Annotated in this window: 51 protein-coding genes (2 of these 51 cut by a window edge); 23 read left to right on the forward strand and 28 right to left on the reverse strand. The window is 44.6% G+C overall.

Annotation, left to right across the window (positions count from 1 at the left end):
* Positions 1-881 carry the 5' portion of a DNA polymerase IV gene (dinB, locus tag FCL48_RS07190; protein ID WP_136871579.1) on the reverse strand. It extends 232 nt beyond the left edge of the window, so 881 of the gene's 1,113 nt are visible here — the first part of the coding sequence; it begins with the start codon at positions 879-881; its stop codon lies off the left edge, out of view.
* A 291-nt stretch (positions 882-1,172) separates the two neighbouring features.
* Between dinB and FCL48_RS07195 the strand changes: the two genes are divergently transcribed.
* From FCL48_RS07195 to FCL48_RS07215, 5 genes are all read left to right on the forward strand, one after another.
* Positions 1,173-1,838, forward strand: coding sequence for a Crp/Fnr family transcriptional regulator (locus FCL48_RS07195; protein ID WP_136871580.1), 666 nt, complete (start codon positions 1,173-1,175; stop codon positions 1,836-1,838).
* A gap of 188 nt (positions 1,839-2,026) precedes the next feature.
* Positions 2,027-2,221: a hypothetical protein gene (locus FCL48_RS07200; protein ID WP_136871581.1), complete on the forward strand. Its 195-nt coding sequence runs from the start codon at positions 2,027-2,029 to the stop codon at positions 2,219-2,221.
* On the forward strand, positions 2,211-3,137 hold the full coding sequence (locus tag FCL48_RS07205) for a glycosyltransferase family A protein (protein WP_136871582.1): 927 nt from the start codon (positions 2,211-2,213) through the stop codon (positions 3,135-3,137). Before FCL48_RS07200 ends, FCL48_RS07205 begins: the two co-directional genes overlap by 11 nt.
* A gap of 27 nt (positions 3,138-3,164) precedes the next feature.
* On the forward strand, positions 3,165-5,219 hold the full coding sequence (locus tag FCL48_RS07210) for an HAD-IA family hydrolase (protein WP_136871583.1): 2,055 nt from the start codon (positions 3,165-3,167) through the stop codon (positions 5,217-5,219).
* Entirely contained in the window at positions 5,216-5,455 is a 240-nt protein-coding gene (locus tag FCL48_RS07215; protein WP_136871584.1) for a hypothetical protein, read from the forward strand. The genes FCL48_RS07210 and FCL48_RS07215 overlap by 4 nt, the downstream gene beginning before the upstream one ends.
* 68 nt (positions 5,456-5,523) lie before the next feature.
* Here FCL48_RS07215 and FCL48_RS07220 read toward each other — a convergent pair whose 3' ends face one another.
* Positions 5,524-7,260 (reverse strand): DUF342 domain-containing protein, encoded by a 1,737-nt coding sequence (locus FCL48_RS07220; protein WP_136871585.1) that lies wholly within the window; start codon positions 7,258-7,260, stop codon positions 5,524-5,526.
* 492 nt (positions 7,261-7,752) lie between these two features.
* Here FCL48_RS07220 and FCL48_RS07225 point away from each other — a divergent pair, with 492 nt between their 5' ends.
* The 6 genes from FCL48_RS07225 to FCL48_RS07250 all read left to right on the forward strand — a co-directional run bounded on the left by FCL48_RS07225 (position 7,753) and on the right by FCL48_RS07250 (position 13,299).
* Positions 7,753-8,877 (forward strand): branched-chain amino acid ABC transporter substrate-binding protein, encoded by a 1,125-nt coding sequence (locus FCL48_RS07225; protein ID WP_136871586.1) that lies wholly within the window; start codon positions 7,753-7,755, stop codon positions 8,875-8,877.
* Between the two features lie 73 nt (positions 8,878-8,950).
* Complete coding sequence (locus tag FCL48_RS07230; RefSeq protein WP_136871587.1) at positions 8,951-9,847, forward strand: branched-chain amino acid ABC transporter permease; 897 nt, start codon at positions 8,951-8,953, stop codon at positions 9,845-9,847.
* The gene (locus tag FCL48_RS07235; RefSeq protein WP_136871588.1) at positions 9,844-10,794 is read left to right on the forward strand and encodes a branched-chain amino acid ABC transporter permease; all 951 of its coding nucleotides are present in this window, start codon (positions 9,844-9,846) and stop codon (positions 10,792-10,794) included. The genes FCL48_RS07230 and FCL48_RS07235 overlap by 4 nt, the downstream gene beginning before the upstream one ends.
* Positions 10,795-10,796: 2 nt before the next feature.
* Entirely contained in the window at positions 10,797-11,573 is a 777-nt protein-coding gene (locus tag FCL48_RS07240; protein ID WP_136871589.1) for an ABC transporter ATP-binding protein, read from the forward strand.
* On the forward strand, positions 11,563-12,285 hold the full coding sequence (locus FCL48_RS07245) for an ABC transporter ATP-binding protein (RefSeq protein ID WP_136871590.1): 723 nt from the start codon (positions 11,563-11,565) through the stop codon (positions 12,283-12,285). The genes FCL48_RS07240 and FCL48_RS07245 overlap by 11 nt, the downstream gene beginning before the upstream one ends.
* Positions 12,286-12,393: 108 nt before the next feature.
* Positions 12,394-13,299 carry a DMT family transporter gene (locus FCL48_RS07250; RefSeq protein WP_136871591.1) on the forward strand — a complete coding sequence of 302 codons (906 nt, stop codon included), beginning with the start codon at positions 12,394-12,396 and terminating at the stop codon, positions 13,297-13,299.
* Positions 13,300-13,366: 67 nt separating this feature from the next.
* Here FCL48_RS07250 and FCL48_RS07255 read toward each other — a convergent pair whose 3' ends face one another.
* Genes FCL48_RS07255 through lepA form a run of 3 tightly spaced genes read right to left on the reverse strand, consistent with a single transcriptional unit; the run spans position 13,367 to position 16,418 of the window.
* On the reverse strand, positions 13,367-14,002 hold the full coding sequence (locus FCL48_RS07255; RefSeq protein ID WP_136871592.1) for a lysophospholipid acyltransferase family protein: 636 nt from the start codon (positions 14,000-14,002) through the stop codon (positions 13,367-13,369).
* Between the two features lie 13 nt (positions 14,003-14,015).
* Positions 14,016-14,576 carry a DUF4136 domain-containing protein gene (locus FCL48_RS07260; RefSeq protein ID WP_136871593.1) on the reverse strand — a complete coding sequence of 187 codons (561 nt, stop codon included), beginning with the start codon at positions 14,574-14,576 and terminating at the stop codon, positions 14,016-14,018.
* 48 nt (positions 14,577-14,624) lie between these two features.
* Entirely contained in the window at positions 14,625-16,418 is a 1,794-nt protein-coding gene (gene lepA / locus FCL48_RS07265) for a translation elongation factor 4 (RefSeq protein ID WP_136871594.1), read from the reverse strand.
* A gap of 259 nt (positions 16,419-16,677) precedes the next feature.
* Between lepA and FCL48_RS07270 the strand changes: the two genes are divergently transcribed.
* The 4 genes from FCL48_RS07270 to greA all read left to right on the forward strand — a co-directional run bounded on the left by FCL48_RS07270 (position 16,678) and on the right by greA (position 23,780).
* Positions 16,678-17,721 carry an RNA polymerase sigma factor RpoD/SigA gene (locus tag FCL48_RS07270; RefSeq protein ID WP_136871595.1) on the forward strand — a complete coding sequence of 348 codons (1,044 nt, stop codon included), beginning with the start codon at positions 16,678-16,680 and terminating at the stop codon, positions 17,719-17,721.
* A 72-nt stretch (positions 17,722-17,793) separates the two neighbouring features.
* Entirely contained in the window at positions 17,794-18,978 is a 1,185-nt protein-coding gene (locus FCL48_RS07275; protein WP_136871596.1) for a DegT/DnrJ/EryC1/StrS aminotransferase family protein, read from the forward strand.
* A gap of 93 nt (positions 18,979-19,071) precedes the next feature.
* Complete coding sequence (locus FCL48_RS07280) at positions 19,072-23,103, forward strand: tetratricopeptide repeat protein (RefSeq protein ID WP_136871597.1); 4,032 nt, start codon at positions 19,072-19,074, stop codon at positions 23,101-23,103.
* A 191-nt stretch (positions 23,104-23,294) separates the two neighbouring features.
* Entirely contained in the window at positions 23,295-23,780 is a 486-nt protein-coding gene (gene greA, locus FCL48_RS07285; RefSeq protein ID WP_136871598.1) for a transcription elongation factor GreA, read from the forward strand.
* 19 nt (positions 23,781-23,799) lie between these two features.
* Here the strand turns inward: greA and FCL48_RS07290 are convergent, their stop codons facing one another.
* Positions 23,800-24,468: a TetR/AcrR family transcriptional regulator gene (locus FCL48_RS07290; protein WP_240744778.1), complete on the reverse strand. Its 669-nt coding sequence runs from the start codon at positions 24,466-24,468 to the stop codon at positions 23,800-23,802.
* 126 nt (positions 24,469-24,594) lie between these two features.
* Here FCL48_RS07290 and purD point away from each other — a divergent pair, with 126 nt between their 5' ends.
* The 3 genes from purD (at position 24,595) to FCL48_RS07305 (ending at position 27,444) form a co-directional block, all read left to right on the forward strand.
* Complete coding sequence (gene purD / locus FCL48_RS07295; RefSeq protein WP_136871599.1) at positions 24,595-26,373, forward strand: phosphoribosylamine--glycine ligase; 1,779 nt, start codon at positions 24,595-24,597, stop codon at positions 26,371-26,373.
* A 9-nt stretch (positions 26,374-26,382) separates the two neighbouring features.
* Positions 26,383-26,973 (forward strand): L-threonylcarbamoyladenylate synthase, encoded by a 591-nt coding sequence (locus FCL48_RS07300; protein WP_136871600.1) that lies wholly within the window; start codon positions 26,383-26,385, stop codon positions 26,971-26,973.
* A 147-nt stretch (positions 26,974-27,120) separates the two neighbouring features.
* A complete protein-coding gene (locus tag FCL48_RS07305) occupies positions 27,121-27,444 on the forward strand; it encodes an Hpt domain-containing protein (protein ID WP_136871601.1) in 324 nt (107 codons plus the stop codon).
* A gap of 73 nt (positions 27,445-27,517) precedes the next feature.
* On the opposite strand, the gene ettA is transcribed toward FCL48_RS07305, so the two are convergent.
* The 8 genes from ettA to FCL48_RS07345 form a co-directional block, all read right to left on the reverse strand.
* On the reverse strand, positions 27,518-29,203 hold the full coding sequence (ettA, locus tag FCL48_RS07310; protein WP_136871602.1) for an energy-dependent translational throttle protein EttA: 1,686 nt from the start codon (positions 29,201-29,203) through the stop codon (positions 27,518-27,520).
* Positions 29,204-29,377: 174 nt separating this feature from the next.
* The gene (locus tag FCL48_RS07315) at positions 29,378-30,190 is read right to left on the reverse strand and encodes a 4Fe-4S dicluster domain-containing protein (protein ID WP_136871603.1); all 813 of its coding nucleotides are present in this window, start codon (positions 30,188-30,190) and stop codon (positions 29,378-29,380) included.
* A 33-nt stretch (positions 30,191-30,223) separates the two neighbouring features.
* Positions 30,224-32,467 (reverse strand): molybdopterin-dependent oxidoreductase, encoded by a 2,244-nt coding sequence (locus FCL48_RS07320; protein WP_136871604.1) that lies wholly within the window; start codon positions 32,465-32,467, stop codon positions 30,224-30,226.
* Positions 32,457-33,032 carry a molecular chaperone gene (locus tag FCL48_RS07325; RefSeq protein WP_136871605.1) on the reverse strand — a complete coding sequence of 192 codons (576 nt, stop codon included), beginning with the start codon at positions 33,030-33,032 and terminating at the stop codon, positions 32,457-32,459. Before FCL48_RS07325 ends, FCL48_RS07320 begins: the two co-directional genes overlap by 11 nt.
* A 284-nt stretch (positions 33,033-33,316) precedes the next feature.
* Positions 33,317-33,961: a lytic transglycosylase domain-containing protein gene (locus FCL48_RS07330; RefSeq protein ID WP_136871606.1), complete on the reverse strand. Its 645-nt coding sequence runs from the start codon at positions 33,959-33,961 to the stop codon at positions 33,317-33,319.
* Entirely contained in the window at positions 33,958-35,265 is a 1,308-nt protein-coding gene (locus FCL48_RS07335) for a M18 family aminopeptidase (protein ID WP_169309121.1), read from the reverse strand. Before FCL48_RS07335 ends, FCL48_RS07330 begins: the two co-directional genes overlap by 4 nt.
* Before the next feature lie 62 nt (positions 35,266-35,327).
* Positions 35,328-36,038, reverse strand: a complete 711-nt coding sequence (locus FCL48_RS07340; protein WP_136871608.1) for a putative metalloprotease CJM1_0395 family protein — start codon at positions 36,036-36,038, stop codon at positions 35,328-35,330.
* Between the two features lie 194 nt (positions 36,039-36,232).
* Complete coding sequence (locus FCL48_RS07345) at positions 36,233-37,243, reverse strand: hypothetical protein (protein ID WP_136871609.1); 1,011 nt, start codon at positions 37,241-37,243, stop codon at positions 36,233-36,235.
* Positions 37,244-37,547: 304 nt separating this feature from the next.
* Between FCL48_RS07345 and FCL48_RS07350 the strand changes: the two genes are divergently transcribed.
* Entirely contained in the window at positions 37,548-38,477 is a 930-nt protein-coding gene (locus FCL48_RS07350) for a manganese-dependent inorganic pyrophosphatase (RefSeq protein ID WP_136871610.1), read from the forward strand.
* A gap of 143 nt (positions 38,478-38,620) precedes the next feature.
* Here FCL48_RS07350 and FCL48_RS07355 read toward each other — a convergent pair whose 3' ends face one another.
* From FCL48_RS07355 to FCL48_RS07415, 13 genes are all read right to left on the reverse strand, one after another.
* Positions 38,621-39,424 (reverse strand): hypothetical protein, encoded by an 804-nt coding sequence (locus FCL48_RS07355; protein ID WP_136871611.1) that lies wholly within the window; start codon positions 39,422-39,424, stop codon positions 38,621-38,623.
* 417 nt (positions 39,425-39,841) lie between these two features.
* Positions 39,842-40,573, reverse strand: coding sequence for a TlyA family RNA methyltransferase (locus FCL48_RS07360; protein WP_136871612.1), 732 nt, complete (start codon positions 40,571-40,573; stop codon positions 39,842-39,844).
* Between the two features lie 14 nt (positions 40,574-40,587).
* The gene (locus tag FCL48_RS07365; RefSeq protein WP_169309122.1) at positions 40,588-41,673 is read right to left on the reverse strand and encodes a tetratricopeptide repeat protein; all 1,086 of its coding nucleotides are present in this window, start codon (positions 41,671-41,673) and stop codon (positions 40,588-40,590) included.
* Positions 41,674-41,704: 31 nt separating this feature from the next.
* The gene (gene tolB / locus FCL48_RS07370) at positions 41,705-43,000 is read right to left on the reverse strand and encodes a Tol-Pal system beta propeller repeat protein TolB (RefSeq protein WP_240744779.1); all 1,296 of its coding nucleotides are present in this window, start codon (positions 42,998-43,000) and stop codon (positions 41,705-41,707) included.
* Between the two features lie 15 nt (positions 43,001-43,015).
* The gene (locus FCL48_RS07375) at positions 43,016-43,960 is read right to left on the reverse strand and encodes an energy transducer TonB (RefSeq protein ID WP_136871614.1); all 945 of its coding nucleotides are present in this window, start codon (positions 43,958-43,960) and stop codon (positions 43,016-43,018) included.
* On the reverse strand, positions 43,961-44,377 hold the full coding sequence (gene tolR / locus FCL48_RS07380; RefSeq protein WP_136871615.1) for a protein TolR: 417 nt from the start codon (positions 44,375-44,377) through the stop codon (positions 43,961-43,963).
* Positions 44,378-44,382: 5 nt separating this feature from the next.
* Entirely contained in the window at positions 44,383-45,084 is a 702-nt protein-coding gene (gene tolQ / locus FCL48_RS07385) for a protein TolQ (RefSeq protein ID WP_136871616.1), read from the reverse strand.
* A 321-nt stretch (positions 45,085-45,405) separates the two neighbouring features.
* A complete protein-coding gene (gene fabZ / locus FCL48_RS07390) occupies positions 45,406-45,852 on the reverse strand; it encodes a 3-hydroxyacyl-ACP dehydratase FabZ (RefSeq protein WP_136871617.1) in 447 nt (148 codons plus the stop codon).
* A complete protein-coding gene (locus FCL48_RS07395) occupies positions 45,852-46,592 on the reverse strand; it encodes an SDR family NAD(P)-dependent oxidoreductase (RefSeq protein ID WP_136871618.1) in 741 nt (246 codons plus the stop codon). Before FCL48_RS07395 ends, fabZ begins: the two co-directional genes overlap by 1 nt.
* Positions 46,593-46,603: 11 nt before the next feature.
* Complete coding sequence (locus FCL48_RS07400; RefSeq protein ID WP_136871619.1) at positions 46,604-48,007, reverse strand: NAD(P)/FAD-dependent oxidoreductase; 1,404 nt, start codon at positions 48,005-48,007, stop codon at positions 46,604-46,606.
* Positions 48,008-48,173: 166 nt separating this feature from the next.
* Positions 48,174-49,565 carry an NAD(P)/FAD-dependent oxidoreductase gene (locus FCL48_RS07405; protein WP_136871620.1) on the reverse strand — a complete coding sequence of 464 codons (1,392 nt, stop codon included), beginning with the start codon at positions 49,563-49,565 and terminating at the stop codon, positions 48,174-48,176.
* Positions 49,566-49,571: 6 nt separating this feature from the next.
* Entirely contained in the window at positions 49,572-49,823 is a 252-nt protein-coding gene (locus tag FCL48_RS07410; protein ID WP_136871621.1) for an acyl carrier protein, read from the reverse strand.
* Between the two features lie 160 nt (positions 49,824-49,983).
* Positions 49,984-51,219: a beta-ketoacyl synthase gene (locus tag FCL48_RS07415; RefSeq protein WP_136871622.1), complete on the reverse strand. Its 1,236-nt coding sequence runs from the start codon at positions 51,217-51,219 to the stop codon at positions 49,984-49,986.
* Between the two features lie 589 nt (positions 51,220-51,808).
* Here FCL48_RS07415 and FCL48_RS07420 point away from each other — a divergent pair.
* From FCL48_RS07420 to FCL48_RS07430, 3 genes are all read left to right on the forward strand, one after another.
* Positions 51,809-54,154 carry a cyclic nucleotide-binding domain-containing protein gene (locus FCL48_RS07420; RefSeq protein WP_136871623.1) on the forward strand — a complete coding sequence of 782 codons (2,346 nt, stop codon included), beginning with the start codon at positions 51,809-51,811 and terminating at the stop codon, positions 54,152-54,154.
* A gap of 119 nt (positions 54,155-54,273) precedes the next feature.
* Positions 54,274-55,275, forward strand: a complete 1,002-nt coding sequence (locus FCL48_RS07425) for a tRNA-dihydrouridine synthase (RefSeq protein WP_136871624.1) — start codon at positions 54,274-54,276, stop codon at positions 55,273-55,275.
* Positions 55,268-55,588, forward strand: coding sequence for a phasin family protein (locus tag FCL48_RS07430; RefSeq protein WP_136871625.1), 321 nt, complete (start codon positions 55,268-55,270; stop codon positions 55,586-55,588). Before FCL48_RS07425 ends, FCL48_RS07430 begins: the two co-directional genes overlap by 8 nt.
* Here the strand turns inward: FCL48_RS07430 and murJ are convergent, their stop codons facing one another.
* Positions 55,589-57,187, reverse strand: coding sequence for a murein biosynthesis integral membrane protein MurJ (murJ, locus tag FCL48_RS07435; RefSeq protein ID WP_240744780.1), 1,599 nt, complete (start codon positions 57,185-57,187; stop codon positions 55,589-55,591).
* Between the two features lie 282 nt (positions 57,188-57,469).
* Here murJ and fusA point away from each other — a divergent pair, with 282 nt between their 5' ends.
* Positions 57,470-57,671 carry the start of an elongation factor G gene (gene fusA / locus FCL48_RS07440; RefSeq protein ID WP_136871626.1) on the forward strand. It continues 1,862 nt past the right edge of the window, so the window shows 202 of its 2,064 coding nt (coding positions 1-202); it begins with the start codon at positions 57,470-57,472; its stop codon lies beyond the right edge, outside the window.

The raw sequence follows: 57,671 nt of genomic DNA on the forward strand, positions 1-57,671 counted from the left end.
TGGTATCTGATTTTCAGGGTCAGGGTGTAGCCGCCGCAGTGTTTCTTTGTCATTGCGGCCTCAAGCTTGTCAGAAAGAGATACTAAAATAGTGTTGATCTCTTTTAGGTCACTGGTATCTGCAGAAAGCGTTGTTTCACTGCCGATGGATTTACGCTCTCGCTGCGGCTCAACGGGTCTGTCGTCAATTCCTCGGACGATTTTATAAAGAAAACTACCAGCTTTGCCAAAGTGAAAGGTGAGTAAGTCCAGATCAAACTGAAACAGATCGGCCCCTTTTTGAATGCCGAGTTTGAACATTTTTTGTTCAGTCACTTTGCCGACACCAAAAAACTTACCGATGGGAAGATTGGCGATAAACTCAACCGCTTTCTCTGGAGGCACGGTCTTAATTCCATTGGGCTTATTGACATCGGAGGCAATTTTGGCGATAAATTTGTTGTATGAAACCCCTGCAGAGCTGGTCAGTCCCAGTCGAGTGTATATTTTCTGCCGAATTTCGTTGGCAATAATCGTGGCGGACGGCTGATTCTGCAAATTTTCAGTAACATCTAAAAATGCCTCATCCAGAGAAAGAGGTTCTATTATTTCAGTATGTTCATTGAAAATAGCCATGATCTGGGCAGATACTTCCCTGTATCTCTCCATCCGTGGCCGGGTAAAGATCAGGTGGCGACACAGGCGAACGGCTTTTGAGCAGGGCATGGCCGAGTGGATACCAAATTTCCGGGCTTCATAGGAGCAGGCTGCGACAACGCCACGGCTCTCAGGTCGTCCGCCAACGACCAGTGGCTGGCCCCGGAATTCAGGGTGGTCTCTCTGCTCGACGCTTGCAAAAAATGCATCCATGTCGATGTGAATGATTTTTCTTGTGTTGTTCATTGTAGCTTTGGAGTATTTCTGTGCATGTCTTTATGTACCTCTATGGCAATCTTTTAGCAATTGGCGAAGTCAGTCAACGCTGTAAAACGATATATTTTGTATAGAGGCTATAACAGTACAGAATCATTTTCGGGCCCTGATTCAGGTTCATAAAGTGAACGGATAAGCGCTCTGGTGGACGACAAACAAGCTGGGCTGTATTGAGTGTCTCTGAATTATATTAAAGGTGACTTGGAAGTAACTGCCACCGAAAACTTTAGCGTATAACAAAAGCTCTGGCATGGGGAAAATATGAATAAAACGGAAATTATTAACTCGAGCATCCTCTTTGATGGTTTACCTGCAGATCAGATCGAGGCACTTGCCGAAATTGCAGTGATAAAAAATTATGAGAAGGGAGAAAACATATTTTTTGAAGGGGATTTGGGCATAGGCTTCTATGTTGTTGGTCAGGGAAAGGTGAAGATTTCCAAAATTTCTTTTGCCGGGAAAGAACATATCCTGCATATTTTTAGTGGCGGTGAACCTTTTGGAGAAGTACCCGTCTTTAACGGAAGACCGTTTCCAGCAACGGCCGAGGCCCTTATGAAGACGAGGACTCTCTTTTTCCCCCGAGATAAGTTTGTGTCTTTGGTGGAGGCCAATCCTTCCCTTGCCCTTAATATGCTGGCGGTACTCTCCCTTCGTCTTAGAAAATTTGCAACCCAGATAGAGAATTTATCCTTAAAAGAAGTGCCCGCCCGCCTGGCCAGCTATCTCATATATCTCAGCGAAGAACAGGGGGATGTTGATATTGTAGAACTGGATATCTCCAAGGGACAACTGGCCAGTCTTTTGGGGACAATCCCTGAAACTCTTTCCAGAATCTTCGCCAAGATGAGTGATGAAGGGTTGATTGAGGTGAATGGTAAGAAGATCACTCTTCTTGACCGTGAAGGATTACGGGAAAAAGTCTGAGGAGGGCAAAACAGAGAGCCATTGAGGAGTTTCCTGAACAAAACCTTGACTTGATCCTCAGATTTCATTAGTAAAGCATGGTTCGGAGAGGGCGGCAGAAAAGCCCCAATTTGGCAAAGATAACATGAGCCCTGGCGCTTCACTGGCCCCGAAATCCATGGAGAAGGTGTTAAAGCGCATACATGCTGATGTCAGCAGTGTTCCCGTGGTTCTATCTTGCCCACCCTGCAGATAAACTACGGGAAGCCGGCAAGGTCATGGCGGCGTTGGATGGACTTGTTGAACTGCCGTATTTGCCTCAAAGATCCGGAGTAGACCTTTACAGAGAAAACGAGCCAGGCCAAGGGTCGGCTCAATATTTTGGTGGTATTGATGTCACTTGAGAAATCCCAGTCCCCGCTGATCTCAGTTATTATTCCTGCGTATAATCATGAAAAGTTCATCGGTGCGGCCATTGACAGTGTTCTGGAGCAAACGGTCCACGATCTTGAGCTCATCGTAATCAATGACGGTTCAACGGATTCTACAGGAGAGATTGTTCAGAGTTATAAGGACCCTCGGCTTCGTTATTATGATCAGGAAAATCAGGATGCCTATAACACCATCAACCGAGGTCTTTCCCTTGTGAGAGGACGCTACGTTGCTATCCTGAATTCAGACGATGTTTACACCGTCGATAGGTTTGAAAAAATTCTCGCTTTTCAAAAGCTTCATGGCAGCGAATGTGTCATAACCGATGTCATTCCAATTTCAGATAGCGGCCAGGAGTTCACGGATCCGGAATTTGGCTGGAATATCTGGCATCAGAAGAACAGGAGCTATTATAGAGAGGTTGGGGATATGTATACGGCCTTTTTAAAAGGTAATTTTATGGTCACGACCTCTAATCTCTTCATGACTGCGACGGCAGCCCGTGCGGTAGGTAAATTCTGCTCCCTGAGATACCTCCATGACTATGATTATATTTTCAGGATGATGCTCAGTTTTCCTGATCGGGTACACTATATGGAAGATGAAAAGCTTCTCTACTACCGCATCCACGACGGCAATACTCTCGGGGAAGCAGCAATTCTTGGCCGTGAACAGGATCAGGCGCTGATAGCTAAATATACCGCAGAAAAAATACCACAAGAATACCGGGTGTTCGTTGCAGCGGGAGCGGAGCGTTTAATTGAACTGGGCAATGAATTGTATGATGTCAGGTCTCTCCTTTCTCCTGAAAAAGCCCAGGGAGTTGTTCCTGCCGCTAAAAATCTTGCCCATAGCCTGAAAGTCTGGGTAGGAAAAAAACTAAAGTAATACATATATAATTAATATATTTCTCTCATGGATTTTCAAACCTATTATTGCCTCAAAAGCCTGGTTAAAAAAGGCCGGAGTATTGCCGAAAGTAAAAAGGTTATCAGTTTCGACCTGTTCGACACACTTTTGATTCGGCGTATTCATGATCCGGATCTGGTCAAACTTCCGGTTGCAAGATTTATCTCCAAACTGTCAAAGAGATACAACTGTATCATAGGCTGGCAGAAAGTTCAGGCAATGCGGGATGAGATAGAAGGCAATCACAGGGCCGCAACAGGAAAAAAATTTGAGGATCATGAGGCCTGTTATCCTGAATTTATGGGAGAACTGCTTGCCCGGATTTTCGGTGAAGAGACAGGGGCGCAATTGCTCGATCAGGTGACAGAGTATGAGCTGTTTATGGAAAACAGTATGCTGGTGCCCCGCAGGGAACTGGTTTCCTGGCTCAAGGAACTGGCCGCCTCAGGTAAACGGATTTTTATTATTTCTGATATGTATCTTCCTGCAAGTCACTTACGAAAACTGGTGGCCCACGCGGGTCTGCTCGACTTTGTTGAAGATGTGATTGGATCGGCCGATACCTTTCTGGCAAAGGCCTCAGGCAAGGCCTACCAGATGGTTGCAGAAAAATACAGGATAGATTGCAAGGATTGGCTGCACATCGGTGATAATGGTTTTTCCGATGGGTTGCGTGCCGTTGAGGCCGGCGTTGATGCTCTTATAATTTCTGATCCGAAAGAAGCGCAGAGAAAGTCCATTGTCAAGCGAATCTATAATTACAGTGACGGTAAGCCTTTTTGGCGGGGGAGGGTACTGCAGCAGTTGATGGCTCCCCATGAAGGGGAAAACATAGACCAATCACCTCTTTACATCGAAGGATATAATTTCATAGGCCCCATGATTGGCCTTTTTGTCCAGAGAATCGCCGAGATCTGTCTGGAAAAAAACATAACCAAGATCTTCTTTCTATCTAGAGAAGGGTGGACCTTTAAAAGGTACTGGGAGCAGGCCATGCCCGCCCTGTACCCCGAAGGAGGTTTGCCTGAAATCGAGTACCTGTATGTGAGTAGGATGGCCCTTGCGGGTGCTTCGTGCGCTTTTTCAGGCCTGACTCAAACAAAAGCGGACATTGCCTTTTTACCCTCAGGGAACCGTGATTTCAGAGATGTCTGCAGAATCTTCAGTCTTGATTCTAACAAATTTCACTCCTGCCTGGAGTCTTTTGGTCTATCTGAAGAAACCTGTCTCAGTCATATCCATGATGGATATGACCCGGAGAACCGCAAAAAATTTGAAGCAATGCTTGAAGATCCTGGTTTTCAGGCCGAGGTAAAGGCCCAGACTGGTGATGCCAATTGTGCCATGCTTAGATATTTTGAAGATGTTGGTCTGTTCAGGCATAAGGATGTTGCCATTGTCGATATAGGCTGGCTTGGTTCGATCCAGCGGTTTCTCTTTGAGGCCATTGCCCACAGAGAAGATAAGCCTAAATGTCACGGATATCTCTTTGGGGCGACCAGAGGTATTCCCTACGATACCAGCGAGAAAAACAGTATAGAAGGTGTCATCTATGACCGTGATAGGTTTGATCTTGCGGGCTCAACCCTGTTTTACGCCCGCGACATTTTTGAAGAGGCGTGCAGGGCGCCATATCCAACCCTCAATGGTTACAAGCTGACCGAGGATGGCTATGAGCTGATCTTTCGCCAGACCGATGACGAAATTGGTCAATCTGAACTGGCCCAGGACCGCTATTTTGCTCCCTTGCAGCAGGGAATTTACGATTCTGCCAAACGCTTTGGCGCGGCGGCGGCCATGTTAAACTATTCTCTTACAGATTATCGTCCCTGGATAAATTCCCTGCTTGTCAGCAAGCTGGCTTTTCCAAAAGCCAAAGAAATTTTTCGGATCAGAAATCAGCATCACCTCGATGATTTCCACGGGCAGAAACAACCCAAGGCTGATTTTAGTAAAGGTTTTGTCCCCCTCTGGGACCGGCCCCAGTGGCAACTGCGCTTTAGCCCGTTGTTGAGAGTACGATGTTTTTTCCGGCACTTAAGGGAGAGGATTAACGAATGAAACCGGTGTTGAACAAAAGATTTGAATTAACGGGAAATGAGATGTTCCGGCTCATTAAAATCTCTGCTTTTGGTAAAGTGGTACCCATTGGAAATCTAAGGGGGGGGCCGGGAGTACGTTGTCTTATAGTGTTGTCTCTTTTACACTATTTTGGAGCTCTTGGTTATTATGTGAAGGCCAGATATGGTCACCGTCTCGGTTTTGTCAAAAGCTTTCTGAGGCGGGTGAGAGGGTAGCGGTTCCCGGTGATGACCCAACTGCCTCGGCCACTCAGGATGCAGTTGGAACCTATTGTCGAGGGTGTTTACGATTTTTTCAACGGGGTTGCTATTATTCTTTTCCCAGTAGGATGCAGTTTGAATTGTCGGTTTGTGACCGTCTTTTCAAGTTTTAAGCTGCGGTTGCCGATTCTGACCTCGGTGTCTCTGTAAATTGCTCCATGCACGTCGATGGTAATCTCCTCGATGGGGATGCCTCCTTCTGCTTTGTAATCATCAGTGTCTGGATCTATTAGGTCATCTGGGCCTGCCGCTCTTGAGTAGATGCCTGTTCCCGGTATCAGGTTGAGCCGAATCCTGGCGAGTTTGGTATCTGCCAGTTTCTGTTCCATTTGTTTTACTTTTTTCGAGTTGGAGGTTCCCTTATAGCGCTGAAGCCAGCTGATGATCTCCTCTTCCTGCTCCACAATACTCTGTTTGAGTTCTGTGAAGTGTTTCAGCCTGGAGGCAACAACGCCTGCGGCAATAACAGATGGATTTGAGGTGTCTGCGCCGACATCAAAGAGGGTAATACTGCCACCGGCTACAAGTGAACCGCCAATTATTTTACTCCCTGGCTTGCAGCGTATGTCACTTGCGGCCTCTATTTCACTGTAATAGGATTGCTTGCGGATGACACACAGCCCACCGCAATGGAGTGTTCCTTGTTCAATAAAATGTATGTCGCAGTCACCTGCTGCTTCAATATGACTGTTTTTTCCTGTAATTCCGCCAGATATTACAAGGTTTGCCTCACCTGTGATAGTTGTGGACATAACTGACCCACCGATCTTCAGATCGCCTGTGGTGTTTACCTTGAACCCCGGCTGAACTGAGCCGTTGATCGTTACACAGTTTTTTGAATCGACATTCCCGGTGGTGTAGTCGACATCCCCCGTTATGACCTGATGAGAAAGTACTTTAATGACGTTATTATTGACAATGGAGAGGACTCCATCTTTGGTCGCTATCACCTGGCCGGTTTCCGGATTGAATTTGGCGTCATTGAGGGGTTGTACTTTTATATCTATCGGGGTGCGGGCGGCTGTTTCCTGGCCAAAGATGTTAATGCCGGGTTCCCCCAGAACTGCGGGAATTTTTGTTGCGATGCATTGACCGGCATTTACTCCTACCATGATCCGTCTATCGCGAAAATCGATGGAACCGTTGTCGAGCAGGGTCCCTGCAATAGGGCCGATCTCCATGTCAAAGCGAAGGTAAGAGTCAACGCTTTTGCCAACAGCTTTTCCCTTGGCAAAGGTGACCTTGTTGAACTCAACCTCGCCGTCCTTGAAAATGGCAAAAATTTTGGCCAGAGCATCTTCGTTTACGCCGTAGCTGATCCCAAGTTCAGCGAGAATTTCATGGACCATAGCCTCAGTGGGAGGCGGGACGTCCTTGATCGGTGGATGAATGGACATAATTGCCTTCATCCCACCAGCTGAGACGCTGACCAGAGGCTCAACCGAGATGACAGACACCATTTCAGCAATCCCTTTCAATCGCATTTTGATGATTTTTGGGTAGCCTGCAGTGGTTGCAATTATAGAGATGCCATCTTCACCAAAGTCCGTGTTTTCTCCAGGCTCCAAAGGTGCTTTGTCATACCCTTGTTTCATATAGAACTCGTAGTTTTCAAAAGAGGCAAGCAAGGTCTGCGCCTTTACAAGTTCCGTGACCGCTATTTTGTCGGTGGTATAATCCTCCCCAATTTTCATAAAGCTTGACTTGAAATGGATATGGGGTTTGAGAAATTTTTGTTTATCCGGTTGGTTTTCTATCATTGAAACACCTTATTCTATTTCTGAAGTATCTGTAATTTATGTGTGATTATCTTTTGTAAACTGTATCATAAGAGCCTGACTGGGAACAAAGTTTTTTTAGAAAACATCTTTTCTGGTGCTTCGATTACGAGATGCAAAGATCAACTTTTACCCCTGGTTACAGTACAGATAAAAATAAGACCATTACGGAAAAAATTTATTCATTTGCTGTGATATCGATTACTATGACTCTGTCCTTGCAAACAAATTATTGCATGAACAGTAAAGAAAAATCAGTATTGAATGTTGTGTACTAACATGGTATACAATTTCAGTCTTTGTACGTTTATGTAATAAAAATTGTTTTAAAAGGAGGGTGTTGGGTATTTAAGCAAATCGGACAAATGTGTGAAGAGTTTGCTTTTAAACCTGAAACAGTTCGTGAAATTATGTCCGGATATTGTTCCTGGCAGATTTTGCAGACCAATCTGAGAATCTAGATCGGAGGAAAACATGTTGAAGACCAAGGCAGTAGCATTTTCATTGGTGGCTTCTCTTTGCGTAGCCAGCCCGCTTTTAGCAGAAGAAACCTTAAAAGTCGGGGTTCAGGCACCCATTACAGGTGCCTATGCAAATGAGGGACAGGGGATCGATCAGTCTGTTCGTCTCTTGGCAGAGCAGATCAATGCAAAAGGCGGTGTGATGGGCAGGCAAATTGAGGTAATTTCATGTGATGATGAAGGTACCGCAATGAAAGCTGCAATCTGTGCGAAAGATCTGGTGAATAAGGGTGTTTCCATGGTTATCGGTTCCTACACCTCCACCTGTGCTGAGGCCGCTCAGGCAACCTATTTTCGTGCCGGGGTTCTGCAGACAAGCGATGGCACCAGTGATACTCTGACCGAGCACGGCTATTGGACATTTTTTAGAAACTCTTTTCCAAACAGTGCTGAAGCAACCTTTTCTGCAGAGTATATGGTAAATGAGAAGAAATATCAGCGCATTGCTATTCTTTCTGATTTCTCCAGCTATGCCGACGGCTTGGCAACAGCAGTTGAAGACGCAGTGAAAAAGCAAGGTGGCAATATCGTTGCCAGAGAAAAGGTAAAGGCGGGAGCCCAGAATTTCACTCCTGTTTTGACCCAGCTCAAATCTAAAGATCCTGATGTTATTTTCTATGCCGGTTACTATTCAGACGGTGGTTTGATTCGCTCTCAGCAGGTAGCTCTCGGAATTAAGGCCGATTTTATCGGCGGTGACGCAAACGACAACGTTGATTTTGTCAAACTTGCCGGAAATGCAGCTGAAGGCGCTTATATCATCAACGTGCCTACCCCTGAATTGCTCCCATACGACCTGGCCAAAGATTTCCTTGCGGCCTATCAGGCAAAGTATAACATGATGCCACCTTCCATCTGGACCATTCTCAATGTGGATGGTATGCGTGCATTTATCCATGCAATGGAGACAAATCAGAGCTTCGATACTAAAAAAGCGGCTGAATACCTCCATACCCTCAAAGATTATCCTGGAATCACCGGTCCAATCTCATTTGCACCAGATGGCAACCGTGTAGGCAGTGGTTACATGACCTATAGGATACAGAAAGACGGTACGTACGAAATCGTCTATAAATAGTACGGCTCAAAGAGCAGCAGACAGAGTGTACCGTCTGCTGCTCAATCTTTCCTTTTCCCCGAGTGAATAATCCATGGATATTTTTTTACAGCAGCTTGTTAATGGACTCACCATCGGATCCATGTTTGCATTGATCGCACTTGGTTATACCATGGTTTACGGTGTAATGAAGTTGATTAACTTTGCCCATGGCGATCTGGTGGCAGGATCAGCATTTGTCGGTCTGTTTGTCTTTTCCGAACTTCTTGGTGGTCAAATTTCCTTTGCCGTTGTTCTCGGTGTTTTTGCTCTCACAATTATCTTGATTTCACTGCTTGGCTTTACTGTGGAGAGGCTTGCCTACCGTCCTTTACGAAATGCACCCCGGCTTTCTGCAGTTGTCTCAGCCCTTGGGGCCAGTATGGTTATTCAAAACGGAATAATGCTGATCTGGGGCCCTCAGATGCGTATTTTTCCTGAACTGATTCCGACCATTATCTGGGATATCGGTGGTGTCGTCGTGAGTCTGATACAGGTTCTTATTATGGTTTTGTCGATGCTTCTCATGGTAGGTCTTTACTTCTTTGTGGAAAAGACCAAGATCGGCACGGCGATAAGGGCGAGTGCCATTGACCAGGATGCTGCCCGGTTAATGGGAATAAACGTCAACAATATTATTGTTACTATTTTCATTATTGGATCTTCACTTGGAGCTGTCGGCGGCCTGTTTATCGGTTTGTATTATCGTGGGATTACCTTCAATATGGGTTGGCAATATGGCCTCTATGCCTTTGTCGCCGCGATCATGGGCGGAATTGGTAATATCCCGGGAGCTATGCTTGGCGGTATATTGCTTGGATTGTTCAATGCATTTATCGCAGGTTATATCTCAAGCACCTGGTCTGATGCATTTACCTTTATTCTACTGATAGTAATTTTAATTGTCCGACCTACAGGAATCCTAGGCGAGAGGGTAGCAGAGAAAGTATGATGAAAAAAATACAACATATCGGATATCCGCTGTTTTTTATTGTGATGGCCTTGCTTCCTGCCTTCCTGGATTCGCGATGGCTTGCTGTTGCAACAACCTTTGTCATTTTTACAATCGTCGCTCTCAGTCAGGATATTGTCCTTGGTAAGGCGGGCATGTTTAACATGGGCCAGGCACTATTTTTCGGGCTTGGAGCTTATACTACCGCTATCTGTAATTCGGTGCTGCATATACCCCTGCTCTACACCTTGCCCCTTGCGATTATTATTCCAGCCGTTTTTGGTATATTGCTTGCCGGACCCATTATTCATCTCCGTGGAGATTATCTTCTGGTTGTGACCATCGGTTTTAATATCGTCTTTGTCCAGGCGGTACAGAATAATCTCGGCGGCATTACCGGGGGACCAAACGGAATTTTTGGTCTGGAGATGCTGGAGTTTCCAGGTTTTAGTGCCTTTCAGGAATATACTCCTTACTTTACTGCACTTCTGGCCCTGCTGGTGACCCTTGTAGTGCTGAGAAATCTAGAAACCAGCAAAGTCGGCCGCGCCCTTCACTACCTGAGAGAGGATGACCTTGCGGCCGGAAGTGTCGGGATTAACACCCGAATATATAAAATATTCTCGTTTTCCCTTGGCGCAGGTATTGCCGGCATGGCTGGAACAATCTATGCCAATCAATATTCTGCTGTCAGCCCGGAAGCGTTTGATTTTATTCAGTCTGTACTCTTTTTCAGTATTGTAATTGTGGGCGGCTCATCGGTACCCGGAATATTACTTGGGGTTTTCGTCATGTTTGTGCTTCCTGAGATCTTTAGGGAATTTGCCACCTGGCGCTATTTTATCTTTGGTTTTGCCATGATTTTCACCATGATATTAAGACCTCGCGGTATCTGGCCTGCTCAATTTGGCCGGATTCCTAAAGCCTTTATTCACAGAGGGGAATAAGTATGTCCGCTGATGATTTAATTTTGACCAATGTTACAAAGCGCTTCGGTGGTCTGGTCGCAGTGGATAACTTAAGTCTCACTGTGCAGAAAGGACAGATTTACGGATTGATAGGGCCAAACGGAGCGGGGAAGACCACAGTCTTTAACTGCATTACCGGGATCCACCCCTGTGAGGAAGGATCCATCATCTGGAAAGGGCAGGAAATACGCTTATTGCCGACCCATAAAATCGTTCGCATGGGAATAGTGCGAACCTTTCAGACTATCCGTCTCTTCAGTCAGATGAGTGTTGCTGAAAACGTGATGAGTGGGCGGCACATTAAAAGTGCTCAGAAACTCTGGCACGGTATAATTCATACCCCCTGGTCGAGAAAAGATGAGCACAAAAATTGGGAAGTGGTATTTGAACTTCTGGAATTTTTTGACCTTACCAAATATGCGACCGCACCTGTCGGTTCACTTTCGTATGGGATTCAGCGGCGGGTGGAGATGGCCAGAGCCATGGCTGTTGAACCGCAACTGCTTATACTCGACGAACCGGCGGCAGGACTCAATGATAACGAGACTCAGGCCTTAATCAGGACTATTTATCGTATACGGGAAAAGGGTATCACCATTTTACTCATTGAACATGATATGGATCTGGTGATGGAAGTGACGGAGTATCTGACAGTTATTAATTTCGGCAGTAAAATCGCAGAGGGAACCCCTGCAGAAGTGCAGAGCAATCCTGCTGTAATTGAAGCGTATCTCGGGAGTGAAGACGATGACTTCTAGTGACTATCTGTTTAAAATATCTGATCTGGAAGTGTCGTATGGCAGTATTGCGGCCATTAAAGGAATTTCACTTGAAGTTAAAAAAGGAGAAATTGTAACGATACTTGGTTCAAATGGTGCAGGTAAAACCACCACCATGAGAACCATCAGTCAGCTGCTTAAGGCAAAACAAGGATCGATAATATTCAAAGGTCATGAGTTGACCAAGCTGCCTGCCCATAAAGTGGTCTCACTTGGTATCTCTCATTCTCCAGAAGGGAGGAGGGTCTTCAATATCCTCACTGTTGAAGAAAATTTGATGCTTGGAGCGTACACCAAGAGCAAGGTGGACCTGGAGATACTGAACTGGGTTTACGATCTTTTTCCAAGGTTACAGGAACGCAAGGCCCAGCTGGCTGGTACCCTGTCCGGAGGAGAACAGCAGATGCTCGCCATAGGCCGGGCGCTGATGAGTAAGCCGGAGCTGCTGCTGCTCGATGAGCCAAGTCTTGGGATCGCGCCAATTCTTGTGAAAGCCATTTTTACGCAAATCAGGAAGATTGCAGAGACTGGAGTGACAGTACTTCTGGTTGAACAAAATGCCAGAGCGGCACTGAAACTTGCCAACAGAGGATATGTCTTAGAAGTCGGTAAGATAGTACATTCCGGCTCATCTGAAGAACTTCTGAGTTCCAAGAGGATTCAGGAAGCCTACCTTGGTAAGCAAAAGTAACTGAACCTCTGTTGAAGCGAAACTCACAGAGGATCTATAAAAAATAAAACGGCAAAGGGTGGGGAGATTTTATAGTATGCATTGCACAAACTCCAACCACCCTTGCCTATGAAACGGCAATCTAAAGCATATATTTATGCACTGATCACCATTGCGCTCTGGTCGACTGTGGCCAGTGCCAGCAAGATCAGTCTTTCGTATCTTTCCCCTGTACAGCTGTTATTTTTTTCCTCTCTCGTCTCCGTTTCTGTACTCTTTTGTATCATCGTGGTGCAGCATAAACTCCCTCAACTGCTGGCGACTGAAAAGAGTGATCTGTTGAGGAGTATCGGCTTTGGATTCCTCAATCCATTTGCCTATTATCTTGTGCTGTTTAAAGCCTACGACATGTTACCCGCCCAGCAGGCTCAGATCATCAACTATACCTGGGCTCTGACGCTTACCCTTTTTTCTATCCCGTTTTTAAAACAGAAGGTAAGCAAGAGACAGTGGTGGGCTGTACTTACAAGCTATGCTGGGGTTCTGGTTATTGCGACAAAGGGCAGGGTCCTTGACCTGCATTTTGATAATCCTCTCGGAGTGGGCTTTGCGCTGGCCTCCACAGTGATCTGGGCCCTCTATTGGGTGCTTAACACCAAGGATAAGAGAGACCCGGTTGTTGGCCTGTTTTTAAACTTTTTCTGCGCTGTGCCAATGATTTTTCTGGTGATTTATCAACAGGGGGAGCTGACGGGCCTGGTGGCTCCGGGGCTTCTTGGGGCTGCCTATATCGGGATTTTTGAAATGGGGCTCTCTTTCGTCTTTTGGCTTCAAGCGATGAAACTGACAGAAAATACGGCCAGGATTGCAAATCTCATTTTTCTTTCTCCCATTATCTCACTGTTTTTTATCCATTATCTGGTAGGAGAACATATCTATAAATCCACTCTGGCAGGGCTTGTCCTGGTACTTGGGGGCCTTGGTTTGCAAGCCTTGGATAAAAAGATAGAAAAGAGTGTCGATAAAAGAGGATAAGAGACGAAGCATACGACAGCGGGGTTTGAGATTGTAGCCCGTATTATTTATTATCGAAGAGGTAAGCTTATTGGTTGGGAAGGCTATTCTGACTGGCTGAAGCTGCTCGAGATTTGTTTATCTCTCGTTGCAGGATTGCAGCCTCCCGATCGCGAAGAGTTATGGTGCTTTGTTTTTCGGGGAATTTACCGCTTTTATCCTGGTAAAATTCTCGGAGTTTCTCGAAATCGTTTTGTATATCGCCGCTTGGCCGCAGAAGGGGTCCAAGGCCCACGGTTTTACTTGGGTAATCAATATAGCCCAGGCAAATATCGACGTTTGCCTTGACAGCAATCGTGTAAAAGCCGGTTTTCCAGTGATCAGTTTTAGACCGGGTTCCTTCAGGAGCAATTGCCAGCACCAGTTTATCATTTTCAGCAAAAGCATCCACCATACTTTTTAAAAATCCGGTTCGGACATTGCGGTCGACGGGAATCCCCCCCATTTTCCGAAAAATATAATCCAGAGGACCCACAAAAAGCGTGTGTTTTGCCACCCAGGAAAATTTAATTCCAAGGGCCCAGATAGAAAGCAGAGTGAGTGGGAAGTCCCAGTTGCTGGTATGTGGCGCACCTATCAGGATATATTGAGTACTGTTGTTTTTTTCTGTAACGACCTTCCAGCCCAAAATTGAAAGAATGATTTGTGAAAGTCTGGAGATCATTGTATGCGCTGCATCATTGTTGAGAAGGAGGAAACTGTGAGAGTATGGCGTTGACCATTTCGTTTACATATTGAGAGATCTGCTCAGGGTTGTTATGGGTAAAAACTTCCTGGGTTCCAATTCCTTTCCACAGTAAGTTGCCGCCTTTGGTCTCATGGATATTGATGGTCAGTTCGCCCCGATCGTATTGGCTCACTGTACTGCCGGAATGGACGCCAAAGCCGCCAAAGCGCCCATACCTGCCGTAGCCGACACCGATGGTTGGCTGAATCGGTTCACTTCTCAGGCGACTGGTGATGTTATAGGTGCAGGAAACCAGGAAATCAGGTGAGTCGGATAGAGCATACCCCTGGGTTGTAAGCGTTGAGTCTATGGCCTTTACAAAACGATTTTTGAGGAGTTCATCATTTTTTAAAAGGTCCACTGTTGTGGCCTGAAGTTCTTTGTTCCAGTTATAGGTGGTTGCACCTGCAAAATTATAGGTACTGTCAAAATCTTCACTTACCTGTACCGTGCTGCAAGAGGTGAGACCGAAAATGATGAAGAACAGAATCAAGAGAAGTTTTTTATTCATATCTTTCACCTGTTATTTTGGGTTCTGCCTGCAGTCTTAGACCATAAATCAATGGTCCGATTTCAAGACTGCAAGAAATGCGGTTTGTGGAATATCCACGTTTCCAACAGTTTTCATACGTTTTTTACCTGCTTTCTGTTTTTCAAGAAGTTTACGTTTTCTCGATATATCACCACCATAGCATTTTGCTGTAACGTCTTTTCGTAAGGCTGAGATATTGGTCCTGGCAACTATGTTTCCGCCGATCGCAGCTTGAATTGCAATCTTAAACATTTGTCTTGGAATCTCCTCTTTCAACATTTCACAGGCATGAAGACCCCGTGCCCTCGCATTGCTTCGATGGACGAGCTGTGAGAGGGCGTCGACATTTTCCCCATTGACGAGAATGTCGAGTTTCACTAAATCGCTCTTGCGGTAATCTAGCATTGTATAGTCAAAAGATCCGTAGCCCTGAGTAATGGATTTGAGCTTATCATAAAAATCATAAATGACGTCAGCGAGAGGAAGTTCACACTGGAGTTCTATTCTGCCTGGAGTCGGGTAGTGAAAGGTTGTATTTTCTCCCCGACGTTCCATACAAAGGGTCATCACTGAACCCATATATTTTTCCGGCATGAGAATGGTTGCCCTGATATAAGGTTCCTCAATTCTTCCAATATGGGCAGGGTCGGGAAAATGGGCGGGGTTATCCACCTGCTTACTTGTTCCATCTGTGAGTTCAAATTTATAGAGAACAGATGGGACCGTAAGTATCAAGGAAATATCAAACTCACGTTCGAGGCGTTCCTGAATGACTTCAAGATGGAGAAGGCCAAGAAAACCGCAACGAAAGCCAAAGCCCAGTGCGGCGGATGAATCTTTTTCAAATGTCAGAGCAGCATCGTTGAGTTTGAGTTTTTCAAGTGCTGCGGCAAGATCTTCGTAATCATCAGTAGATATAGGATATAGGGATGAAAAAACGACCTGCTGTACAGGCTTGAACCCCGGAAGAGCCTGTTTGGCCGGATTTTCGATGCTGGTAATTGTGTCCCCGGGACGGGTGTCTTCCACGGTTTTAATCCCTGCAAGAATATAGCCGACTTCTCCTGCTGACAGACTCTTGGTTGGTGTTCTTTTGATCTTGAAATATCCAACCTCATCAACCTTGTATTCTTTGTTGTTGGACATGAAGCGCATGGTATCCCCGGCCTTGACAGAACCGTTAATGATACGAACGGAGATAATGGTACCTCGGAAAGGATCGTAGTTCGCATCAAAAATCAGGGCCTGGAGCGGTGCGCTATTATCCCCTTCGGGTGGGGGAAGGTAGGCTACGATGGCTTCGAGAATTTTATCTACACCTGTGCCATTTTTTGCTGAACAGTATTGTACATGCTCACTGTCAAGACCGAGATCCTCTTCTATCTGCAGAGCAACTCCTTCTGGGTCAGCGGATGGGAGGTCGATTTTGTTGATGACAGGAATAACTTCGAGATCATTTTCCATGGCCAGATAGAGGTTGGCCAGGGTCTGAGCCTCAACCCCCTGGGCCGCATCAATGAGGAGCAGAGCACCTTCACAGGAGCTGAGCGCTCTTGAGACTTCATAGCTGAAATCAACATGGCCAGGAGTATCTACCAGGTTCAGGATATATTCTTTACCGTCTTGAGCCTTGTAGGGCAGGCATATTGTCTGGCTTTTGATCGTTATTCCTCGTTCTCTCTCGATATCCATGCTGTCGAGGAGTTGATCTTTGAAATCCCGAACAGAAATCATGTTGCACATCTGTATCATCCTGTCGGCAAGGGTAGATTTTCCATGGTCAATGTGCGCTATGATGGAGAAATTTCGTATGTTTTTCATGGGTAGTTTAGGTGAAATAAGAAAACTATGGGATTCTTTGAAAACGTTGCATATGTTAATCGCCAACCTATTTATCATATAGCTTTCACTATTAACATATAAATTTGTGCAAAACATATGCTATAATAATAAATAGTATATTGCTTCTTTTAAATTTGTCCTTTTCTTCAAGTCACAATAACATTGCACTTTATTCCAGGTAGAGTAATATCGTAATCTTTCCTATTTTTTCTGGGCAAATATCCGGAGACAGGAGTATATGAGCAAAAACACAACGATAAATAAAAATAAAGATAAAGATATAGATTTAGATCTTGATGTAGAGCTGGATTCTGATGAGAATTCTCAGGAAGATGACATAATTCGGGAGGCGTATGAGAATCCTCTTGTTGCAGTGGCCGATGATGGCAATCTTCCCGCGCTCAGTAATCCCGCACTTCACCGCTATCTTCAGGAAATCAGCCAATATGAGCTACTTTCACGGGAAGAAACAGATGAGCTTGCAATACGTTTTCGTGAGGAAGGTGATCAGGACGCAGCGTATCGGCTGGTGAGTTCCAATCTGCGCCTTGTGGTTAAGGTTGCCATGGATTTTCAGAAATACTGGATGCAGAATTTTATGGATCTCATTCAGGAAGGTAATGTCGGTCTGGTACAGGCAACAAAGAAATTTGATCCCTACAGAGGCGTTAAGTTTTCGTATTATGCCGCGTACTGGATACGAGCATATGTCCTGAAATTCATAATGGATAACTGGCGTCTTGTTAAAATCGGTACGACACAGGCCCAGAGAAAACTCTTTTTTAGTTTGAACAAAGAGCGCAAACTCCTGGAAGGGCAGGGGTTTAAGGCTGAGCCAAAGCTTTTAGCGGAGCGTCTTAACGTCAAGGAACGGGAAGTCGTTGAGATGGGACAGCGGATGGACAATTGGGATGTCTCCCTTGAAAGCCCCGTTCGTTCTGATTCCGATGATGAGCAGAAAAACTTCCTGCCGAGTAATGGTCCTGGCATTGAGTCAACCGTTGCTGGAAAAGAGATTAAGCTCAAACTGGCAGAACTCCTTGAGGTGTTGAAACACAAACTCAACGACAAGGAAAAAATGATCCTTGAAAAGCGACTCCTGACAGATGAGCCTTTGACACTGCAGAATATTGCAGACAGGTTTGATATCTCCCGGGAAAGGGTTCGGCAGATTGAAGTGAATCTTCTCAAAAAAATGAAGAAGTATCTTGAGGCCGAAATGCCCGACATTGTAGACTATTTTGACGGTGAGAAGATAGTTATAAGTTCATCGCCTTCCTAAAGTTATGAGATTATGAGACAGGTTATCACCTGTCTCTCTTCCTTGTTTAATACTACCCCATAAAACAATAACATGAAAATACCTTTACTCGACCTTCAGGCTCAGTTTGAGTATCTTGAAGATGATATTATAGATGCCGTCGTTCGCGTTGTTAAGTCTACACGCTATATCCAGGGACCAGAGGTTGAGAGCCTTGAATCAGCCATTGCAGAATATTGTGGTACCGGTTATGGCGTTGGTGTAACCAGTGGTACAGATGCACTTCTCGTTTCTTTGATGTGTCTGGATATTAAACACGGTGACAGGGTTCTAACCACCCCATATTCTTTTTTCGCCACAATGGGAGTTATTCTTCGCCTCGGTGCTGTCCCGGTTTTTGCTGATATTGATCCCGTCAGTTTTAATATAGACCCTTTAAAGATGGAGGAGATTCTCTCAGCTGACACTGAAAAGACCATAAAGGCGATAATACCCGTGCATCTGTACGGGCAATGCGCCGATATGAAGCCGATAATGGACATTGCAGAAAAGTACCAGATTCCTGTCGTTGAGGATGCAGCCCAGGCCATAGGGGCTGAATACCCGATGATGGCCGGTGATGGAGCTGTAACCTATAAAAAAGCCGGTTCCATGGGGATTGCTGGATGTTTTTCTTTTTTCCCGAGTAAAAATCTTGGTTGTGTCGGAGATGGGGGAATGGTTGTTACCCAGGACAAAGCCTTTGCCGAAAAACTCGTTCTCATGAGAAACCATGGCGCATTTCCTAAGTATTACCATAAAATGGTGGGAGGAAATTTCAGGTTAGACCCTATTCAGGCGGCAACCCTGACCGTCAAACTGCCGTACCTTGAATCGTGGCACGCCAAGCGTCGTAACAATGCAAAAACATACAACAGTATGTTTGCAAAAACCCGGCTCGTAAGTGAAGGGAAAATTACCCTGCCGGTCCAGGTATACGGTGAGGCTAGGGTGGGAGAGCAGGAGGTAAATCTACATATATATAATCAATATATTCTTCGTGTTGAAAACCGAGATAACTTACTGAAATGGCTACAGGATAACGATATTGGTTGTGAGATTTATTACCCTGTACCGTTGCACAAGCAGGAATGTCTTGGGGATCTTTGTCAGGGCGTTGAATGTCCGGAAGCCGAAAAAGCAGCGGATTTAACCATAGCCCTGCCTATCTATCCTGAGCTTACCGATGAAATGCAGCAGTATCTTGTTGATAAAGTTGTTGAATTTTATAATATGTAGTAGTTAACCTCCTCGATATTTGGCCGCTAAGCAGTCTATGATGTATACTGCTTAGCGGATTTCGTCTGTGAAACAGGGTACTGATTATAGTGTATGGACAATATAATTTTTAGTATCTCTTCCACAAAACAGTCGGGCTTTATTGTAAAAGCCTTGAAATACTGTCATGTTTTTTCCCTGATTTTTATCTGCAGTTTCAATTCTTCACCTGTAGGAGCAAAAGACATCGCTCCGGAAAGAGATATTTCCGTTGTCCGCGAGACTCCTTACTCTCCTGATTGGAAAATTCTCTGGGATGGTGCAAGAAACCTTGTCCGAAATGGACAGCTTGCTCTTGCAGCAGATGCCTATGCTCAATTGTTTTCCATTAAACCTAAGATTGAAGAAGCAAACTGGGAATATTGCAAAGTCCTGATGGAGATAAAATCCTATCAGACGGCAGCAAAAATCATCTCTCTTTTACTGGAGACCAATCCTGGCAGAAGTGATTATCTGCTTGTGGCTGGTGAAGTTGCTTTTCAACAGAGGAAATATGCAGAAGCGGAACGATATTTTGGTAGGATCTTTGAAAAATCACCGACGGGAGAGTATAGTGATGCTGCTTTAAAGGGACTGGCCTACAGTCTTCGCCTGCGTGGCCAGAATGAACTTGCCTTTCCTCTCATGCAGCAGCTGGTCCTTCGCTTTCCTGAAAACAAAACCTATCTTCACGATTATGCTAGAGATGCAGCCAGCTTGCAGCGCCTGGATTTGAGCCGAATGCTTTATAGAAAACTTCTCGCCAAGGAAGCGCTTGATGGCCAAATTCTCTTTGAAGCGGCTTCGGTGTTTGATGCACCAGGGTTTGAAAATGAGCGACTTGAGATATTAAAGAGATACTTGCAGCTTTATCCCGATTATCTGCCATTTCGTTTGAGCCTTGTTGAAGCCTACCAGGAAAATGACAATTACAGCGGTGTGATGGAACAACTCTCCTACATCATTGATCATTTTGATGATGTCGATGAAGTGCTGTTAACCGCTGCAGAAATCGCCCAAAAACAACTCAACCGACCAGATAAAGCCCTTGTCTACCTTGATAAATATCAGGCACTGCATCCTGAAAATACGGAGATCACAACGACTATCAACCAGCTGCAATTGCAGTTGGCAAAAGACCTCCTGTCGATCGTGGAAAATAACGGTGTGGACCTTCTCTGGGATGATCTAGCAGCTATAAGTGCCAATAGAGTTGCTATTTTTCAACATATGTCAGACCTGCTTGAGAGCCAGAAGAAATTCCAGGCCCTTATAGCCGTCCTTGAAGTTCTCCATGAGCATAAGGTTGATGCTGATGGAATTTCTTTGCGACTGGCAAAATTATTCAACCTGCTGAAAAATTACCATCGCAGTGAGTTGTACGTCGTCCAGGTACCTGTGAAGATGAGGGATGTTGACTACTACCTCTTAAAAGCCGAGAATGAAAAACAACTCGCGCTGGAGCAGGACAGCCTGCTGTCCTTGACGAAGGCTTTTGAATTAGCACCGAATAGAAGCGATATTGGACTTGAGTGTCTTGAGTTGAGCGGGCGACTCGGTTTGGTTGAGCAGCAGATGCATTTTTTCAAAGCGTTGACTCGCCAGTCGGGAAAGCACATTACTGTTGCTACAATCAAATCTCATATTTTACTGCTTGCTCAAAACGGATTACTCGAAGAGGCTTTAGCCCTTTGTGAGAAGAGTCTGGAGCGTTATGAGTCCTCACCCGTAAAGAGACTGGAGATTCTCCTGGTAAAAGTAGATGTTCTGAGAAAGTCAGGCAGAGGGCGGCTGGCTGAACAAATTCTGCGTCAATTACTCTTTAAAAATGAGTATGCGAGGACCGTCCTTCTGCAACTCACCAGTAATGCGCTCTCAGATAAAGACGTTGTCATGGCGCGAAAATGGTTTGAACTCCTTAGCCCTTCGGTGCGTGATATTCAGGTCTTTCCTTCAGCCATGAGTCCTTTGGAGAGAGAAGCCCTGGTGCAAATCCGGCTGTTGCGACTTGAAAAAGATATAGATGGTGCTGCTGAGGCGCTCAAAGAAGTGGGGAAAAAACAGAATGTGGCTGCCAAGAACAATGGTAGCACAACTTTTTCTGTGCAACTTATGAAAGAAAAATGCCTGCTTTATCTTGCAGCAGGAGATTATCAGGGTGGTGAAAAATATGTTTCCAAAAATATAGACAGGTATCCGTTTGACCCGGAGTTATTTGTTCTCTACGAACTCCTTCTTACTAAAAACACCGACGATAAAGTAGATATAGAGTACCTCCTCGGCCAGGGAGACCATCTCTATATGACGAGGCTGCTGAAGGTTATCGATTATGAAATTGATTATAACCTTCCAGATAAAGCTCGAAAACATCTTACCGTTGCGCAGCAAAATCTTCAGAATTCAAGTGGTCTAAAACTTCTTGCCGTGAAACTGGATACAACTACGGGAAAATTTGAAAGGGCGAATGATACGCTGACAGCCCTTTATGAAAATTACAGCGACGAGCCGTCATTTTGCAAAAGGCAGGTTGAAAATGAAGCTAAGGCTGGACACTACGCTATGGCCTTAGACAGGTATGCTCAGTGTTTTTCAGCTGTTGGACAAGAGCCAGGAAATTTCGGGGAAGAGAAACAGGTTGATCAGGGAGTGTTATACGCTCGACTTCTCTGGGGGGCAAAAAAATATGAAGAGTCCCTTGCCGTATACAAAAAGCTCATTGATCCACCAATTGATGAAATTCTCATCAACCAGTTTCGTGAGAGAAAAATCGACTATCAATATCTTACCAGGGATCAGACCTTGTGGAATTCCATTATGTTGATGCTTGAATCGGACCCGGAGATTATTGCTGAGTTCATGGAACCGAAGTTTTTATTTGAAAATCTGGGTACAGATACCGGGGAGATTGTCTCAAATAATTTTGAAAAGTACAGCTGGCAGACAATTATTGAAAACGAATTTTCCGCCAGAAAAGCAATATTCAACAAGAATTACCATTTTGCGGCGAAGAGTTATGAAAAGCTTCTTGAAAAAGAGGAGTCTAAGGAGAGTAAGGTCGACCTGGCCACTATATACGGAAAGATAGGTAAATATCGAAAGGAGGCACAGGTATATGAGGATATTACCAGTGTAGGTGAAGTAACTCCTGAGCTTGAGGAATCGATACAGCGCAATTTTTTACAGCTTCGGCCGACAAACACCTTGGATGCGGTTCTCTTTGAAAAGGATGGTCGGAACGGTAATGTAGATATCAGGAAGACGTCTCTTGGCTCCACCTTCTGGATTACCCCCGAACTCAACAAGGATTTCTGGTTGAGTTATGCATATAACAATTATGAATCCGCTGATAGAAAAGAGTATCTTGGCTCAAATATTTTACGGGGCGCCATGACCTATGAGTTTGCCGGAGGTTATGAACTCATCACTGGACTGGGAGCTGAAAAGCTCAACGATAGTAACGAGAATGAGGTGCAGTATAATCTTGAATTGAAAGGGCAGCTCGACGATTATGTTTCGGGCTTTGTACTCTTTAAAAAGGAACCTATAGATGACACTGTGGATGCCGTGGAAGATGGTCTCAATCGTCAGTATGTTCAGACGGGCCTGACCGTTGAGACCGAGTTGGGAGTCACCTTTGGTGGGGATCTGCGTTATAGTTTATACAGCGACGATAATGAACAGAAACGGTTCTACTGGTTCTCTTCTTACTCGATTTTTGGAGAATCATTACAACTTGATGTGCGATATGCTTACCAATATCTGATAAATAAGGATGTAAATGGTCCTGATTCTCTAGCTTCCGAGGTTGGAAACGACGACTATGTCACAAACTACTGGAGTCCGGACAACTACACAGAACATCGACTGGCCCTGGAGCTTAAAAAGGATTTTTTCGGCTACCTTACAGATATGGAAAATAAAATGAGTTACTTTAAATTTGATGCCGGGGTCAGTCTTGAAGATCAGGAAAACATCGCTTATTCGAGCCGTTTTGATATTTTCCTTGAAATGAGCCCTCATTTGTTATTAAAAGGCAACTTCAGTTTTACCTCAAGTGATGTCTATGATGACAAAATGCTTTCCGTGTCATTGCATTATAGCTGGTAGAAAACGTATCAACCGAACAAATTTCAATGAGCATATTACTGTTGCAGGTCCGGTCTGGGGGGAAGACCCAGGGGAGAGACCTGTAGAATAATGTTATAGCTTTTTAGTCAGGTAGTTATGCATAAGTAATGCTATTTTCTCCTGTGATTGGCTTATTGCAAGCCATACAGGATTTTTTTATGGAGGAGTAGATGATCGAGCGATTACCGATGTCAAAAACAGGGCATCAGAAACTAAGAGATGAATTGCAGCATCTTGAGCGGGTTGAACGTGGTGTTGTGGTTAAAGCAATTGAAGTTGCCAGGGAACACGGTGATTTAAAAGAAAATGCCGAATATCACGCAGCAAAAGACCGGCAGGGGCATATTGAAGGGCGTATTATTGAATTGAAAGATAAGCTGTCCCGGGCTGAGGTTATCGACTGTACGAGAGTGAATACAAATATGGTGGTTTTTGGTACCATAGTAGAACTTCTTGATCTGGATACAGAAGAAGAAGTGGTCTACCAACTACTGGGACCTGAAGAAGCTGATGTGAAGAAGGGGTCAATTTCCGTTTTGTCACCAATTGGCAGAAGTATGCTGGGGAAGGAAATTGGCGACGAAGTTATTGTGGTGACTCCGGGTGGAAAAAGAGAATTTGAAGTTGTAAAAATCGGCTTGAGTGATCAGCCCTAAAACACAGGTAAGCAAGGTCCTAATCACTTATGCTTTTGGACCCAGTTGGATGTAATATACCAGAGTGAATAAGGGTCACAACCTGTTCGGTGATCTCATCAACGGTGTAATGGCTTTCAAGGGATGCATTCCATACCCGGCAGACTTCATCCAGCGCACCGAAGATAATCCTTTTGGCAATTTCCGGGTTGATTTCTGCTTTGTATTTCTCTTTTTTTTGACCCTCTGCGATGATTTCCGCGACGATTGAGACATACTCGCTAAATTTATTGTCCCGATAATTTTTTATAACCTTGTTGGTCTGTCTCAGCTCTATCTGGATTACTTCAGCCAGGTAACGATTCTTTTTCATGGAGAGAAGATGCTGGCTGATATAAACCTTGAGCATCTCGACGGGATCATCTTCATTGGCGATTAATTTTTTGGTATTTTCAACTATTTTGCCTACTTCTTCTTCAAATACAGATAATAGTATGTCGTACTTATTGTTAAAATAAAGGTAAATAGTTCCATCAGCAACCTTGGCTTCTTTGGCAATATCGGATATTCTTGCGGTGAAAAATCCTTTTTTTGCAAAGACTTTGGTTGCAGCTGAGATTATCTTCGTATGTTTATTGTCTGCCTTCATTTTTAAAGAATACAATTCGGTAATCGTCTGAAGTTTGGCAAAATATGAATGACTATTCATTCATGTAATATTTCACACTATATTTGTCAACGATCAATACAGCTGGAAGAACCGTTCCCCGGTTCGTATATTGGACCTTTCAAACATTTTTTATAATATTTTGATTACAAAATACTGGAGTAAACCATGAAAATTCTTGTTGTTGGTTCTGGTGGGCGTGAGCACGCGCTGGTCTGGAAGATTAAACAGAGCAAAAAAGTTGAAAAGATCTTCTGTGCGCCAGGAAATGCTGGCATAAGTACCTTGGCGGAATGCGTGAACATTGAGGCAACAGATGTACAGGGCCTTGTCCAGTTTGCCCTTGCTGAAGGAATTGATCTCACTGTTGTCGGGCCAGAATCTTCATTGGTTGCAGGAATTGTAGATGAATTTCAAAACAACAATTTAAGAATTTTCGGTCCAAACCAAAAAGCCGCAATTTTAGAGGGATCGAAAGTGTTCACCAAGGAGTTCCTGGAAAAATACAAGATACCTACGGCTCCGTTTAAGATTTTCAAAGAAAAGAAAAAAGCTAAAAAATATATTGAGTCATGTGGAGCTCCTATTGTTGTTAAGGCAGATGGGCTGGCGGCGGGTAAGGGGGTCATTGTCGCTCATACTGTCGATGACGCCAAGGCGGCTGTGGACCTCATCATGGGTGATAAGGCTTTTGGGGAAGCAGGAGATACAATAGTAATTGAGAGCTGCCTCACTGGAGAAGAGGCGTCTTTTATTGCCTTCACCGATGGTAAAACAGTATTGCCGCTACCAACTTCCCAGGATCACAAGGCCATCTTTGATAACGACGAAGGGCCTAATACCGGTGGCATGGGAGCATATTCACCGGCACCTGTTGTCACCGATGAGATTGCCAACTTTGTCATGGAGAAGGTAATGCTCCCGACTGTTAAGGGACTTGAGGCAGAGGGACGACCCTATAAGGGAATGCTCTATGCGGGACTTATGATTGACGGACCGAGTATAAATGTTCTCGAATTTAACTGTCGGTTTGGTGATCCTGAAGCACAGCCGCTATTGATGCGCCTCAAAAGTGATATTGTCGATATATTTGAGGCTGTGATAGATGGAAAACTAAGCCGTGTCGATATGAAAATTGACCCAAGACCTACGGTCTGTGTGGTGATGGCCTCCGGTGGTTACCCAGATAAATATGTTAATGGTAAGATTATCAGTGGCTTGGCTAAAGCTGCGGCGATTCCCGGAGTCGAGGTATTTCACGCAGGTACCGCTAAAAAAGGTGGGAGAATTGTTACAAACGGCGGAAGAGTACTTGGGGTAACGGCGGTGGGTACCACACTTAAAGTAGCAATTGACCTTGCCTATAAAGGCGTTGAGGCGATCAAGTGGACCCAGAGTTATCACCGTACTGACATTGGTGCAAAAGCCTTGAATAGAAGCACACCGGTATCTTCAAAGAAGGTCCTTGTGGGTATTGTCATGGGCAGTGACTCGGATCTTCCTGTGATGAGGGCTGCATATGATTTCCTGCAATCAATGGGGGTTTCCTGTGAAATGACCGTTGCTTCGGCCCACCGGACTCCTGATCGCGCAGCTGAATATGCACGCACTGCAATGGATAGGGGGCTTAAGGTTATTATTGCAGGAGCCGGAATGGCGGCACATTTGGCAGGAGTCCTGGCAGCCCATACAGACCTGCCTGTTATCGGTGTTCCACTGGACGCCTCGCCTCTTGGCGGGATGGACTCCCTGCTTTCTACAGTTCAGATGCCTCCAGGTATTCCAGTGGCCACCATGGGAATTGGCAAGGCCGGAGCCAAAAACGCTGGAGTCTTCACTCTGAAACTTTTGGCGCTTTCGGATCAGGGGCTTGCACAAAAGGTGGTGAAATTTCGCAAGGACATGGTCCTTGAAGTCGAAGAAAAAGCGAAAAAGATCCAGTTGTAATGTGAGCCAATGAAGAGTTGTGAAACTTCTGTTGACCTTGCAGTGGAGCATCTGCGGCAAGGTCATATTGTGGCCTTTCCTACGGAGACGTATTATGGACTGGCAGTGGATCCGGACAATCAGTCAGCAGTTGAACGACTTTTTGCACTTAAAAACAGGCCTGTTGACAAACCGCTCTTGTTGCTGATTGAAAACACTACCCAGTTAAGGAACCTCGTTTCTATGGTTCCTCAGGATTTTAAACCATTGATGGACAAACACTGGCCTGGACCTCTGACCTTGGTTTTTCCGGCGCTTGACTCCGTGAGTCCTAAAATTACAGCAGGCAGTAAAACGGTAGGTGTACGAATATCACCCCATCCCATAGCAGCCAGGCTCGTTCAAAAGTTTGGTAAGCCTATTACGGCCACCAGCGCTAACCTGTCCGGCAAACCTCCAGCTAAAACTGCTCTGGAAATCTCTACAATGTTTGTAAGTGATATTGATTTTATCCTTGATGGTGGAGAGACGACTGCCGGTCTCTGTTCCACCATTGTAGGTCTGAAAGGATCTCAGCTTATCGTCATACGACAGGGCGAAATCGATATCTTTGCAGCATAGAAACGTGTTGTTTCGCACCATCTGTTTCACTCTATTTGAGCATTCCTCTAATTATTACTGGATATCAGAGGATTATATAGAATATAATTTTCTTGGATTAGAGGTGGCACGAATGAACGTATGCAATTTTTATAGGAAGGATCTTTTATGACGGCATTGGACTGGGATAAAGCTTTTGCAATGGAACAGGCTGCAGATGATGCGGAGCTATTGGAAGAGCTTTTAGAAATATTTAAAGACTCTTTCAAAACTGATGTCGGGCTCATTGAGCAGGGTATCAATGAAAAAGATGCTCTTAAAATCAGCGCTGCCGCCCATTCGATAAAAGGTGCAGCTGCAAGTCTTGGAATACAGGGTATTAATGATGTTGCCCTGGGTATTGAGATGGATAGCCGAAGCGGCGGCCTGGACGTTGCTGCTGAGAAATTGCCCCATCTTCAGGAACTGATGGCTGAGTTGCTTGCCATGTAAGGATCAGGAGAAAGACTAAAAGATAACACCAGGCCGTTTCCGGACTGGTGTTATCTTGCTCTTTGTGACCTGCTTAGTCTCTTGTCAGATTTCTGTATTTTATTCTATGTGGTTGATCTGCTGCACTTCCGAGGCGTGCTCTTCTGTCTTTTTCATAATCTGAGTAATTTCCCTCATACCAAACGACTTGAGAATCGCCTTCAAAGGCAAGTATGTGGGTTGCGATCCGATCGAGGAACCAGCGATCATGGCTGATGACAACGGCGCATCCGCCAAAGTTTTCCAGGGCTTCCTCCAGAGCTCGAAGAGTGTTGATATCGAGATCATTGGTAGGTTCATCGAGCAACAGGACGTTGCCACCTTCTTTGAGGGTGCGGGCTAAATGTACCCTGTTACGTTGTCCTCCAGAGAGAATGCCTACTTTTTTCTGCTGATCGGAGCCGGAAAAATTGAATTTGCCGACATAGGCCCGGCTGTTTATTTCGCGGGTTCCAAGCCAAATGGTATCCTGTCCGTCTGAAATGGCCTCCCAGATGCTATGCTCAGGGTTGAGATTATCCCGACTTTGATCAACGTAGGCGAGTTTGACGGTTTCTCCTATCCGGATTGTCCCATCATCTGGCATTTCACTCTTGGTGATCATTTTAAACAGTGTCGATTTTCCAGCCCCGTTTGGTCCGATAACCCCTACGATACCACCGGCGGGAAGGTTAAAGGTCATATCTTCGATCAACAGGCGATCTCCAAAGCTCTTTTTGATATGTTCGGCGTCTATGACAATCTTGCCAAGTCGTGGTCCTGGGGGGATGAAGATTTCAAGATCATTGGCGAGTTTTTCGGTATCGGTAGTAAGAAGTTTTTCATAGGAGCTGATACGGGCCTTTGATTTACTGCGCCGACCTTTTGGGCTCATTTTGATCCATTCAAGTTCGCGTTTTAACGTTCGCTGTCTATCTGATTCTTTTTTCTCTTCATTGGCTAGTCGTTTCTGTTTCTGATCGAGCCAGGACGAGTAATTGCCTTTCCATGGAATGCCAACGCCTCTATCAAGCTCTAAAATCCAGCCGGCTACATTATCTAAGAAATATCTGTCATGGGTGACAGCGATAACTGTCCCAGGATATTGTTGGAGGTGCTGCTCCAGCCAGGCGACTGATTCAGCATCAAGATGGTTGGTTGGTTCATCAAGGAGTAGAATATCTGGTTTTTTAAGAAGGATCCTGCAAAGGGCAACCCGGCGTTTTTCCCCGCCAGACAAAACATCACAAAGGGAATCGGCAGGGGGACAACGCAGTGCGTCCATGGCAAGCTCAAGCCTGCTGTCAAGATCCCAGGCGTCCAGATTTTCGAGTTGTTCCGAAACCACTCCCTGACGCTCAATCAGGTCCTGCATTTCGTCATCGGTCATTGGTTCGGCAAATTTTTCATTAATCTCGTTAAATTCATTGAGGAGATCAACGGTTTCCTGTACGCCTTCTTCAACGATCTGTCGTACGGTTTTCTCAGGGGCAAGTTCTGGCTCCTGGGGGAGGTAATCGACACGAAAGCCAGGAGAAATATGGGTCTCTCCATTGAAATCGGTATCAATGCCTGCGAGTATTTTTAAAAGAGTACTTTTGCCAGAACCGTTAAGACCGAGTACGCCGATCTTTGCTCCATAAAAGTATGAAAGAGAAATGTCTTTTAATACGGGTTTTGTTTCGTAATATTTACTGACTTTATACATCGTATAGATGATTTTTTTGTCGTCGGTACTCATGATGAAATCCTTTATAATAACGATTAGAGGTTCAGGCGAAAAGGAACGAGCAGACTAATGTGCTCTTTGTCGTTGTTTTTCAAGGCCGATACTACAAAAAAAAACGCGATAATCAAAGAAATGATTATCGCGTCGTCAACAAACTGAATCGAGTTATACTAGATACAGCGGATTTTACTTCTCAGAATCTTCATTGCAGAACCCTTTGACAGCAAGAGCTCCAACGAGGCCTAAAAGACCGAGTCCTTTGACTTTTTTAACAGCTGGTTTCATAAGGGATGCCAGCATCGCCCGGCGCCGCACCTGACCCATATCCGCAAGTTCAGGAGTGTGTGTTGCCATGAGGAGATCCATATCCTTCTTCTTGCCATAATACCTGGAGTTTGGTCCCAGGTTGCCGCCATTTACTTCAATGCCAACGGCTCCTTTTTTCACGTACTTGGACACTTCAGATTCAGGGTCATCCAGATCACCAAAAATTCTTGCACCGGTAATACAGGTCTGTACACAGGCGGGTGTCTCCCCAGCTTCAACCCGAGGCTTGCAGTACGTGCATTTATCTGCTTTTCCGTCGTCTGAGACATCATCTGTCTGGTCTGGATTGATGTACCTTGCATTGTAGGGGCAGGCATCAGCGCAGGCGCCGCAGCCGATGCAACGGCTTTTGTCAATCTGGACGGTACCATCGAAGGGGTCTTTCCAGGTGGCTGCCACCTCAAGAGTTGTTGTTTCACCAGTTTTAGCGTGTGTGAATGTCATTTCAATAGTATCTGCCGGACACTCGGGTACACAGACCGGATCTGAACAGTGATTACACAGACCGGGGTAATAAGTGGACGCCATTTCCTCGCCGACAAGACTTGGGCCCATCCGATAGACCCAGTTACGGTTGTATTCTACAGGGACCTCCCACTCTGCTTTGCAGGCGATGGTGCAGGCATGGCAGCCAACACATCGTTCAAGGTCGATAATCATTCCATATTGCATTGTATCCTCCCTAAATTATACCTTAAAGCTGAGTTAGACAGAGGCAGGAATCGCCAGAATCTTGTCATCTTTTATCAGTTGTATAAAATTGTTTCTCATTCCATGGGCTCCGGTTTCAGGGTCCACGGTGATTTTGCTAATAAGGCTTGTGTCATCCACTCCGGCATTAACCCCGACACTCATAAGAGGGTTGGCAGAACCGTAACCGTGTGCCATGTAAACAGAATCTTTCCTGATTCCAGGGGTGGTCTTAACAGTGGTCTTGGTCCGGGACTTCACACCGTCCTGATTGATAAATCCAACCATGTCACCGTCCTTGAGTCCAAGTGCTGTTGCCACTGCATCATTAATCCACACTGGATTTTCAGGCATGGACTTGTTGAGCCATACGTTGTTTTGAGTACGGTTAAAGGTGTGAACAGGAACACGTCCATAGAGCAGTCTGGCATAACCTTTTGGGGGTTGTTCAACAGGCTGATATGTCGGAATCCCTGGGAATCCGGCATCTTCAATATCTTCATTGTAGAAGATAACTTCAAAGTCTTCCGGAACTGTGTATGGGTCTTGGCCTTTCTGAATGTGGATACCACCTTCCTTGATAATCTGCTCCAGAGTAAGTCCGGCAACCAAAAGGTCTTTTTCTACCAGTTCCTTGTTGGACTGGACAGGGATATCACTTTCGTAACCCATGCGCTTGGCTATTTCATTGGTGATATAAACTTGATCCCTGCGCTCAAACATTGGCTCTGCAAGCGGAATTCTTGGTGCAATGTATTGCTGATGAGAATCTGCAAAATCCCACTGGGTACCCGTTTTAATAAGGTCGTATCTCTCGAGATAGCTGGCTTCAGGAAGGAGAATATCCGCCCACATGGTTATGTCCGTAGGCATGACATCAACACACATGACAAAATCCATTTGTCGCAGGACATCTTTCATCTTTTCCTGTCCAGGGATGGTCTGTATCGGATTTTGTCCCCAGATGACGCAGCCTTTTATCGGATAAGGCTTTCCGCTAAGAGCAGTATCCCGAATCAATTCCGTGGGAGTTCCGGGAGGAGAATAAGGGAAAAGTGGTTCCTCTTCTTCGTCCATATTGAGGTTGAATTCATCGTCATGCTCTTTCTTGGCCCAACTGGTTTTACCGACTTTTGGAGTCTTGGCCGGTACCCAGCCGCCTTTGACAAAGAATGCTCCAAGAACGCCGGTAAGGCAGGCAAGTGCACGCTGACGTTGAAAATCATTTCCATACCATGAAACGTGTCTGCCCGGGTGGATAGAAACATTCGGAGCATTGGCTGCAAGGAGTTCTGCAACTTCTTTGATCTGCTCAGCTGGAATCTCACACTCTTTGGCGGCTTTTTCAAGAGTCCAGTCGGTTATACCTTCCTTGAACTCGTCAAAGCCATCCCCATACTCGTCGATGAATTCGGCGTTATGTTTGTTGTTTGAGATCAGGTAGTTCATGATAGCGAGTAGAAACGCTGTGTCTGTACCAGGTTTAATCTGTACCCAAATATCAGATTTCGCGGCAGATGCAGAGTATCTTGGGTCAACGACCACAAGTTTTGCTCCATTCTGCAAGCCTTTAATGTATTGTTTTATGTGACTGACATGGATATTTTCGCCAAAATGCCCACCCAAAAGAAAGATTACCTTTGCGTTGGGCATATCAACATATTCACCTGGAGCCATCCCGATTGTTGCGAGATATGCTGTGTCACGGATACCACGGCATTGAAAAAAAGATGCTTCACTTACATTGTGGGTGCCAACAGTTCTTTCAAAAAAATGCATAGGGTATTTGGCGCTGGAACCATGGGGGAAAACTGAAATACCGTGGGCCCCATATTTTTCTTCGATCGCTTTGAGCTTGGAGCCGCATTCATCAAGAGCTTCTTCCCAGCTGATTCGTTTCCATTTGGGATTTCCACGTTCTCCAACATTCTTCAATGGGTATTTGAGACGGTCTGGATCATAAAGGAGCTGAACTCCGGCGTTCCCCCTTGCACAGATAGAAGAACCATTGTCAATTGAATGAGGGTTTCCCTCTAGTTTAACGAGTCGGTCTCCACGTTTTTTCCCGACAAGCTGGCATCGCCAGAAGCACATTTCACACACGCCTCCGACAACAGTTTCATCTTTAACAGTTCCTTTTGGTTCAAAGGGTGATGGTTCAATACCTGTTTCAGACGCAATTGCATCGGATAACGGCAGGGCAACTGCTGCGAGTGAGGCTGATTGTAAAAATTTACGCCTCGTCAGATTAAACGCCATATTCCTCTTCCTCCTTTGTGAAAAAATCAATAAGGCTAATGATGATGTGGTAAAAAGGATGCTCTGCTTCCTCTTTTACTCTTCCTGCGAAAATTGGGAACCATGGGAGGAAAAATCTACGGAGAAATTCCTCTTCGGCCTGCTGGTTATTATCTCTTGCGAGATATGAAAGAAATTCAAGCTGATGGACAAGACTATCGGGTAAGTCGGCACCTTCTTTCAGTCTGTAGCCATGAGTGTTATAGAATCCGGAAATTTTATCAGAGTATTGTCCCCGTAAGGTCTTATCAATATAGACAGAACCATAGGGAGGTGCTGCGACATGGGGCACTCCATTAATGAATAATCTGGTGTGTTCAACCTGAAGGTCTTCAAGAAAATCTTTACTTTGTTTACACGCTGCCTGTAATTTTTGGCTTTGCTCAATTTCCCCTAGAGTTTCGAGAAGAAAACATAGTTTCTCAAAGTATTGGTCATTGGCCCAAATTTTTTCGGGATATTGCATGCTTTGCGCGCAAAAAAGATACAGTGTAGCGATGTGGTCGGTCGAGGATTGATTCTGCATGGAAAGATAACGTGTCTCAGTATACCACAGAGGATTACGGGAAAACTCTGAAGAAAAAAAGGTTGATAGGTTCTGACTACTACGTTGTGTCTGGACGGTAATACTACTTTTCAGGGGGGGGTTTGTAAACAGCAAATTTCACAGACAGGATCATTTATCACGAGTTTAATTGTCTCCACGACCTAAATAAACATAAAAAAATAGAAGAGATAAACGATATTTTATCTTCTACAGACAAGGGTAAGAAAAATCTTAAATAGATGTTCGGTCGTACTGTAGGTTACTCAGTACGAATGGGCTGGGAACACCCGGTTACGGAGAAGATACACATAGTAGGCATTAACCTTGCCGATGAGATTCTCTGTTTCCTCGTAGGGAGCGTGTCGTCCATTTTTGAGAGATTGTGTGTTTTCCCCAGCATTCCAGGCGGAAACGACAAGGTCCAGTTTGCCGTCAAATTTGGTGTTGTATTTGGCAATGAGGTAACAGGTAAGTAAGATATTGATTGCAGGGTCAAAGAGATCGGCCCTCGTGAGATTTTTCAGCTTATGTTTTCTAACATACCTGAAATTGGTTCTGGATTTTGCAAGTACCTGTCCTGCCTCCTGGCCCGTCGTGAGCAGTATCTGACCAAGGCCAAAGGCCTCTTTACTGGAAACGGCCCTGTGATTAGCGCTGGATTCCGCAAGAATCAGGGCTCTGACAAAATCAGCACTCACTTTATGATTGGGAACGAAGTAAGAAAAATTACAGAAATAGCGGATCAGGTGGTCGTAACGTTTCAGACGTTCGATGCTGTCCAGGCTCACTTCACTGTCTTTATACTTACGAACGGACTCGTAGAGGCCCGAATGCACAGGTGGTGCAGACATCTGCAGAATAAACATCAAGGTAAAGATAAAGACAATACGCGGTTGAACCTTTTTCATGTTAAGAGGAGTTGTTTATGGATATCACTGGATAAAAATTGAGCAAGTGAGCGGAACAGCAGCTCAGGGTCCTTGCTGCCGGTCAGCTCCCGAATTGAGTGCATGCCAAGGGTCGGCGCCCCGACATCCAGGGCGAGCACACCTAGGTGGGCGGAGGTGACCGGGCCTATGGTAGAGCCACAGGGTAGATCGCTTCGCATGACAAATTCCTGTGTTGTAACTCCAGCTTCTTCACAGATCTTTTTGTAAATGGCTGAACTCAGGCTGTTGGTTGTATAGCGCTGATTTGCGTTAACTTTGATGGCAACCCCTTTGTTGAGTTCGATGTGGTGGTGGGGATCCATGGTATCGGTCGCGTTTGGATGGGTTGCATGGGCATTATCTACAGAAATAAGAAAAGAATTACTGTAGCTTCGCTGTCTCTTTTCGGCTTCAGGGATGATTCTTTCAAATATCGAGGTGATAAATGAGCCTTGAGCACCAGTGGCAGACATCGATCCATTCTCTTCATGATTTGCAACATAAAACAAGGAGTTTCTGCGCTTGTCCGCTTGAATCATTGCCTTCGAACCGCTATGGGTACTGAGAAGATTATCAAGGCGAGCCGCTGCGATAAATTCATTATCTGTACCTATCAGGGCAGGTGTCTGAGTGTCCAGACAAAACAGATCAAAAGAATGTAAAGACTGGACCTTGCAGCCACTGTACTGTTCTTCAATACGGGTAAAAATCAACTCTTCCAGGCCCTTTGAATCACTGTTATTTGCTAAGGCGAATATGGGTGGAAGATCTTTTTGTTTATTAATCGAATGGGCGGTGTTGGCCTCCCGGTTGAAATGAATGGCGAGGGAAGGAATAGTGAGTATCGGCCGTTCAAAGTTTATGAGCAGGACCTTAAAAGACCCGTCTGTGAGAGTACAGCAGACCCGTCCTGCCAGGGTAAGGTCGCGGTCAAACCAGGTTGAGAGAAGTGGACCACCATACACTTCCACACCCAATTGATTATAGCCTTTTGACGTTCCCCCTGGAGCAGGTTTTATTTGCAGCCCTGGACTGTCGCTATGGGCGGTGATAATACGAAATCCATCGACATCTTTTTCACTGTCTCCAATGGTAAAGGCTATGAGTGCACTCTGTTGTCGTGTAATGAAATAGGAGTGACCTTTTTTAAGTTTCCACAGATCATTTTCTTTTAAATGGGAAAAGCCATGTCGAAGAAATGTTTCCTTTAGCGACTCAATTGCGTGAAATGGAGTGGGGGATTGCCGGAGAAAATCAAAAAGTTCCTGATTGTATTGAGTCATGGACATGTCGCGGGCATTTCAGATAGAGGTGAAAGGTAATGTCTGAACCTGAGTCGAAAGCATCATAAGGCTGACATTTGCTCGTAGGCTTGGATTGATGCTTTTAGAGAACTGACTGAAACCGGGTTGTTGTTTTGGTAATCGTCATAACGGGCTGAAGCTACAGGTGAATCACTACTCTTTTCAGCCTGTAGCAGTTCTTCCTGTTGTTCTTTAAGGAGTTCCTGTCTTGCCTGTGTTTCTTTAACCGTTGCCTGGGCTGCTACCTGGCGGTCTGTTGAAGATGGGCTTGCAGGAGCTAGGGCTGCTCGTTTAATGGTTTGCATTTTTTGAATTGTTGCATTCGGATCATTTTCAGCCGACATGTCAATGCCGACTTCACCCCCAACAGCATAAGTCTGCCCATCAGGACCTTTCTGATAGGTAAATGATGCCCCACCTGTCGCATAACCTCCTGCTGCAGAGAGATGTGCCTGTTCGTGAGCTCGTACCTCAACATCTCTTTGTTTGAGTTCAGTCAATTCGGCTACTTCTTCCTGATCCAGTTCGTTTGTCTTGTCAGAAGACGATTGCGGACTGGTCTCTACATCTTTATAAGATCTGCTTTTTTCTTTGCCCTCAGGAGACAGGGATACCGTGTCTGATCCAGCACTTTGCGTTGGTGCACCGGCCTGGTCAGCAGGTGCAGAAAGCGCCTGCGACGATACTACGCCTCGCTGGATCGGCGATTGAAGGATTGAGGCTTGTAATAGATTTGAGTGATTTAGTTCCATAGTGTCATTATGATTGAGTTCTCAACCTAGTGTATCGAATTTTTTTGAAGATGGCAAATCATGAGGGCAAAAACAATACGTGACCTAATAGGGGACGGTGTAGGCGTGGCTTTCTGAGACTTCATCAATAGACACATTACGGGATCAATAATTTGGGAGTGGACGGGAGCTATCACCGTTGAAAATAGCCGCCCTCAGTTATACTTCTCCTGTAAATCGTATAATTTATTGAGATACATTTCCCGCATATGGAGTGTATTACCTCCGTTTTCGATCTCTTCTATAAGAGATGCAATGCCAGGACGAATATCTATACCATGTCTGCTGTTACCGTCCATGTTTGCATCGTCGATTATGCGAATAGCGTAGTAACTGACCACCATTCGTGAATTGGAATCCCGGCGGAAAAGATACAATCGCCCCCCCATGGTGTGCAGGAAAAATCCCGCATAGTCATAGAGTGCATTGGAATTTATATCTATGGAATACGCTTTATTGAGGGCTTCCGGGTAGCTGGTGAGCGCATAAAACGATTGCAGAATCTCTTCGAAAGAACCTTTTTCCCGATCAAGTATTCCTTTTAAAATAAGGATGTTCTTTTTCCCCAGAATTCTAAAAAAATGTGCTGTGTTTTTCAGGAGGGTGAAAAGATCGTCGGTTTCACGAGTGACGATGGGTGGATTATCCAACAGTTTTTGAATGAGTTTTGAAAAATGTTCTTTGCTTGGTTGGCTCAGGTTGAATTCTTTCATGTAAGCTACTGAATCAAGATGAGTATAGAAAGTGTTCAGTTGCGTTATGAGCGTCTGTGGATCCACGGTTGTGGCAATCACACGGCCATCAGCACTATTGAGGGGGCCATTCTGTTGATCGGCAACAAAAGTGTCAGCCCCTTGCTCTTCACCGGATGTTGGTGAAGGTTGGCTCGTGTCCTTGATTTCAGGTAAGGCCCCTCCGCTGTCTGTTCGAGGAATGCCGGATTCAGCAATAGAGCTCAATGTGCCAGACGGATTGGCATTTAATGAGGTTTCTCCTGTGCCAGGAGAAATTGCTTCTTCCTGGGGAGCCAGGGTTTTTAAATAAAAATAAAACCCGGCAGTGAGCAAAAACACAGTTAAAATAAAGAAATAAAGAATAGTGTTAGAACTTTTTTTTGCTCGTGAGCGGGGAGATCCTTTATCGCTGCTATCGTGTATTTCAGGCATGGTCTTTGAATTATGAGGTTGTTGAAAACAGGGTGAAAAGCCATCTGAAAACCAAGATAATCTATGCACCTGCTAAAGTCACGGAAGATTAGGGTATTGCTTTGGCCTACATGATTTTTATGCCTGATAGACTGTTTTTCAAAGACCATTATTTTGTCAAGAACGTCAAGATAGATTTAATCCTTGACTGACTTCAATGAACACACTATTTTGATGTGTCAATTTAGAAAATTCAGCTTGTTTTATGTAATAATATAATAGGTTTTTTGGTTTTTAAGATTAATAATTTTTAGGAGGAACACTCATGGCTATTTCTGTTGTTGGACACGCTAATCCCGATACCGATTCCGTAACTTCCGCTATTTCCCTCGCTGCACTGCTTACTGCGCAAGGAAAAGAAGCTAAGGCATGTATGCAAATTGCTGCGGCTGATCTTAATCCTGAATCGACAACTGTCTTGAAGCGTTTTGGACTTCAAGCTCCCGAATTTTTAAATGATGCTGCTGGAAAAGAAATCGCTCTTGTTGATTTCAGTGATTTAGCTCAAGGTCCTGCTGGCTTAGACAGTGCCGATCTCGTTGCAATTGTTGACCATCACAAGATTGGTGATGTGACTACAAACAATCCAATTCTGTTTAGAGCTGAGCCTGTTGGCTGTACTGGCACCGTTCTGAACAAGATGTATAAAGAAGCAGGTGTTGCAATTCCTAAGGATATTGCCGGCGGTATGTTAGCTGCTATCTTAAGTGATACCGTCAATTTCAAATCCCCTACCTGTACCGAGGATGACAAGGTTGCAGTAGCTGAGCTGAAAGTCGTTGCAGGTGTTGATGACACCGATGAACTTTTCATGGAAATGCTCAAAGCAAAATCTGCCGTTGAAGGTATTCCTGCGAAAGATCTTCTTTTCCGGGATTACAAAGATTTTGATATGAAGGGCAGCAAAGTTGGTGTTGGTCAGCTTGAGCTTGCGACTCTTGATCAGGTTGCCGCTGTTCGTGAAGACCTCATCAAAGCGATGAAGGAAGTTAAAGCTGATGGGCGTCACTCTGTATTACTGATGCTGACTGATGTAGTGAAAGAAGGTACCGATCTGGTTGTTCTCTCTGACGATGAGGCTCTCATAGAGAAAGCCTTTGATGCAAAACTCGAGGGTGGCAGCATGTGGATTCCTGGAATGATGAGCCGTAAAAAGCAAACTGTTCCAAATCTTCAAAAAGCTTTTGGTTGCTAATAGTAACTCATTGAGATTGCCTGTATTGAGGCGATAAAAGGGGTTGATTACCATAAGGTAATCAACCCCTTTTTTTGTGCAAAACCTGAGAAAGTCGCGCTTTAAAAGAAAACAGAGGTCTATTTACTGATAATAAGGATGTCTTACTTTTTCGATTGTTTCTTGATGTCAGCATCAATAGTCCGGACAATATTTTCTATCTCCTCAGGAAAAGTAGTTGGTTGAACGGGAAGAAACCTGATACTCTTGGTATTGTATATTGATTCTGTACCCTCAGGTTCTGCAAGACGTCTCTTTTCAATCTCTTTTTTTAGCTTTTCTTGCTGCAGTTGAAGTCGCGCGACCTTGCTTTTACTGATACTGCTTGAAGAAGCATCAGATGCCAGGATTTTATTAAGTCTACTGGAAATATCTTCTTCTCTTTTCAGCAGTTCACCAAGGGGAAGGAGCCGGTCATTTTGCCATCCCTTTCCCTTCTTCCATGTAACATCCAGTTTCCCTAAATATTTTCCCCTGGTGGATGTCTGGGTAATAAGTGCATTGCCCACGAGCGCAGGGACCATGTTCCCAAGAGTTCTGTCGGAACTCATGATAATATCGATTTCAGGGAATTTTTTGGCAATATTATTATTTGTGGCTCCAGGGAGATTTGATAAAAGGATCAGTATGTCGCAATTTTTGTTGATATCATCGAGAGTTGATCGCAACGATTCTTGATAGGGTAGTAAATGGAATTCCTTGTTAAGACCAATGTCGTCAGTCAAGCCGATTATTCCAACCGTTACTGCTCCGATTTTTTTGGTAACGTAAGAAGAAGCGGGATGCCTGCCGTTTGCATCAACGAGATTTGCTGATAACCATGGGAAACCTTTTTCTTTGGTTTGCTGTATAAACCGATCACCGGCGGCGACATCAAGAGAGCTGATCGCAACAGCGTCGTATTCCATTTTTATGTAGGCATCTGCGATTCCCCTGGCGATTATCAGGGGAGCTGCGCCTCCATCTTTGACCGCATTTTTGAACAGGGACTTGCCTGCGTCCAGTAAAAGGAGAGAATCATGGGAGGTTCTTAGCTCTTTAATAAGATGTGCTCTACCGGACAGACCGCCCAGTTTACTTGATTTTCAACCACAGGCCTTATAATCGGCTGTGGTATTGTTACTAAAAATGATAGTAAACAGATCGTGAGGAACTACGTTCCCAGAACCATTTGAACCATAAGCAGAGGCGGCCAATGAAGTTGAAACAATGCAGGTCACGAGCAGTACGACACTTGCTAAAGTAAGTCTATGTAGTCTAAACATAAAATATTACCTCAAGGGTAGTGTGAAAATAATTCGTTGTAAGAATCTCACGCAGAAGGTTCAGGCAGAAGTGATGTGAATGAGAAATTCTGTATTACCTTTAGGGCCTAATATAGGTGAAGTGATAACATCTTTTACCAGAAGACCATTATCAACGACAAAGTTTTTAATTTTATCGATGGCTTTTTGGTGGAGTTCAGGTTCAGTCACCACACCTTTGGGCCCAATGTCATTTCTGGGAAGTTCAAATTGTGGTTTTACCAGGGCGATAATTGCAATTGTATCTGGAAAAAGAGGAAAAAGAGGAGGAAGTATTTTCGTCAGTGAAATAAACGATACATCCATGACAGCGAGCCCAATATCGGCATTTTTAATGTCAGCGGCAGTAATTTTTCTGGAGTTAAAACGCTCCAGCACGTGAACACGAGGATCCTGCCTTATTTTCCAGGCCAGTTGCCCATAAGCTACGTCGACGGCAAAAACCTGACGGGCGCCATTTTGCAATAAACAATCAGTAAAGCCACCAGTGGAGGCACCGATGTCCAGACAGCTTATTCCTTCTACAGCTTGATGGAAATGGCTTAATGCGTGGGAAAGCTTTAATCCGCCTCTGGAAACAAATGGACATTTCTGTTTCAGGCGAATAGCGACATCAGGGGCATAAACCGCCCCTGCTTTGTCAGCAATAGTATCGTTTACGTATACTTCTCCGGCGCCAATCCTTGCCCTGGCATCTTCCAGATCGACCACGTGGTGGAGATCAACCAGTAATTGATCAAGGCGAATTTTCAAGGCGTCAGACCCGCTTAAAGCTTTTCCAGGCGCGTTTGAGCAATTGCAGCCTCACTGCTGTTGCTATGCTTTTTGAGAACCTTTTTATAAATCACCTTTGCAGTGTCTTTATCTGCGAGTTTCTCAAAGGCCATCGCCTGTTTCAACATGGCAGCCGGTGCCTTGTTATGATTGGAGTTCTGAGCGATGATTTTTTGATACTGCATTATTGCCTTATCATACTCTTTTTGATCAAAGAGACACTCTCCCATCATGTAGCGAGCGTCAACCTGTTCAGCTGCATTAGAATTTGAGGCAATATCTTCAAATATTTGAAGGGCCTGGCTGTATTTTTTTTGTTCATAGAGTTTAGTTGCTTCAGCAAAGCTACCTGTTCCTCCAGAGCTGTTGCTTGCGATAGCTGGTGCCACAACCTCTTTTGGAGCAGAAGGTGTTACTGCAGAAGTTGTAACTGGTGCAACAGATGGGCTTGATGCAGGTTGAATGGCCGTATCAGGAACAGTAGGCGGGGCAACGACGCTGTGCTTTATTTTTGCTTTGTCTACCTTTAATTGCTGTGTTCCACTCAGATTGCTATTGGCAGAGTTTGATCGATTTTTAGCCAGCTCAGCTGAAATTGCAGCTTCTTTGGCACGGCGTTCAGCTTCTTTAATGCGAGCCTGTTGGATTGCCTTGACATTTTCTTCCTGTTGGCGAATCTTCTCGTTTAATAGCTGGGTGAGCTTTTCTTCTTTCTCCCGTTGTTGCTCTTCAATTTTTTTTAGGGCCTCTTCACGTTGTGAAGCCTCATTCTGAGCAACGCTTGTAATTGTCTCCCCAAGCTCTTTATTTTGTTCTCGGAGCCGTTGATTGAGATGGTAGGACTCCTCAAGCTGACTTTTCAGTTGCATGATATCCTGTTCAAGGATATCCATCTGACCCGAGGCGGCCGCTTGCCGTTTCTGCAGGCGATCAACCGTATCGGATTTCATGTCATCGACCTTTTTATTCACAATGCGCAGCTGATACCGTAGTTCTTCTACATCCTGCTGTGAAGCACAGCTGACAAGGAGGGGGGCCATTGAAAGAAGTAGACCGATTTTCAAGACTGTCTTTTTCATATTTTTATTTAGATAGAAGTTATACTTAGTTTTATCTGGACCATTGAGGGTATGATTGTGATCCTGAAAGAGTAAAGATCCTACGCTGATAAGAACCATTCTTCATTATACAATAAATCTGGGTCCTTTTGCCATCACGTTTTGCAAAGATTATCTGCTGCCCATCCGGCGACCAGCTTGGTGATTCGTGATGGCTCAGGTCATCGGTGACCTGCTGAGGCGGTTTGTTTTGTAATGGATCAAGACTAAACAGCTGATAAACACCGTCTCTGAGGCTTGAGTAAACGATAAGATTCTCTGTCGGTGACCAGGAAGGCTCTGCATTTTCCGAGCCATCGAAGGTCAGACGTTTAACTTTTCGAGTTCTAAAGTCCATCAGGTAAAGTTGCGGCTTACCGCTCCTGTCAGAAACAAAAACAATATTATTCCCATCCGGAGACCAGGTTGGCGAAACATTGATTCCAGCGTGGTCGGTCAGTTGCTCTATAATCTCACCTTGCTGGTCTGTAAGATAAAGATCGGGGGTGCCATCTTTAGAGAGTGTGAGGATCATGAATCTACCATCCGGTGACCAGGCGGGGGCCAGGTTAAGTCCCTTGCGTCTGCTCAATGCTTTTGTTGTTTTACTCTGACTTAAATCTGTAATGTATAAATTCTGATTCCCAGTATGATATGAGGAGTAGGTGAGATAATTTCCACCGGGGACAAATCTTGGTGAAACAGTCAGGTGTTTGTGTCGGGTTACCTGTCTGAATTTGTGGCCAAGAATGTCGGTTAAGTACACTTCTTTTATAGAATTATCCTGGTTGATAAAGGCGATTCTGCTTGCTGCAATACCAGGCGTTCCAGTGAGCGCTTCAATAACACTGTCACAGTATTTATAAATTATTTTATCGGACTGCTCCATGGTACCGGAAAAAGTTTTACCCATAATCACTTCTTTTCCAGCAACGTCATAGAGGCGCATTTCGTATTTAACGTTGTCTGCTGAAATAGTGTATTGCCCCAAAATGGCATAGTCCGCTCCAAGGCTGGACCAATTGGCATCCTGCACACCACCGTAGTCTCCTGTTGGAATAATAGAAATGATTCCATGGAACTCGAGAGCTTTGGCTAAGGTGTCTGCGGCATCACGGCCCTGGCGCTGTTTCTTACCACCAAGGTCACTATTTTCAAACCAGGGTACTGCAATTTTAATTTTCCTTGTTTCAGTGGTGGTAATATCGAGATATACCCGCTCGGCTGAAAATGAAGGTAACGCAATGAGCAACAACATCACGCTTGCGAAAAAAGCTGAAAAATATTTTACTGTAGATGATTTTTGCATGTGTCTCATTTCCAATTATTGAATTCCACCGGGTTTGAAATTTAAGCCAATCTCCACCCTCTGTTTTTTCATTGCCGCAGGTATCGCAGGCATAGGGTTAGCCGCCTCTATAGTTGATCGAACAAACTGGTCAAAAACTGTATCTCCAGAACGATTTTCAAAAAAGATATTCGCAATCTGGCCATTCTGGTTGATTGTTATTACAGCAGTCGACATCAACGCTGATTGTTTCTGCATAGATTCAGGAAGAGCCCAGAATTGTAAAAGCCGGTTGGTTATTGCCGCATAGTACATTCTTTCGATCTGGCTGTCACTGGAACTGCTGACTTTGGTGCTTGTACTGTTCACTTTTGTCGGACCTGTTACCTGTGAGGTGGAAGAACTCTTTGCCTGCATCGGGGCAAGCAACTGCTTTTCCATTTCTACAGCTTCTTTTGCCAGTCTGGCTTTTTCGGCAAGAAGCTCCTCTTCACGTATGGCGTCCGCGAGTTCCTGCCTTCTTTTTTTGGCCAGAGCGTCGTTGTTAGGTTTGGGCTTTGGAGTTGGCTTGACCGTTTCTTTTGGCGGTGTTTCAACCTTAGGCTCTTCGATTTTTTTGACCACCTTTTTCTTTAATGGCTTCAATGAGACAGCCTTGACTGGTGCTGCCTCCTGAGGCGGTGTCGGGTTGTCAAGTGCCACAGCTTTTTGGGCAGGAGCTGGTTTTGCCACTTTTTTTACTTCAGGTTTTGGCTGTGCAACCTTTGGTGGTGTAGGAGGAGGTGGCGGTTCGGCCACAGGCTCAGCCACGTTGATGATACTGACCGTGTAGATGTCAGCAAAACGGGGTTTGGCCTCGAACAAACCGGGCAGGAATATGCTGCTTAAAATCAGCAGTACATGGAGTCCTATAGCCAAATTGAGTGGTAGTTTCCAATCGTTGGAAACCACTTGTGTTGTTCGGTAGTTTGGATTCAACATTTACTTGTTTTCTGGCTGTTTTGTAACCATACCGATTTTATCAAAGCCAACAGATTTAATAGTATCCATGAGTTTTGCAACTTCACCATAGGCAACCAGTTTGTCAGCACGTAAATAAATTGCCTGTTTTGCATCTTCCTTGAATTTTTTGTCCAGCTCCTGAATAAGAAGGTCGTTGGCAAGGGGAATCTCATTGACAGTAGTAATACCATCTTTATCAAGGGTTATTACAATAGGGTGTTCTTCCTGACGTAGTGATTTAGACGTGGTTTCAGGGAGATCAACATCAAGACCCTGAGTCATCATTGGGGCTGTCACCATAAAAATGATGAGCAACACAAGCATTACATCTACCAGGGGGGTTACATTTATTTCTGAAACGAGCCGTTTTTTACCGTTTCCGCGCATTGGACCCATAATTGTTACACCCTGCTCATAAGATCTCTTTCAACAAGATTGAGAAAATCTGTAGAAAAATTGGAGATTTCTCCATCGATTACGTCAATTTTATTTGCGAAATAATTATAAAAAATAACAGCAGGTATGGCAACTGCAAGCCCTGCAGCGGTCGCCACAAGAGCCTCTGATATACCTGGTGCGACAACAGATAAAGAAGCTGAGCCTTTTTGGCCAATTTCGTGGAAAGAAGCCATGATACCCCAGACGGTGCCAAATAAGCCGATAAATGGAGTGGCGCTTCCCGTGGTGGCAAGAAAGGGGAGGCTGGCTCCCAGTATACCGAGTTCCTGGGATTCTGCTTTTCTAATGGCGCGTTTGAGGTTGTCCATGGTGGCAAGCTGCATATCGAGAGTCTCTGCCTGGGTTACACTCTCTTTTCTCGATCTGATTTTGTTGATTTTTTGCAGCTCTGTAAAACCTGCGATAAAAACAGATGCTTGAGGAGAGTATTCAAACTCTGTCGCAGAGGCGTGGGCTTCGTTGAGATTAGCCGATTGCCAGAAACTCTCAAGAAAATCTTCAGAGTCGAGGCGTACCTTTTTCAACAGCCTTGATTTCATGATGACGATGGACCATGACACAACGGAAAAGATCAGAAGTGTGAGCATTACCAGCTGGCCGATGGGGCCAGAATTGAGAACCATTTCAGTGATTGTTAACTGCACGTGTGAATACCTGTAAGTTTGATTGTAATGAAGAAATTGAGCTTCAGTGTAATGTATCTATTGTTTTGGTAAAAACTGCATATTATTTCTCTTTGGGGTCGACTAACTCAAGAAATGGGGAGGTCGCCACTATATAAAATGTATAGGGAATTACAGGGGTGAATATTAAACCGGAACATAGGAATGTTGTCACCTTTATTCTTTTACGACCAGTTATCTTACCTAGTTTTACCAAAAATTCAACAGGTCAATGATAAGGTGAAAAGAATGTTCTCTGTGAGTCGAAAAAGTGCAAAATTTGCTCTAGGATCTTGGAGTGTTTCAGCGAGAATCCGCAGACGGGGTCATGGAACATGCAAATGCAGTCTGTACTGCCGTTTTCCCGTTCACTTTTAAGGTGCCTTTGAAAAAACTGACATTTGAGATGATTTCCTGAAGATCGACTTTAATCCTGGTTACATCGCCCGGATAGACGCCACGTTTAAACTTGGCGCTATTGATCCGGGTTAAAACGGGGACCAGGCCCTGGGCGGCAAGCTCGGCGCCTGTCCTCGCCATAAGCAGGGCACCACTTTGAAAGATAGCCTCACAGAGGAGGACTCCTGGAGTTATTGGGTTGCCGGGATAGTGACCTTTAAAAACCTCATGATCCTCAGGGATCTGTTTTTCTGTTTCAATGGATGTGTCGGTGCAGGAAATAATACGATCAACCCAGAGAAACGGTGGCCTGTGTGGAATGAGGTTTTGGATCTCTTCAAGTGCAGGCATTATAGCCCTCCCGTGACATCAAGTGTGGTTCCTGTGATATAAGAAGCTTTTTTACCGGCGAGAAAAATAACGGCGTCTGCAACCTCCTGTACTGACCCAAAGCGTCGCATCGGTACAAGCTTTTTATATTCCGTTATTTGGTCGTTGCTCAGGCCATTGAGGAAATCGGTGGCAATAAATCCAGGAGAGACACAGTTTACAGTTATTTTTTTCTTTGCGACCTCTTTTGCAAGAGTTTTCGTCAAGGCAATTTGTCCGGCTTTAGAGGCTGCATAGTTAGCCTGACCTGTAAAGCCAAGGCGTGCAACTGGGGAGGTGATGTTGATAATTCGCCCATATTTATTCTGCATCATAAACAAAACGGCGTGTTTGGACATGAGAAAGCTTCCTGTTAGGTTTACATCAAGAACCTTCTGCCATTTGCCTGTATCCATGAGTGCAACCACCGCATCCTGGCGAATACCTGCATTGTTGACCAGCACATCAAGCTTGGCATAATCCTTTTGAAGGTCTGCAAATAAGGCAACGACCGCCTGCTCCTGGGATATATCACACGGATATAGTCTGAATTGTTCTGCATAATTCTGGTTGTCACGGCTGAATTTTTCAGCTCCTTCAGCGTTTCCTGAATACACACCGATGACAAAGGCACCCATGTGGATGAAGTTCTCCGCTATTGCTTTGCCGATACCTCGTGTCGCACCGGTGATAAGGACATTCTGGCCAGTAAAATCTTCCACTTTTTTCTCCGTTAGGCTCTGAGATAGCTGTCAACGTCATTGGATACAATGACGCCATAATTTATGGCTCCAAGCCAGCCGGACATTATAATCCCTACTGAGCCTACGTGGAAAAGGCCTCCGACTTGCTTGTGAATCGACCTTGAGACATCAAGGCCCTCAAATTTAGTACCAAAACTCGTGCCGCGGGTGTGTAGGGTGTAGGTGTTAAATGTTTTCGGAGTAGCAGCCTCCACCCAGTCGATTTTTTCTGTAACGCCTGGGATGTATTTTTCAAGATCCTTGATAGAACGGTCAATGAGTGACTCTTTTTCGGCGAGGTATTGTTCTTTGGTCAACTCGGCCCAGTCACTATAGCGGCTGTTCATTGAGGCGACAATGGTGTAACGATCATGACCAGGTCTGGTCTTGGGATAGTAAATAGAAAATGTTTTTGATTTTGTATGGAGGTCAAGGAGTTCTTCAGAGTCAAATTCATCTGCGGTTGAAGTAAACAGAAGGTCACCAACGTCTTCGATGGTCTCTCCTTTTTTGATTCCCATGTAAACCTGGCAACTCGAGTTGTTGACTCTGACCGCTTTTGCCTTTGTAAGGAACTCATCACTGTAATGGTGACTTTCGGTCAGATTGAAAATGGTGTTTGTGATACCACTGTTTGAAACCACAGCCGTTGCCTTAATTGTGGTACCGTCTACAGAGACTCCGCACACCTTACCCTTTTCTATTAGAATTTTATTGACCTTGGCTTTGGTGCAGATGGTCACTCCATTTTTTTCGAGCTCTTTTTCCATCATGCCGATCAGTTTGTCGGTACCACCCGAAAAGGTATAGACTCCCTTATTCATGAAATTTGAGAAGACGATACCATAGGTTATGGCCGGATCATCTAGGGTCGAGCCGTTTGCGTAGGTGATCGGTTCCATGAGAAGTCGGTGTATATCGCTTCTGCAGGGGAAAAATTCCTCGAACAGCTCTCTTGTGGTCATGGATTGATCGTCATAAAAGTTCATTGAAGTAACGGTGTCAAAAAACTTTTTAATAGTTGATGCTTCCACACCAAAACGGGTTTGCAGAAGGTGGGTAAAGTCTTCTTTGTTAAAGGTCGTTTTGAGATTGAACTGCGGGTTGTTAAAAACAATGTTCGGGAGTTGTACTATGGACTGCATGATCTCTTTATTCCAGTATTTCTTGCAGGTTTTTACCATTCCATAGGGAAACCCATGTAGAGAAATATCAAAGATATGTCCACGGCGTTTAAACCATGTGGCAAGGCCACCGAGCCTGTGATGGTGTTCGAGAAGCAGTACCTTATGCCCGCAATAGGCAAGACGGTTGGCTGTCGTAAGTCCGCCAAGACCTGAGCCGATTATTATGACGTCGTATGATTCTTGAAGATCTTTGAGAAATACTGGCATAAATAATATCTGTTTGGAGTAGGGGTTATTATTTTACAGGTCCACCGGTGTTTTTTTGTATGCTCTATAGAGACCACTCGAAAGCAGGTCGGGCAGCCTGTCAGGAGTCCAAGAACGAAGGAAAACACATAGGTTACAAAATTCGCCTTATACCTGTAAGCATAAATTATATTTTAGGAAGTATCTGTTGATTGACAATGGAGACACCGCTGAGCATTGATCCAACTATGCCTAAAAACCCCTGGTCAGTTCCGGCAATAAAAAGGTTGTGGTAGCCGATATTGCCGTCTTTGATTTTAACTGGGTTCCCGTAGATTGCTCCTTTGTGTTTGGAGGTGTAGCGCTCTATGGTAACAGGTGTGAAGGTATTTTCAAAGACTATATCCTTTGTAAAATTGCCAACTATGGTTTCAAGTACATTTCTGGATTCAACCGCCGCCTGACGTTTTTTTTCAAGATACGCCGCAGGATCTGCCGAAAGCTTTTTCCATCTGCTGAAATCCGCCAGATGTGTTGAGCGAATCTCTCTATTTTTTTTAGGTGGTAACCCAGAAAAAGAGCCGGGAAAACAGATGACCCCGCTTGATGGGTCCAGGTAGTCGGAAGGGGAGCGATATTGAAAAGTTTTTGTTGTGTTGTAAAAAATAATTGTTGTGTCTTCAGGCAGCGTACTGGTGCTGGCTTCCTGCAGTTCATAAATAGTTTCAATAAAGCCAAGTCTTTTGTCAGCTGGAGGGGTGATCTGCCCGGGAGGGTTCATAAGAGCCCTGGTTTCGTCTGAACCGATGGTTGAAAGGAGGTATGAACATTCGATAATCTCCCCTGATGCAAGCTCCACCCCGGTAACCCTATTGCCCGAGTGGATGATTTTTTTTACCCTGCAGTTTGTTCTTGTGATGCCACCCATTGCTTCATAATGGGAGATCAGCGTGTCCAGAAAGTCTTTTATAGTGCCTTTTGGGCGAAACATTCCTTCCATGTATATGGCCCTGAACATGATGGCGAATTGATTCAGATCCATATCATTTTCATAGCTCGATCCATAAAACATGAGAGGGCACATGAGCATATCTACAAAGAGCGGGTCACCGAATAACTCTGATAAATATTGTTTGGCTGAGCGAAAAGGGGAGAGAGTAAAGGGATCAAAGAGATCAATAAACTTCTTCAGTTGGATGAATTTGTCATGGATGTGAGGGAATTTCGCTTGAATTTCTGCATCAAACAACTCAGGCTGGTTGGAAAAAAAGAGTGACTCATGGCCATGAAAATCTATTTTGCTTTTATATTGCTGGCAGAGAGAAAGCTCCTTGCGTTTAAGCTTCAGTTGCCTGAGCAGTCTGTTTAATGGGGCTTGCTTATCTCCGGTCTCTGCATAGTTAGTGATTGCATGAAGGCCAGTCTCGTAAAGAACCTTGTTGCGATAAAAATACGAATTCAACCCACCGAGACGGCTGTGCTGTTCTAGAATTTGTACATTGAGAGAAAAACGAGCAATACGAATTGCGGCGGCAATGCCTGAAAGGCCGCCGCCGATTACCAAAACTGGAACAGTCACGAGAATTTAAGCGTCTTTTAAAAGTGGCTCAAGGTACATCACGCAGCTGTTGAGAGTTGCAAGATTTGGGTAATCTTCTTCAGGAATCTGCAGCTGGTGACGTTTTCTGAGTTCCATGACAATGTCGAGGAAGTCCATGGAATCTAAATCCAGTTGATCACGCAGGGGTTGATCTGGATCAAGACTGTCAAAATCCGCCTCATCGTCAATATCTTCAATAATTTCCAGTACCAGATCTTTTATCTCTTCATTCGTCATGTAATTCTCCGGATTTAACGTGTGGTGCTTATTCGTCTTTAAAATAAACATGCGCAGAAAACATTGCGCAGGGATGGCTCTATATTAACGGCAAAACAATTTCTATAACATACCTGAGCCATCTTGTTTATAAAATTTTTTAATTTGAAAATAAAATGTATCAGCTCCTGTACTTTTTTACAATGATGGTTGAATTAATACCTATCATTCCAAACGAGTTGTTCAGGATCGTGTTGACATTGTCAACGGTAATGGCTTTGTTGATAACGAGATTATTTAAAGCACATTCACTGTCGAGAGTATCAATGTTGATCGTGGGATGGATAATATTATCATCAAAGGACGGCAGATTCCCAGCAAGTTCAAGGACGCCGGCAGCTCCCATGGCATGACCGATGATACTTTTGGTGTTATTCACATAAGTTGAGGTGCAGTCCCCAAACACTTCCCGGATTGCTTTGCATTCTTCTATGTCGCCCTGTTTGGTACCTGTCGCGTGGGTATTGATCAGATCAATTTCTGCAGCATCAAGACCGGCCCGCTGCAGGGCAAGCTTCATGCATTCCGCCTGTCGCGGTCCATAGGGAAGTACATAGTCTTTTGCGTCGGAATTCATGGCGTATCCAACGATCTCACCATAGATATGAGCGCCTCTTTCAAGAGCTTTTTCGAGTAATTCGATGGTATAGATACAGCCACCCTCCGAGATGACAATGCCGTTGCGGTTCTGATCAAAGGGCCGTGTTGCAAGTTTCGGGTCGTCTGCTGAACCCAGCGCGTTTTGCGCCTTAAAGCTTGCAAAAATACCAAAAGAGCCTACCGACTCTGAAATTCCACCGGCTAGGGCCATGTCGATTTCTCCCAGACGAAGCATCTGAACAGCCTGTATCAAAGATGCGTTGCCAGCAGCACAGGCTGCGCCAATGGAATAATGCGGGCCATGAATATCCAGATTCATGGTGATTTCTCCCGCAGGATTATTCAGAACTGTTCTGGGGTTGTGGTGATGGGTCCAGTAATCTACGTTGTAGTCATATTTACTGATATTATAGACCTCATTTTCAGTTTCCACCGTTCCATGCTCTGTCAAGCCAACATACACACCAATTCGGGCGGAGTCGTAGATGGACAGGTCAAGACCAGCATCTTTAATTGCTTCGTTCGCACAGTACACACCAATACATCCTGCACGGGTACCCTTTTTATTTTCTTTTTTCTTGCGGTAAAGGTTCTCTGGAAAATCACACACGCCTGCGGGGGCTTTGCCGAAATATCTCAGGTCAATTTCTTTAATTTCACTAGTGCCATTTATGAGCTTTTTTCTGAAATCTTTTAAATCATTGGCATTTGGAGCAGTAAGACCGACTCCTGTTATAACAATTCTGGAATTTAGCATAATCTTTTTTAGGTGAATATAGAGATGTGTACGTAAAATATTAATAAAGGTTACGTAATGAAAGTTTCGCAGTATAGGATATTAGTCTGGTATATTGTCAGCACCCAGAGGAGGCAATTTAGAGCACTTTGCACCAAAATTCAATTTTTATATACGGCTCTGTGTCGAAATAGCATGCGCCATGCGGGTACAGGTTGATTTTATGGTCAAGAAAATGCTATTTTTTCGATAGGATTACTTTATCAGGCAACGTGAACGGAACTCAGAACAAACAAGCACCGTTTATCCTGAGGTTAATATTGTCTGGATGGTAGAAGAAAACTATTGACCTTTAAGGCTTTTTTGTTAGGCATAAGGTGCGTTACAATGGTATGGTGTATCCTTTAAAGTTGCCAAAAACTTCGGCTCTGTATTTAGCCATTAGAAAACCATCAATTGCTTCTTGTGTTAAACTGAATAAAGTGGCAAGAGGCAGTGCTGAAGCTCACACTGCTTCCACTGGTGCTACGTTTTGGTTGATCCGCCTGTGCACTTGTACTTATGTTCACAACAACGAAACTATAGAAATAATATTTACGACACTACTTTAATGCAGAAAAATCAAAATAAAGACGTCCTAGAGAGTGTTAAGCAATCCATAGAAAAAGCTGAGAAAGAACGGCGAAAAATCCGTTTCGAACATAATTTTGTCAAATTACAACAGGGAGGAGTACAGGTACTCCAGAACGATGAGTTTCTCACGGATTTTTTAGACTACCTGAAAAGCATAGAAGAGCTTAATTCTGACAACGATAAAGCAGCTGTTCGTTGTCTCAAGAGAGCCGTAGTGATAGAAGAGATCAGTATCAGAGAAAGGGCGCTGGCCATTGTCTCGCAATACTCTCAGTTTGTGCATGACAGGAACAATCAGCTCGGCATATCTACCGTCGTGGAATGTTTTCATAACTGGCTTCTTTTTGAAACCGAAGTCCTGCCAGGTTCGGTGGTACTCTATAAAAGGATCGAGGAGGTAATGGAGTGGTTGATTTATAAGGGGCATGTCAAGGATGCAGGGAGTGTGCTTCTGATACTTTCTCAGATATATCAGGGCCAGATCGATAAGAATCCCGCAATTCGGGGTATGGTTGGGAAAAGCATTGATACCCTGAAGAAGAAATCCATCCTTGAGACCCTGACAGACGGCTATCTCTCTGAAAACGAAAACAAACCCTACTACAAAAAGTTTCTCACCCTTCTTGGATCTGGCTCTATTAATTACCTGTTAAATCGCGTTATTGCCAGCCACAGCAGGAAAGAGCGTCTTGCCATTGTTGATTTAATACAACTGTATGGAGATGAAGCAATACCTATTCTGCTGAAATGTCTGCAAACGGACCCCTCCTGGTCTGTTGTCAGAAACGTCATCTACATTTTGGCTGAAATTGGTGGACTTGATGTATATAAGAAGATCGAAGTGTATTGCAAATATCCCGATGAAAGGGTGCAGCTAGAGGTGGTGAGGTTTATTGCCCGATTCACAGGAGAGGAAAAAAATAACCACCTTATTCACGCCTTGGCAATTGTTGGGGAGAGGCTCAAAATTCATGTATTGCGCCTGCTCACAGAGCAGGACGTAAAAAATGAAGATACTTTTAATGCAATACGTGATCTTGCACAGTTGCGGGCTAGTTTTTCAGCATCGACGGGTGTTGAACTCCTCAGCGCTATTATCACGTCTTTGAAATTTTTCCCTTGTAGGGAAAGCGTTGATTTACTGCAGGAGATGAAAAACGATTACAGCAGGAGTGTGAGTGGTCGCCAGATTGTACTGTTGATTGATGAGGCATTGAACATCATTGAACCACAAATTCGCCACAGCCAGCAGAAAAAATCCATTATTGATGATATGGTTTCTTTTGAAGCCGATCCGGTGGCAAAACAGATGGCTCGCTCGGTTTTACAAGATATTGAGCAACAGGTACAAAAGTATATTGAGAAAGGTCAACAGAAGGAGGCTGGAGGACTTATATACGATCAGGCCGTTGCTGCACTCAATCACAAAGATTATACCGTCGCTGAAACCCTGAGGGACCGTCTTCTGGATGTCAATCCGCTTGCTCTGTCTGAAGTTATCCAGCTCGGAGAGTTGATTGAAGAGCATAAGAGCAGCTCCATCACCAGCCACCATATAGAAATATGGAATGAATTGTATGAGGAAATGACTTCAGAAGAGTTTAGTACCTTGTACTATGCACTGCGTCTCGAAAATTATAACAAAGATGATGTGATTGTAAAAAGTGGGGAAACCGACACAAACCTCTATTTTGTTAATTCCGGTTATTTGAGTCTGAGCTGTCTTGCTGGAGGTAAAGAGATCTTTTTGAAAAGGATGCAGCCAAGCGACATTCTTGGGGCAGATCAGTTTTTTTCAGCATCTGTCTGGACGGTCACCCTCAAGGCCTTGTCTGCGGTACAGCTTCATGTACTGGACCAGTCTAAATGGAGTGAAATTGTAGATATGGAACCTGGTATTGAGGATAAACTTCAGCGTTATTGTGAGAAGCATAAAAATATCTCTCAGCTGCTGAAAATGTCTGGGGATGACAGGCGGGATTACCCCAGACACTCGGTATCTCTGATAACTAAAAACATGTTGCTTGACCCATACGGCAAAAAAACGAAACGGACCTTTAACGGTGAGCTTTTGGATATATCTAAAGGCGGTCTGGCTTTTACCATTCGATTTGCCAAAAAAGATAATGCGAAAATGTTGTTGGGACGCCAGATTATAACGACCATTGCCGTTGATGGCAAAGAAATGAAACCATGTAGCGGAGTCATTGTAGGGGTTAAAATACATGACCCGATGATGTATGATTTCTCTGTTCATGTAAAATTGTCAAAAAAACTTGACGATTCTCTGCTTGTTAAAGTTATCTCAGCATCTCGCAGCTGACTGGCTGTCTATCGAATAACACCGTATTCTGTGATGCCATGCAGCTGTTTTGGCATGCATTTAACATTATATGCGGTGTTGTGGCCTGATTTGTTTATTCTTTTCCCTTTGATTCTGTTGTGAAAATTCGAAATATTGATATCTGGCCTCCTGTAGCCCTTGCTCCTATGGTTGGGTTATCCCATAGTGGTTTGCGATCGCTTGTCCAGGCTATTGGCGGTGTTGGCCTTCTTTTTACTGAAATGCTTGCCGCGAAAAGATTGCCAAATGACAATCCTGATTGTTCACCGTTGCTTAGGAGAACAGATATGGAAAGGCCTCTTGTGTACCAGCTGGTTTCAGGGGATCTCGAGCACATTGGTCCGGCTATTGAAAAACTCCATCGCCTCGATGCTGATGGGGTTGATCTCAATCTTGGTTGCCCTGCGCCCATTCAAAAAAGACAGGGGGCGGGTTCTGCTCTTGCCTTGAACCATCCTCAATTGTCGAAGATTCTCAAGGAGATACGAAATAAAACAGAGCTGCCACTTAGTGTGAAGATACGTCTTGGCACCCGGATTGATGATAATAGTCTTGCAGATACCTGCAGGTTTTATGAAGATCAGGGGGTTGATCTTATCACGGTTCATGGCAGGCTTATCGGAGAAAAATTCTGTCGTAAACCCAGATGGGACGCAATTGCGGCGGCGAAAAGAGCGGTTTCCGTTCCTGTATTCGCAAATGGTGGAATTTTTTCTGTATCAGACGCAAAACGCTGTCTGGAGATGTCCGGTGCGGACGGATTGATGATTGGAAGGGGAGCTGTGGAGCAACCATGGCTCTGTGGAGAAATCAGCCATCATCTCTATAATATCCCTGAAAATCTTGGAGATGTAAATAAAAGAGATGTATATATAGAATATATCAGACTGCTGGAAACACGTTTCCCCGTTGAAAAAAGACTGGGACGATTAAAGCAGTTCACCCGTTACTATTCGAGAACTTTTACCTTTGGCCATCATTTGGCCAGTACAATTCAAAGTTCTGAGTCAATGACTGAGGCGAGTGAAAGGGCAGAACAATTCTTTTTGTCAACCACTCAAATGGAAATAACACATTGTATGAGGTCTGAGCATGTTTGAAACTATAAAAAAAGTTGCTTTTACCGGAATGGGGCTCGCTGCGCTGACGCGGGAAAAAGCTGAAGAACTCTCAAAAGATCTTATTGCTAAAGGAAAACTCACCGAGCAGGAAGGAGAGAAGTTCGTTCAGGAGCTGATAGTACGTGCCGAAGAGTCTAAAGTGGCTCTCAAAGAGCAGACGGAGAAAATTGTCAGTTCCGCGCTCAGTAAGATGGATCTTGCCAAAGCTGCCGACTTGCAGCAGTTAAAAGAGGAGATTGAAAAGCTCCGAAGAGAAATAGATGTGCTGAAAGAACACATTCCACCATCTTGATTATTGGGGGGAGTGTTTCTTGCCAAATTTAGCCATTATCTTCTCTATAAGTAAGTTCATTTCACTGAGCTTTAGAAGGTGCAGCAGGGCTAAATAGCACAAGCCACTGACGAGAAATATCAAAATCAGGGAGAGTAGCTGGCCGGGCAGGTTGCCGGTCAAGTACGATTGTAGCTGTGGTCTCAGCAGGAGCACAGTTATGCAGAGACCGCTACAGGCCAGGCCGATCTTTATGACCCCTTTGATAAGAGCCCAGAGGGGATAACCTCCCATGCTCCTGTACAGCACTGCCATTAAAAAGATAAAATTTATCAGCATGGTGCAGGAAGTTGAAAAGGCAATTGCCAGATGCTGAAATCGGTCGATGGTAAAAGAGACAATTACAATATTACAGGCAACTGCAATAAAGCTTGCGATAACAGGATATTTTGTTTTGTCCAGAGCATAAAAAGCAGGGACGAGTACCTTATTGGCCGAATATGCAAAGAGGCCAATGGCAAAGAATGCCAGAGTATTTGCAGTTGCGGTGGTGTCAAACGAAGTAAAGGCGCCCCGCTCATAGATCATTCTGATAATCGGTTCAGACAGCATCATTAACCAGACTGTCGCTGGCAGTGTCAAAATAAAGACCATGGTAAGAGAAGAAATCATGGTCTTTTTCATCTGAGAAATATTTTTTTCTGCCGCCTGTTTTGCCAGTACCGGAAGCATAGCTATGCTGAGAGCTACACCAAAAACTCCTATGGGTAACTGGACAAGCCTGAATGCGTAGTAGAGCCAAGATACTGCCCCATCTCCGCAGGTTGAAGCGAAGTTTGTGTTTACAAAGATGGTTATCTGGGTGGCCGAAAGCCCGATTGTGGCAGGTATCATCAACTTAAGTATGCGATGAAGGCCAGGGTCGCGGAGGTTGAAGGTTGGCCTATATCTAAAACCTGTTTTCGCAAGCGTGGGGAGTTGCATGCCCAGTTGCATCACTCCACCTATCAGTGTTCCTATGGCCATGCCAACAATTGCAGGTTGTCCGTACCTGGGTAAAATGTAGGCGAGGCTCACTCCTCCTACTATGGAACCGAGGTTGAAAAAACTAGACGCCATTGCAGGGATAAAAAATTTTCCCTTGGTATTCAGCATTCCCATGACCACAGCAGAGAGAGAAATGAACACGAGAAAGGGCAGCATGATGCGAGTGAGCTTTTCTGCAAGCTCAGTTTTTCCGGGGGTAAGGGCAAAGTCCGGTGCAAGCAGGGTAACAAGTGGCCCTGCAAAGTAAATGGCAATAAGGGTGAGCAGGCTCAGCAGGATGAGGAAAAAAGTGAGAACGTTTGAGGCAAGCCGGTAGGTCTCTTCTTTAGTTCTGGTCGTGTCGTATGCTGTGAAGATTGTGACAAATGCTGCGGAGAGGGCTCCCTCACCAAAGAGATCTCTGAGGAGATTTGGGATTCGGAATGCGACAACAAAGGCATCATAGGTCATCCCCGCGCCAAAAAGGCCCGCAAAAACCTGTTCTCTAATGAGACCGAGGACTCTGCTGCACATGACTGCAATTCCTACCGCTGCAGCTGATTTTGCTATTTTTTTCTTGTGGGTGTCTGTCAACTGATTGATCCGCCGGAAATGGAAAAAGGGTATAAGCTCGACAAAGATACTCCTAATGTTGAGATTATGCCATAAAATCCTGTTATTATTTCAAAGTCAGTTCTCCTTTTTTAATATATTTAACGGAATCAATAGTCAGCCCTTATTCTTTCTTGACTTTGCAAATTGAAACTGAATATATGAGTATTGTCGTTCATCTACACGAGTGTGGAAAGATCGAGTGAAGGTCGCATTGTAATTTGGATAGAGCATTGGTAATTCTAATCGTTTGAGGAGATAAGAATGCAGGAAACAAATATAGTCCGGAATATAGCAATTATAGGTCATGGAAATTGTGGTAAAACTTCACTTGCAGAGGCAATGTTGTTTACTGCCGGAAAGATCAATCGTCTCGGAAAAGTAGATGAAGGCACCTCAGCAATGGATTATGAGGTGGAGGAAATTAACCGTAATATCTCAATTAATACTGCCTTTCATAACTATA

It is taken from the genome of Desulforhopalus sp. IMCC35007 (genome assembly GCF_005116575.1).
In the GTDB taxonomy this organism is placed as follows: domain Bacteria; phylum Desulfobacterota; class Desulfobulbia; order Desulfobulbales; family Desulfocapsaceae; genus Desulforhopalus_A.

Coding starts and splice junctions, on each gene's coding strand:
- FCL48_RS07195 (WP_136871580.1), top strand. CDS start 1,173: ATGAATAAAACGGAAATTATTAACTCGAGCATCCTCTTTGATGGTTTA.
- FCL48_RS07200 (WP_136871581.1), top strand. CDS start 2,027: ATGTCAGCAGTGTTCCCGTGGTTCTATCTTGCCCACCCTGCAGATAAA.
- FCL48_RS07205 (WP_136871582.1), top strand. CDS start 2,211: ATGTCACTTGAGAAATCCCAGTCCCCGCTGATCTCAGTTATTATTCCT.
- FCL48_RS07210 (WP_136871583.1), top strand. CDS start 3,165: ATGGATTTTCAAACCTATTATTGCCTCAAAAGCCTGGTTAAAAAAGGC.
- FCL48_RS07215 (WP_136871584.1), top strand. CDS start 5,216: ATGAAACCGGTGTTGAACAAAAGATTTGAATTAACGGGAAATGAGATG.
- FCL48_RS07220 (WP_136871585.1), bottom strand. CDS start 7,260: ATGATAGAAAACCAACCGGATAAACAAAAATTTCTCAAACCCCATATC.
- FCL48_RS07225 (WP_136871586.1), top strand. CDS start 7,753: ATGTTGAAGACCAAGGCAGTAGCATTTTCATTGGTGGCTTCTCTTTGC.
- FCL48_RS07230 (WP_136871587.1), top strand. CDS start 8,951: ATGGATATTTTTTTACAGCAGCTTGTTAATGGACTCACCATCGGATCC.
- FCL48_RS07235 (WP_136871588.1), top strand. CDS start 9,844: ATGATGAAAAAAATACAACATATCGGATATCCGCTGTTTTTTATTGTG.
- FCL48_RS07240 (WP_136871589.1), top strand. CDS start 10,797: ATGTCCGCTGATGATTTAATTTTGACCAATGTTACAAAGCGCTTCGGT.
- FCL48_RS07245 (WP_136871590.1), top strand. CDS start 11,563: ATGACTTCTAGTGACTATCTGTTTAAAATATCTGATCTGGAAGTGTCG.
- FCL48_RS07250 (WP_136871591.1), top strand. CDS start 12,394: ATGAAACGGCAATCTAAAGCATATATTTATGCACTGATCACCATTGCG.
- FCL48_RS07255 (WP_136871592.1), bottom strand. CDS start 14,002: ATGATCTCCAGACTTTCACAAATCATTCTTTCAATTTTGGGCTGGAAG.
- FCL48_RS07260 (WP_136871593.1), bottom strand. CDS start 14,576: ATGAATAAAAAACTTCTCTTGATTCTGTTCTTCATCATTTTCGGTCTC.
- lepA (WP_136871594.1), bottom strand. CDS start 16,418: ATGAAAAACATACGAAATTTCTCCATCATAGCGCACATTGACCATGGA.
- FCL48_RS07270 (WP_136871595.1), top strand. CDS start 16,678: ATGAGCAAAAACACAACGATAAATAAAAATAAAGATAAAGATATAGAT.
- FCL48_RS07275 (WP_136871596.1), top strand. CDS start 17,794: ATGAAAATACCTTTACTCGACCTTCAGGCTCAGTTTGAGTATCTTGAA.
- FCL48_RS07280 (WP_136871597.1), top strand. CDS start 19,072: ATGGACAATATAATTTTTAGTATCTCTTCCACAAAACAGTCGGGCTTT.
- greA (WP_136871598.1), top strand. CDS start 23,295: ATGATCGAGCGATTACCGATGTCAAAAACAGGGCATCAGAAACTAAGA.
- FCL48_RS07290 (WP_240744778.1), bottom strand. CDS start 24,468: ATGAATAGTCATTCATATTTTGCCAAACTTCAGACGATTACCGAATTG.
- purD (WP_136871599.1), top strand. CDS start 24,595: ATGAAAATTCTTGTTGTTGGTTCTGGTGGGCGTGAGCACGCGCTGGTC.
- FCL48_RS07300 (WP_136871600.1), top strand. CDS start 26,383: ATGAAGAGTTGTGAAACTTCTGTTGACCTTGCAGTGGAGCATCTGCGG.
- FCL48_RS07305 (WP_136871601.1), top strand. CDS start 27,121: ATGACGGCATTGGACTGGGATAAAGCTTTTGCAATGGAACAGGCTGCA.
- ettA (WP_136871602.1), bottom strand. CDS start 29,203: ATGAGTACCGACGACAAAAAAATCATCTATACGATGTATAAAGTCAGT.
- FCL48_RS07315 (WP_136871603.1), bottom strand. CDS start 30,190: ATGCAATATGGAATGATTATCGACCTTGAACGATGTGTTGGCTGCCAT.
- FCL48_RS07320 (WP_136871604.1), bottom strand. CDS start 32,467: ATGGCGTTTAATCTGACGAGGCGTAAATTTTTACAATCAGCCTCACTC.
- FCL48_RS07325 (WP_136871605.1), bottom strand. CDS start 33,032: ATGCAGAATCAATCCTCGACCGACCACATCGCTACACTGTATCTTTTT.
- FCL48_RS07330 (WP_136871606.1), bottom strand. CDS start 33,961: ATGAAAAAGGTTCAACCGCGTATTGTCTTTATCTTTACCTTGATGTTT.
- FCL48_RS07335 (WP_169309121.1), bottom strand. CDS start 35,265: ATGACTCAATACAATCAGGAACTTTTTGATTTTCTCCGGCAATCCCCC.
- FCL48_RS07340 (WP_136871608.1), bottom strand. CDS start 36,038: ATGGAACTAAATCACTCAAATCTATTACAAGCCTCAATCCTTCAATCG.
- FCL48_RS07345 (WP_136871609.1), bottom strand. CDS start 37,243: ATGCCTGAAATACACGATAGCAGCGATAAAGGATCTCCCCGCTCACGA.
- FCL48_RS07350 (WP_136871610.1), top strand. CDS start 37,548: ATGGCTATTTCTGTTGTTGGACACGCTAATCCCGATACCGATTCCGTA.
- FCL48_RS07355 (WP_136871611.1), bottom strand. CDS start 39,424: ATGGAATACGACGCTGTTGCGATCAGCTCTCTTGATGTCGCCGCCGGT.
- FCL48_RS07365 (WP_169309122.1), bottom strand. CDS start 41,673: ATGAAAAAGACAGTCTTGAAAATCGGTCTACTTCTTTCAATGGCCCCC.
- tolB (WP_240744779.1), bottom strand. CDS start 43,000: ATGCAAAAATCATCTACAGTAAAATATTTTTCAGCTTTTTTCGCAAGC.
- FCL48_RS07375 (WP_136871614.1), bottom strand. CDS start 43,960: ATGTTGAATCCAAACTACCGAACAACACAAGTGGTTTCCAACGATTGG.
- tolR (WP_136871615.1), bottom strand. CDS start 44,377: ATGGGTCCAATGCGCGGAAACGGTAAAAAACGGCTCGTTTCAGAAATA.
- fabZ (WP_136871617.1), bottom strand. CDS start 45,852: ATGCCTGCACTTGAAGAGATCCAAAACCTCATTCCACACAGGCCACCG.
- FCL48_RS07400 (WP_136871619.1), bottom strand. CDS start 48,007: ATGCCAGTATTTCTCAAAGATCTTCAAGAATCATACGACGTCATAATA.
- FCL48_RS07410 (WP_136871621.1), bottom strand. CDS start 49,823: ATGACGAATGAAGAGATAAAAGATCTGGTACTGGAAATTATTGAAGAT.
- FCL48_RS07415 (WP_136871622.1), bottom strand. CDS start 51,219: ATGCTAAATTCCAGAATTGTTATAACAGGAGTCGGTCTTACTGCTCCA.
- FCL48_RS07420 (WP_136871623.1), top strand. CDS start 51,809: ATGCAGAAAAATCAAAATAAAGACGTCCTAGAGAGTGTTAAGCAATCC.
- FCL48_RS07430 (WP_136871625.1), top strand. CDS start 55,268: ATGTTTGAAACTATAAAAAAAGTTGCTTTTACCGGAATGGGGCTCGCT.